This window comes from Kamptonema sp. PCC 6506 (assembly GCF_000180455.1).
GTDB classification, from domain to species: domain Bacteria; phylum Cyanobacteriota; class Cyanobacteriia; order Cyanobacteriales; family Microcoleaceae; genus Kamptonema; species Kamptonema formosum.
Genome location: NZ_CACA01000323.1, coordinates 1 through 57,671, shown reverse-complemented (window position 1 = coordinate 57,671; position 57,671 = coordinate 1). Strand labels below are relative to the sequence as shown.

Here is a 57,671-nt window from a genome sequence, read left to right as displayed (position 1 = left end):
TTTAGTAACTGCCTCAGCTTTACTCGTCTACTTAGTTTTCATCATCAACGTCGGGAGAGCTAGAGCTAAGTATAAAATATCTCCCCCCCAGATGACAGGGACTCCTGACTTTGAGCGCGTGGTGCGCGTTCAGCAGAATACTTTAGAGCAACTTGTCATCTTTTTGCCGTCACTGTGGCTATTTTCCGAGTTTATCAGTCCAATTTGGGCTTCTGGAATTGGTGCATTTTGGTTAGTTGGGCGCATTTTATTTGCTTGGGGTTACTATCAAGCTGCGGAAAAACGTATGCTCGGTTTTGGAATTACTTCCTTTGCTAATTTTACTCTCATTGGAGGTTCTTTAATCGGCATAATTTTGCAATTATTTAATACTTCACCATAGCTAATTGAGTCAGATTAACTTAGAATTGCTATAAGCTTCCTTCCACCCTTAATTCTATTCCCTTCTTCCTTCTTCCCTAACCCCTAGCCCCTTCTTTACCCTAGCTATATTTAGGAGAAAATATGTCAGAGAAAGAGAAAGATAAAGTTAAATTTGAAATCAGCCAACACCTCTTTGAACAGCTTTCTGAATGGCAAGATAAAATGGAAGCAGCAGATCGATTAGCCGATGAGTCAGAGAAAAGGGAAACTATAACTGAAACTCATCCAGATATTTATGAAAATCCTTCAAAAACAGATAATTTCTAGTCTGGGAATTACATTATTTTTGGCAGCATTCTCTGTAATTCCTGCCTTGGCTAACCCTTTGACTAATAGTCAAATTCAGCGGGTGAATAGCGGTTTATTTAGATCGAATTCTCAAGACTTTTTTGAGGAAGGTAGACGTAAATTAGACAGAGAAATTGAAATTTTGCTCCAAAGACTGTTAACCTCCGATCGAGAGATACTTGAGATTGATGAGGAACTGCGATCTGAGCTATGCAGCGGGGAAGTGAGAATATCGGCGCAACAGTTAGATAGAATGGACAATCACCAACTCAACACTCTTAATGCAAGAGTTAAAGAGATTTGTACGGCTAATCCACATAAAGCTGAGGCTATAAATTGATATAATAATATCATGTCCGGCAAATTACTTGCGCTCTGTCAAAAGCGAGAAGCCGAAGCCGCGAGCGAAGCGTGGCGGGAAGCGAAGCAATTCGCTTGCGTTTTGGATGACAAGTATTTAACCAGACATGATATAACGTAGTAATGACGACGAATCGAGAAGAAATGGAAAAACTGAAATTATTAATGCTAGAAGCGGAAACGGCGGGTCAATTAGCTGCCTTAATTATTGACTTCACCCATGAAGAAATAATGCAGGTTTATAGGGAACTCGTACTAGAACAGCAAGCGAGAATTCAGGCAATTTGGAAGACATATTGGTTGAATAGCTAATATCAACTCTGGGTTTATTATCCCTTTTTCTTATAGTCCGCGTAGGCGGACTTAGTTTGTGTAGTAGCGATTTCAATCGCCGACAAATAAAGGGGATAACTAACCCGATTTAATATTAAAGCATTTTTTCCAAAAATTGCTTGGCGCGATCGCACTTCGGGTTACTGAAAAACTCCCTCGGCGGTTCATCCTCAGCTACTTTTCCGCCATCCAGAAATAATATCCGGTGAGCTACTTCCCGCGCAAATCCCATCTCGTGAGTGACAATTGCCATTGTAATTCCCGTCTGCGCTAAAGCTTTCATCACATCTAACACTTCTTTAACCATTTCTGGATCGAGTGCAGAAGTCGGTTCGTCCATTAACAAAATTTCCGGTTCCATTGCCAAGGATCGCGCGATCGCCACCCGCTGTTTTTGTCCTCCCGACAGCTTAGAAGGGTAAACCTCCGCCTTATCTGACAAACCTACTTTTTCAAGTAATTCTAATCCCTTTTGATGCGCCTCATCCTTAGCAACCTGCTTCACCTTTATAGGCGCATAAATCACATTTTGCAGTACCGTCATGTGCGGGAATAAATGAAAATGTTGAAATACCATCCCTACTTTCTGGCGAATTTTCAGAATATCTACATTCGCCGAAGTAATATCAACTCCGTCAATGTAGATATTTCCAGAAGTAGGAATTTCCAGTAAATTTAAACAGCGTAAAAAAGTAGACTTACCGCACCCGGAAGGGCCGATAATAGCAATCACTTCTCCTTGATTAATCTCAGTGCTAATCTCGCGCAAAACCTTGAGATTCCCAAAGGATTTATAGAGTCTGTCAACCTTAACTGCTACTTTGGAGTCTGCGTTCGAGTACATTTGCCCCCCAAGTTAAACTAAGCACCATTAAGTAGTAAATTATTCCCACAAATATCAAAGGTTCAAAGTAAATATACTTCTCTGCTCCGACAATTGTAGCGCGACGTAGCAAATCTTCTACGCCAATTACTGAAACTAAAGCTGAGTCTTTCAACAAAGCAATACTTTCATTTACCAAGGCAGGCAAAATATTTTTTAAAGCCTGCGGTAAAATAATATCCCCCATCATTAGTTTGTAGGGAACACCAAGGGATTCTGCTGCTTCCTTTTGCCCTTTATCTACAGCTTGAATTCCAGCGCGAATTGTTTCGGAGATATAAGCCCCAGAATTGAGGAAAAAAGTAATCACACCAGCTTGCAGCGCTGATATATTATACCCCGTAAGCTGTGGCGTTGCAAAGTAAACTAAAGTTAACTGCAAAATTAGGGGCGTTCCCCGGAAAATTGAAGTGTAGCCATTGGCAAATAAGGAAAGCGGTTTAATGGTAGAAATCTTAAAGAGAGACAGGACAATTCCCCAAATAAATCCCAAAAATGCTGACAGCAGGGTAAATGTTAATGTGACCCAGATTCCGCCTAAGATAAAAGGCAGATTTGGCAATATTTTGCCAAAATCTAGACCGAACTTTGGGGTAGCGGCTGGCTGATCTGTAGTCGGTTCTTGAGCTATTGGTCGAGAAAACCACTGAGTAGCTAGTTCCTTAAGTTTACCATTGTCTTTCATTTGCTGGAGGACGCGATTAAACTCTGGAACTAATCTCGAACCTTTGGGAAAGGCGATCGCAGAACCGCTTTCTTCAGTATTAGGAATTACATTAAATTCCAAGTCGGGATTTGATTCTGCATAACCCTTAGCGACAGTATCTTCAATTATCCCGGCAGTCAATCGATTGGATTTAACTTCTTGAATGATATCAGCAATTTTATTTAGGGAAACTACCTCCACTCCCGCCATCTTTTTGACAGCTTCCTGCTGAATACTTCCCAGTTGTACGCCTACTTTCTTACCTGCTAAATCTTCAGGTTTGGTTAGTTTGCTTCCTTTATTAGCGACAATTGTATTTTGAGCTTCGTAATAAAGATCGGAAAAATCAACATTTTTTTTTCGTTCAGGTGTGGGAGTCATCCCTGCCATTACAAAATCGGCTCGCCCTGCTTGCAAAGCAGGAATTAAGCCGTTAAAATCCATACCGATGATTTGGAATTGATAGCCTAATTCTTTCGTAATATATTTGGCGATATCTACGTCAAAACCGATAATTTCATTACCACTAACAGCGGTATCTTTAAATTCATAGGGCGGGTAATCAGGGGAAGTCGCCATTGTTAAAGTCTTGTTGGCGGTTTGAGAATAACTCGCGATCGCAATCAAGGAGAAAGCGACGGCGATCGCAACCACCATCAAGGATTTTAATTTTTTCCACCGTTTCATCTTCAGCATTCCCCTTAACAATCCCAGCAAACTAGGTAAACACTTCTGTGGCTTAGTTTAATGCGCCACCGTCCCGGCAGTCAAGATATGGCTAGGACGGCGGCGCTATCAACAATTATAGTAAGTCCTCTTCCCAATAGATAATTATCCCATAAATTTACTTGTAGGGTACATAAATTAATGCACCCTACTTAAATGTTTAGAAAGTAAAGCTAGTTCGCAGAACTCCTACCCATGTTGTATCATTGTCGCTGTCGTGATCTGTATTGGTAATCACATAAAAGCCAGGGGTAACGCTGATAAAGTCATTCACTTGGATGCGATATAGAGCTTCTACATGGAGAGAAGTAGCATCATCTCTATTACTCTTAATATCATTCTCAGTCACCTTTGGCGGTATACCAACAATGATGCCACCAAGGTTGCCTTCTTTCAACAAATCCGGGAAAGCAAAAGCGATCGCACCGTTCCAAATCCCCGCACTTGCATCTCCCCCAGACAACTGTTTAGCATCTACATATCCTACCCAACTTGCAAGGGCAAATCGAGGGGAAAGTTGCCAACTTACCTCAAAACCGTAGTGATTTCCTCTGGTAGCTTCTTGGCCAAAAGGCTCATTAGCATTATTGCTGCCGGTGCCGATAGACAAGTTAACATCATTGCGGCGGGAGTAACTTCGGACATAACTTAATGCCAGATCGATCTGAGGAGTTGGTGAATAGGTCAATTGAGCTAAAGCGCCGTAGCTACCATTAAAAAGTCCGTTACCTTCAGTAGGATCGGCGGCAGTATTAGCGAGATAGCTCAAAGTTAAATTCAGCTTATTTCCTAATCGATGATTAATCGCAATTCCTGTTTCTCCAGGGGTGTTGTAAATAGCAGGATTGAAGGCCCCAAATCGAGAAACAGCACCGTCAGCGGAACCCGCTAAATAGGGATTAATAATCGGGCCCACATCGTCAGAAGTAAGTCCTTTTGCCCCAATTTCAACAGTAGTGTTATTACCAAGGGGAAAGAGATAGCTTAATTTATCGAGAATGATTTGGGAACCGTCATCGCCGTCAAAGTTCGTGCGAGTCATTGGGGTTCCAGTTGTGCGATCCAACCTCGCCATATTTCTCGCTTGCAACCTGGTTCTCAATCTGTCTTCGCCAGTAAAGCTAGTGTCGAAATTCAAGCGCACCCGGTAGCCAAAGTTTGTATTAGTATTATCATCATCAGCAGTGCCATCTCCGAAGGTATCGGTGATTCCCCAAATGGTTTCTCCATTTAGCTTGGTTGTGGTTGAGAATTGATTGGCTTCGAGTTCCGTTGCCCGCGCTTCTAAGCTATCTACTCGACCTCGCAGAGTAGCTAATTCGGCGGCAAATTCTTCTTGCAATCGTTGCAATACTGCTAAGTCTTCTTTGGTGACAAAGTTAGCTGTAGCTCCACCTATTAATCTGGTAATTTGGTCTAAGCAAGCGTTTAATCCTGCGGCAAATTCGTAGCGAGTTAATGCTCGGTTGCCGCGAAATGTGCCATCGGGATATCCCGCTATACAGCCATATCGTTCTACGAGGGATTGTAGGGCTTGAAATGCCCAATCTGTGGGCTGTACGTCGGATAGTTGAGATACTGATGTCACCTGACTCATGGAGTTGGTATCTTGCGATTTAGATACAAATTCTATCTGAGTAGGATGATTTTGCTCTGGCTCAATTGCAGTGGGTTGCGATTGCTTTACTTCGTTGGCAATGACGATGGGGGCAACTGCGTTTGATGTGTTGGTAATATCATCAATTTCCGAGTCAAATTGCTTTAGTTCGTTGGTAATTGCAATGGCATCTGTAGTATCAGGAATTTGATTAACAGCAGCCGTTTTTTCTGTAGCAATAGCTATGTTTTCTACTAGCAAAGCATTGCTAATAACAGCTAGGAAAAACCAGAAACTTTTCCCGAAAAATTTTGACATTGTTGCTACTCACACCTAATTATAACTAGGGACTAGGGGCTAGGGGAAGAAGGGACTAGGGGCTAGGGGCTAGGGGTTAGGGGAAGAAGGGAATAAGCTATTACGCATCTAAATCGAATACAAAGACGGGCAGGATGCCCATCCCACAAGAAGCTCATAAAAACTGACTGTCAAATTAGATGCGTAGCAGCTTAGAATCAGCGAGGCTACGATGCTCAGGGAAGAAAGGAATAGAATCAAACAGCTAGGATAGCAATAACAACTATCCAGCCAAATTTGATTTGACCACTAAAATTAGATGCTCTCGATCTTGAATAACTTGAATATTACTGCCTTATGAAATTTTTTCTGTCAAATTTGATATTTTTTAACGCTGGAAAGGAAAAAATTTACAAATTCCTTTCCTCCCTGCTTCTAAGGTAGCGACTCTAGGCATAACTGCCGGAAATCATCTCCTCGCTGCTCAAAATTCTGGTATTGATCGAAACTAGCACAGGCTGGTGACAGCAGGACAACTTTCGCGTTATGCTCTTTAGCAAGTTCCGAACTCCGGGAAACGGCTCGTTCCATTGTTTCTACTATTTCCCAGTTGTTGTAATTAGCTTGTTGTAAACGCTTGGCGAAGGTGTCAGCAGCGTTACCAATTAGTAAGACGGCGGCGGCTTTGGCTTGAATGGTTTCGATCCAGGCGATATCGTCGCCTTCTTTGGCTTCACCGCCTGCAATTAGGATCGCGGGTGTCGCAACGGAGGCTAATCCGACTTCGGCTGCGTCGTAGTTGGTGGCTTTGCTATCATTAATAAAGTCTATGCCGGCCCAAGTGCGGATGTGTTCGAGGCGGTGGGACACTCCGGGGAAATTAGTAATTGCTTGGGCGATCGCATCTTTTTCAATTCCTGCTAAACGCGCTGTCGCTACTGCCATCAATAAATTCTGCTGATTGTGAGATCCTACCATCCGCAAAGAATCAACGGGCAGAATTTTTTCACCCAGCGCGATCGCCCATCCATCTTCAATATACGCACCCCGCGCCGGATCTCCCAACAATTCCGCTTTACCGTTAACACTTGTCCAGCAAGCTTTTGGCCAACTTTCAACCCCTTTTTCGCGCAAATAAGGGTCATCTCCATTAATCACTTGTAACTCGGATTGCTTCAGCAAATGGGCTTTAATGTTGTAATAATTTTCTAAGGTTTTGTGGCGGCTGAGATGATCGGGAGTAAAAGTCGTCCAAATACTAATTCTAGGGGCAATTGACGGCGATGATTCAATTTGATAACTGCTCATTTCTGCAATTACCCAATCGGGAGGCTTTTCGCCCAAAGCTAATTCACAAGCAGCATAGCCAATATTGCCACAAGCCGGAGCGTAAAAACCCGCTGTTTGAAAGATAGCAGCAATCAGGGCGGTTGTGGTGGTTTTGCCATTAGTGCCGGTGATCCCAATCCAAGGCTGAGATTGCAGATGTCGCCACGCGAGTTCTACTTCTCCTATTGTCTCAATTCCGAGCTCTCTGGCGCGGATTAATGCTGGTAAATCCCAAGGAACGCCAGGGCTCACAACTATTAATTTTAAAGGTGTTGCTGGTGCAAATGAATGGCACAACTCAACTGCAATACCTTCTGTTGCGAGTTCCTGTTGTTGCTGTTGTAAGATTGGGGAGGAGGCGCGATCGCTCAGCGTTACTGAGTAACCTTCCCGTTTTAATAGTCGCGCGGCGGCAATTCCCGATCTTCCCAGACCGATAATGTGAGCATTGGGCATAGATTAAATGGCAGCGTCCCTGGTTTGACCAATCTTTATCTTACAGTAAAGCTAGCCCAAAAGTTGCCAGCGATCGCAGATATTATCCCTGTGTCCTGAGAGCCAAAGACCGACAAAGGAGGACTTAAGCTATTAGACAAGGACTTTAGTCCCTGGCAGACCAAGCTCAGGTAGTTAACACCAGTAAGTTTTCACATATTCCTTAATTACAGGTTGAAGAGTGAAAAGATTTTGTTCTCCTTCCCTAATTTTTTCAATCAAATTGCGTCTTCCCAAAGATTGAATTACTTTGCACAATTTGCCATGAGATAATTGTAGATGATCGGGAATTTTTGCTAGGGAAACAGGCACATTTTCACTGGCTAACCAAGACATTACTTGTTTTTCCGACTCGGACAAGCGATGAAAAGATTGATGTAATACTGCTTCTAAATCTCCGAAAAATAGGGTATGATAGGATAAGGCTTCGGCAACGCTACCGTTAAACACATCTTGAATCATCGTTGCCACTATTTTTAACCATAAAGGATTGCCTCCGTAGGGTTCAATTAGTTCTAACCATTTTTCCTCATCAGCTAATCCTTTTTCTCGCAGAATTGCCATTGCCCCTGCACCTAATCCGCTGAGCTCTAATGAGCGAACGGGTTGATTTCCGCCTTCTAATATAGATATTTCTTTGGGTTTATCGGAACTTATTAATATTAAACAACTGTTATGATATAGTTCTGCTATTTGTTTGAAGAATGTACCGTAATTTTCATGGTCTGGTTTATAGTTTCCCGCTAGTTGTCCGCTGCTGTTGAGGGTTTGTACGTCATCTAGTATCAGGAGACAGCGGTATTTTCGGAGGTAATCTAGTAGGGGCAATCCCCCCGCGTAGGCGTAGCCAGCCGTAGGCATCGCCCTTTCTTCGGAATTTGGGGCGGGTACGGAATTTGGGGCGGGCACGGGGGCACCGCCCCTACAGAATTGGACTATATTTGTTTGGAGTGTTTTTAGGGGTGGGGAAGTGCTTAGACTTCGCCAGAAGATGTAATCGAATTCATGTTTGATTTGTTCTACTAGGTGAACTGCGATCGCGGTTTTGCCGATGCCTGTTATGCCTAATATGGCGACTAAGCGGGTGTTTTCGTGTAAAATCCACTGTTTGAGGGTGGAGAGTTGGGGGGTGCGATCGTAAAAACTACCAGATTTAGGCATTTCACCTAAATATTCGCGTATTTTGGGTTTAGCGTTGCCTTTGTTTATAGGTTCTTCATCGGGTGGTGAGTTGGGAACTTTTGGGGAATGTGAAGTATTTTCACAGAAGTTAATTTTACCAATTTGTACAATATCTTTATTAAATTCATTAAAATTCCAAATATTTGCAAAGTTTAATCGCTCGAATGTATATCTAAAATTTGATTTATTGATTTCTTCGCCTGATATTTCTGAAAGTAGCTTCCATAATTCTGATGCAATATCTTTGATGTGACCTTCAGTGCAGTAAGATTCATCTGCTATTTTTGAGTATTTCTGACCTTGTAAAGTGCCCCGCAGTATCATTTCTTGCAGATTATCTAAGTGTTTTCCCGTATTGACAAAAACTAGGTCGTCGGCAAGTTTTAAGACTTCTTGAACGTCCATAGGTCGGTGGTGTAGGAGTTTAACTTATTATATCCTACTTTCTCCTACTTTGGTAGGTTGTTTAAATTCCTACTTTTTCCGACTGCCAAAAATGAAGTTTTTGTAGATGATGTGTGCATTAAAGATTTCCACCCAACAAGTATGAAACGAATTTTCGGTGTTTTTTTGTTCTAGGCTTGACTATTTCTACTCTTGCTTCTAACATCCCAGCCAACTCTCAAAGCAGTACCGAGGTTTTTGAAGATCCAACGGTAGGAGACAATATTCCAGTTGATGTAGTAGTAAAAGGTGCCAGTGGGTTAAATGCTGAGGCTCGTCAGCAAGGCGCAAATGCTTTTTGCAAGTATAAAAGTTTTACTCAAGCGCTACCGAATTTTCGGTACGAACGTGATAGTACCATCGGTACTATGCAGTGGGATCGAAAAACCGAGGACTGGGTATTTTGTGAAAGCTGTAAAAGTTACCTGACGAGAGTAACTTGTAAGCAATAAGTCGATCATTGAGGGGATCATCCCGATGCGTGCAAATATATCCGTAGGGGGGAAGCATTCGGGCGAATAATTTATGGGTTTTACCAATAATTTATCTGCCGGAATGCTTCGCCCTTATCTTCCATAAAGAGCGATCGCCCTTCCTTTCCTAAAGCGCGATCGCCTCCAATATAATACTATAATTACATAAAACTAATTAAATTTCTTGAATGTCTTATGACAATGCCTGCAAATATCTCTCGGAAAAATACCCAACAGAATTTGCCACCTGGATATTAGGACAAACTCCCACATCCGTTGAAATCCTAATTATTAACTTAAGCAGAAGGATTATCTCCCTGATTCCGTTGATTTAACAAAATATCAAGAGTCCGACGATTCTCCGTTTGAAGACCACGAATCTCCTCTTGTTGTTGCACAATTATTTTGTGTTGTTCTGCCATCATTTGAAATAATTGTTGCCGTTCTTCTCTGGCCTCTGCTGCCACATTTGCTAATGCTTGAATCACGCGAGCATTACTATCTGCTATACTAGCTGTAATCTCTAGTCTGGCACCTAGAGCATCTAACCGATCGTCATTCCACCGCTCTATACTCATAGACTTTTCTCCTTTACTCTACTTTTTAAGATAGTTTTAGTTTTAGCTCTTTTTGGGTTATTCTGCGTAGGCGTAGCCAGCGCTACCCAATAATTGGGCGGATATTCAGCCTGACATCATATATCAAACGCTGCTCGATCTGCTAGTATCTTTTAGCAAAAAACAAATCCGCCTCGGCAAGAGATACGATCCAAACAATAAACATCTCAAAGCAATTCAAAATCCCACCTACAAGGTTTTAACCTTTGACAATTTGACCAAAATCTGCTAACACCCGCGCATGATTCCGCAACAAACCTAATAAGTTTAACCGATTTTGCTTAATTTCTGGATTAGAATCCATCACTAAAACACTTTCTGACCCATCAAAAAAGTTGCTAACTGCCGGAGCAATTTCCGCTAAACTTTCTACCAATTGCTGATAATTTCTACTTTCCTTAGATGCCTGAGTTTTCGGCACTAACTGCACGATTGCATCATTAAAAGCTTGTTCAGATGACTTTTGGAATAACTCTGGACGTACAAGCGTTTTAGGTTCCAACTGCATCTTATCTAAATCGCCTTGACCTGCTAGGCGAGTTGAACGATTAACTGTTTCGTAAATCTTATCTAATGTGCCGTTATCGCGGATTTGTTGGAGGAAAACAGCCCTTTCTAACGCATCCAATAAATCCTGCAACGCCCGTTCAGTATATTCTGGATCGTTTTCTCCCAAAACTGCATTCACCAAGTCATAATCAATGCCTTTTTCTTCTTGTAATAGCGTGCGGATGCGTTGCAGGAAAAAGTCAGACAAGTCTTGCTTCAAACATACGTACAGCGTGCGGATGCGTTGCATGAAAGAGTGATATTCGTCTGACTGCGAATCTGGCGGTGCTAGCTTGCCAGTTTTGGTAAGAGATTCTAATTGGGTAAATTCTACAACTTTTACGATTAATTCGTATAAGTCTAGGGGCAATTGTGCCGCCCAAGTTATGTTAATTACCGCATTGGCTGATCGCCTCAAGGCAAAGGGGTCAGAGGAACCTGTTGGTTTCATTCCTAAGCTGAAGATACTTACTAAAGTATCTAATTTATCGGCTAAGGCGACAACTTGACCTGTCAAACTTTGCGGTAAAATATCCCCTGCACCTCTAGGCAAATAATGCTCAAAAATAGCCGTTGCTACTGGTTCCGCTTCGCCGCTAGCTAAGGCGTATTTCTGCCCCATTATTCCTTGCAATTCTGGGAATTCGTAGACCATTTGGGTAACGAGGTCGGCTTTACAAAGTAAGGCGGCGCGTTGAATGTTGTTGCGTTCTTCCTCTGTTACTTGCAATTGGTCGGCAATTAAGTTAGCGATTTTGCTGAAGCGATTAATTTTATCCCGAACTGTGCCTAAATTTTCTTGAAATGTGACTTTTTCTAATTGCGGTAAATAGCTTTCTAGGGGTTTAGCCAAGTCGGCTTTATAGAAAAAGTCGCCGTCAGCTAAGCGAGCACGAACTACTCGCCCGTTACCAGTGGCAATTACATCGGATTTGGCTGGATCGCCGTTGGAAATTGTGATGAAATAAGGCAATAATTCGCTAGAAGCTTCGCTTTTCAGGATGGGGAAATAGCGCTGATTTTTGACAATAATTGTGGTAATTGCTTCGGGTGGCAATATCAAAAATTCTTCGTCAAATTTTCCGACTACTGCTGTCGGCCATTCGACTAAGTTTGTGACTTCTTCTAACAATTCAGTGGTAATATCGGCTTTGCCGCCTTGTTTTTTCGCGGCTGCTTCTACTTGTTCTCGGATTTTAGTTTGGCGCTTTTCGGGGTCAACTTCGATGTAGGCGGAACGTAGGGATTCTAGATAATTCTCCGCTTTGGAAATGGCGACTGGTTGCGGGTGTAAAACTCGATGTCCTTGGGATATGCGATCGCTGTTTACTGTCTCTGAACCATTGACTAATGTTATTGGCAAAATTGCATCATCTAATAATGCTACCAGCCAGCGAATCGGTCGGGGAAATTTTAATTCTCCGTCTCCCCAACGCATTAATCTTTTTCCTTCCAATTTGCTAATCCACTGGGGAATTAGTTCGGCTAAAATATCTGCTGTGGGGCGGCCGGGGATTTTTTTAAGGATAAAAATAAAGTCGCCTTTGTCGGTGGGACGAATTTCTAAGCTGTCGATTTCTACGCCTTGTTTTTTTGCAAAACCTTCTGCTGCTTTGGTGGGTTTGCCATCTTTAAATGCTGTGGCGGCGGGTGGCCCTTTGATTTCTTCTTCGCGATCGCTTTGCTGGGTTGGTAGTCCTTCGATGACAACGGCTAAACGTCGCGGGGTTCCATATACATTAATTGCCTCATTTGTCAAGGATTGTTCGGCGATCGCAGCCGGAATTAGTCGCTGCCATTGCGCGATCGCTTCTTTGACGAATGTTGCTGGTAATTCTTCTGTACCGACTTCTAATAAAAATGTCGCCATATCACTTATTGTTATTTTTGTCAATAGCGTTGAGGACTTAACCATTAAAATCTGAAACTTCGACCCCCCCAACCCCCCCTTGTTAAGGGGGGGCTTTTGATTCCCTGCTGTTAAGGGATTGTCCGTCCTACTGCTGGTGATGCTAATACCCCTTAACAAGGGGGCTTTTGATCCCCCCCTTAACAAGGGGGGTTAGGGGGGTAAGTCCTAAAACAATGAACTTGCTAGTTCAAGCAATATCCAAAAAAGGCCCAAAAGTTGAGCATACCACGTAGAATCGGGATGAAACCAATCTTTCAACACCCGATGACTTTGGCGGAAGAACTGGGACAAAAATGGAGTGCGCGACTCCACCAAGATTATCCCGATATGAGCGCGATCGCGATCGAGAGTATTGTACGCTGGCTGTTGGGAGAAAAGCCAGAGCGGTTTGAAGCTCTAACTCCAGCTCAAAAGGCGATCGCTTCCCAAGCGATAGAATTTCAGTATGGGATTTTGCGACAGAGATATCTGGGAGTAACGCCAGAACAAGCTTACCGCAACTCGATCGGACGCTTGGGAGGTTTAGTCGTGTTGCGAGAGAAAATCAAGGCGTGGGTAGCATTAAGTCGCGATCGCCAGCGAAGTGCGGTAGAAGTATTACAAGAAGTAATTCAGGAAATGCTCAAAGGCGATCGCTACCTCCAGCAACAAATCGCCTGGATTGCTGAATGTACAGCCGATAAACGCCTCCGTAACGCCTTATTACTAGCAAATTTAGAAGAATATTGCTTGCGTCCGATTCGCAACCAACCGCTGTTAGTTTACCGTTTCGTTAACTACCTGCATCGCACCCAGCGAGGCGGCTTAACTCAAGTCCCAGCAGGGGATTGGGTGCGATTAGTCTCCGAGGAAATTGTCCCGCAGGATGCTGATGATACAGTTAGCCTATTAGATGAACAAGCGGTAGAGCAATATCGAGAAAATCAAGCTTGGGAAGAGCAACAAGGACTCAGAAAGAAAGTACAAGTGGAATTTCAGGCTTATTTAGCGGATGAAGTCGATCCGATGGCCGCCGAATGGCTGCGACTGTACTTATTAGGACGTTCTCAGGAAGCGATCGCCCAAGCTTTAAATATACCAGTCAAGCAGATTTATCGGCTACGGGAAAAAGTTACATATCATGCTATTCGTAACTTTGCTGTCAAAGGCGCACCCGAATTAGTTGCAAGTTGGCTAGAAACTTCCTTTGAACACAACTTAGGTTTACCGCCAAAGCAATGGCAAGAATTCTGGGAAAGCTTGACACCAGTTCAAAAGAAATTAATCCAAGACTTGAAAGCAGGTAAAACTGTAGATGCGATCGCCTCTGAAATGAACATCAAAACCAATCACGTCATCAGCGAATGGAGTCAAATATATTTAGCCGCCCAAAAATTACGGAATGGGTAATTAGTTATTCGTAATGGATAACTGCAATCTTTAGGTGTAAGATAAAAGCAGCACTCCCAAATTCTGAGAATTTTCTACTCGCGACAGGCGTTAATGGTTTTGACAAGGCGCTCAACAGTACAAAGAGCTAGAGTGCCTTTCCCAGATTGGGGATGTCAGACTTGAACAATACCGCTTCTAGTTCAACTAGAGCAGAATGGCGCAAAGTTCTCAATTTTTGGTGCATCCGATTGTCGAGGGAGTTGCAGCTTTTAGTCGCACAAAAGAGGTTGATTTGCCTGTAAAAGCGCGATCGCTCGCGTCTGTCCAAGACACCAATGGGCCAATGCTATCCAAAACTCAAACTGACTGGGCTGCTGAAATGGCTTCCGATCGGGTATTTTACCTGATTGATACTGTTCTACCTTTTGAAGCCTGCCTCTATTATCAAGTTCTGCCTCTCTCCCTAGAAGGTAGCATCTTTAAACTGGGTATTGTCGATCCGCAAGATGACTTAGCTTTGGACTACGTGCGGCGAATTTTAGCTTATATGAATTGCTCAGTGGTGACACAGCCGATTTCCTCGGAAGCTCAGCGATCGATGCTTTCGGCTTACTTGTTCCACACCAGCCAGCCACAGGAAGCAACAAAGGGAAGTCAAGAGGGAGCCACTGTCAAAACTGCTCAGAATACTACTGAAACTGTGGCTGATGATACCACTCTCATTTTATCAGTTCAGGAGCAAGTTGATGGACACAAACCTCAAACTCGGACAAGTGAACCATCCGCACCTGCAATAGCTAAACCAAGCCGATCTGAGGTTTCAGAGTCGGCGACGCTGGATGTTTTAGATGTGCAAGCTTTATATTTATCCAGTCCCGTTGAAATTCTCGCTACTTTGCCACCGAAACAGTTATTACCAGAATTATTAGCTAGAGTTTTAGAGGGGGGAATTGGCCGACTATTTTTTGAGCGGCAGCATTCCCAAGGTAAGATTTTGTGGAGTCAGGATGGGATTTTAAAATCCGTATTGGAAGGTTTAGATGGGACGGTATTTCAAGGGGTAATTAATGAGTTAAAGCTGTTGACTCAATTGCCTTTAATTCCGCTGGAAGCACCTAAACAGGTAGAGATTGAACGAGTTTATAAGCAAAGTCACTTGCTCTTACGGTTGCGAGTGATGCCTGGAACTCACGGAGAGGAAGCAACGCTTCAGGTTTTACGGGGGGCAGCTTTAAGGTTTTATCAGCAGCAACAGTTATCTAATTTAAACAGGGATGCCTTGCGACTGGCGGAACAGCTTCAGCGGAAGGTAAATCAAATTCGCGATCGCACTCGTCTTGCTACTATGCCTGTAGATATTTCCGCTTTAGAACAGTTGCTTAAGAGTGTAGATCGGCAGCTTGAAGCTTTGATGGCTGAGAATAAGATCAATCATCCCGATCCTTAGATGAAGGATGATGACGGTACAAGTTGATTTATTATTTGTTAGGACTTTTCTTGAATCTACTTGTGCCGATAGCTCAAAATATATCTTTTATATAGTTGGAAACACCTTGGCTACCGTTTCCATACTTTCTAATGAATTCATTAATGAGCCGTTGAGCTGCGACTTCTATAGCATCATAAATTGAACTTTGTGCTAAAACTTGATTGGCGGACTGACGCAGAATTTCAAACAGGTTAGCAGTATATTCAGGATCTTCGCTCACAAAATCCCATAGTTCTCGACCAATTAAAGTCGTAATTTGCCAATTGGGTAAAAGTTGCTTCAGCAAGCCAATTGTTACAGTCTGGTTAGTTCTCTTACCATAAGCTATACCAATACAAGCTCGATCGCCTTCATTAAATTTTTCTTGAATTTTTACCGCCCAATATACTATCTGGTCTTTATCCATATCATTCGGCCCACTTTTTACTTGAATCCAGCATCGATCGCCATCACTTGTAGTCTTAATTACGTCCCATCCAGACTTACCAGGAGGACTAGCTGCACTTTCCGAGCAAGATATCAAAAGTTTCTGGATAAAAAATCCCATTGATGTGACAATAGATCTAGTAGCACTCATAAAAACATTAAGTCTCACCACTTCCTCTGGAGTTTCTAGATTTAGCGCCCTAATTAAAAAGGGGTTAGGGTTAATTTTTTCTAAAGTCAAGTTTTGGAGCATCGTTAGTTGTCGCCTTGTGAAATCACGACAGATACTAGCTAAAAAATTCTCAGCTATTGTTAATTGTGGCGCAAGCTTACCAGATGCGATAAAAACTAAAATGCGTTCAATTTCATCATCATTGAATTTAATCGCTCTTTTACCAAAAATACTCCTAACATTTGTCAGATTTTCGGCTTTTAAACGTAGGAATTCTTCTACTTCTGCAAAGTGCCCAGCAAAACTCGCAGCTTTTGTGGCTGGTATTCCCAATTCTTTTTCTAAAATAAATCCTAAAAGTTGATGAAGCTGTTCTTCAGACATTATTTTAATTACATAGTTGATTATAAAATTATTTAAAACAGAGAAAGTTGCTCACAAATTTCTCTACCTTTAACTCGATCGCCTCTGATGATCTGGTAAAGATAGTGAGCGATTGCTGACCCCAAAAGTACCGGAACTGCATTTCCAATTTGGCGATACTTAGAGGCAGTAGAACCATAAAAAACCCAGTCGTCAGGGAAGGTTTGAATGCGTGCAGACTCTCTGACACTCAAAGGGCGTAATTCATCTGGGTGACACATATCAGTAGCCTTTTGATGAGGGCTAGTTGTAACTGTAGGCGATGGTTTATCCCATGTCAATCGCCGATAAAAGCCAACTTTTCCGCCTTCAGATTTGTAAGCGCCTCCCATTGCTTCCTGCTTTAACTCATTAGGTAAATTTTTCCAATTCTCACCAGCTTTTAACAGGCGTAGATACTTAAGACGAGCTTCAGAATAAGGAATATACTCTGGCTGAGGATCGATTAATCCTTTTAGTCCATCTTTGAGTGTAATCCATTTTGGCAGTCTACTTACCCCACTTTGACTATGAGTAGGGAGCGGTAAAGTCACTGAATCGCTACCTTTATAACCAATAAAAATAACTCTTTCTCTAACTTGAGGCACGCCGTAGTCAGCAGCATTTAGTAAATCATAAACAACCTCATAGCCAATGCGTTTTATCTCTGCTAAAATCACTTGCATAGCAGCACCAGCCATCTCATCAGGTGCAAGATTTGGGTGGTTTATCCCTCTTTGTTCGTGGGGTCGGTGACGAATTGGGGCTGATAGCAATCCTCGGACATTTTCCATTATAAAAAACCGAGGTTGGATTTCTTCAACAATGCGGATAAAATCCATAAATAAGCTGCCACGAGGATCGCCAACAGACCCTCGTTTTCCGGCGGTACTGAATGGCTGACAAGGGGGGCCACCAGTCACAAGGTCTACTTCACCAGGGCGCAAAGGTCTATCTATACCTAATATCTTTCCACCTTCTTTGAGGAGAGTTTGAGCGCTGACTTCACGAATATCTCTTGGTATCGCACATAGGGAAAGGTGGGGGCGGTTGAGAGAGATAGTTTTGACAGCATCAGGTTCAATTTCTACTAAGCTTACTGTCTGAAATCCGGCTTTTTCTAGCCCTAAATCTAAACCGCAAGCTCCGGTAAATAAACTAACAGATATTGGCCGATCATTAATCACCAACTTAATCCTCATACCAAATTACATTCAAATCGCAAACCTGCCCTCACTAATTAACAATGTAGGGGCAAGTTTAAAAAACTTACCCCCACATTCTTTCTACATCTAATTAACAATTAGCAACCTAAGCCAAAACTGGCACAGGTTGCGGCCAGCGTTTCACCGCTTTACCAATCACGGCCAACTCACCCACCAATTGATCGAACTGATCTGGTGTCAAAGATTGCGGCCCATCCGATAACGCCTTCTTAGGATTCGGGTGTACTTCAATCATCAACGAATCTGTACCAGCCGCGATCGCAGCCATCGCCATCGAGGGCACATACTCCGCTAAACCAGTCCCGTGACTGGGGTCAATCATAATCGGCAAATGAGTCAGTCCTCGCAACACTGGAATCACCGACAAATCCAAGGTATTCCGCGCATACTGACGGTCAAACGTCCGAATACCCCGTTCGCACAAAATCACATCGGGATTACCCGCAGCCAAAATATACTCAGCCGCCATCAGCCAGTCTTCAATTGTCGCCGCCATCCCCCGCTTCAGCAGTACAGGCTTATTCCGAGCCCCTACCTTCTTCAACAGCGAGAAATTCTGCATATTTCGCGCCCCAATCTGGATCACATCAGCTACTTCCTCGATCGCATCCAAATCGGCCGCATCCATTACTTCCGTAATAATCCCCAAACCGCTAGCTTCCCGCGCCGCCGCCAACAGTCCCAAAGCACTTTCGCCGTGTCCTTGGAACGCATAAGGCGAAGTCCGAGGTTTATAAGCGCCACCTCGGAGAAACTGAGCACCCGCAGCCTTCACCCGCCTTGCTGTCTCAACGATCATCTCCTCATTTTCCACCGAACAAGGCCCAGCCACGATCGTCAGTGGGTGATGCAAGCCAATGGGAACGGTTCCTGCGGGAGTAGACACCAAAACTTCACTCGGTTCACCCTGGCGGTACTCCAGAGAAGCCCGCTTATAAGGACGTTCCACCCGCAACACTTCCTCAATCCAAGAGCTCATTTCCCGCAATTGCAGCGGTTCCAGCTCAACAGTATCGCCGACCAAACCGATCACAACCTTATAACGCCCGACAATTTTTTCTGGAGTCAGACCCCAAGTTGTGGTTAGTTCTTCATTAAGCTTGTCAATTTCGGCCTCTGGAGTGCCGGCCTTCATCACAATAATCATTTTTGTTCGTTGGTAATTGGTTAACAGTTAAACAGTTAACAGTTAACCGTTAACAGTTAACCGTTAACAATTAACTTTTTGGCTTTGCCGATCGCCACGCTGCCCGCATCCGTCCAAAATTGGTATTGAATTCTTCCCAACCAATGATGCTACCCGGATTTTCTTCATCCCAAGATGCAGAGAGGACACCATAACTCAGCCCTAAAACCCCTAAACCGAAAAAGCCCATACTCAAAAGTACAACCGCTGAGTTTGGTAAAGCGAACCAACCTTTGCTCACGACTAAATAACTGGCAATAAACGTCGAAATTCCGGCTGCTGTAGGTACGCCGCATAATAGTGCCATGCGGCGGATCATGCGTTTGCTGACAACATCTGGAATCCCCATTGATGCCCGTGAGGTGGAGGGCTGCTGTGTGTCCTCAGCGGCCTTTACCTGGGGTTCTGGGGGGGCTTTAGGCTTTTTTTTCGTTTTTTTAGCAGGTTCAAAGGGCAACCGTTCTTTAGGAGGTTCTGAGGACATACAACTAGGGACTAGGGGAAGAAGAAGGGGCTAGGGGCTAGGGAAGAAGGGAATAGAATTAGCGGGCTTCAGCAATAAGCGAGTGTCTTAAATGCCTTGGCGATCGCTATATTTCAGACTCTAGCCGCGAATGCCGAGGCGAGCAATTAAAGCTTGATAGCGAGCTCTATCTTGTTTCTGGATGTAGCTTAGCAGGCGGCGGCGGCGGCCGATCAACTGCATTAAACCCCGTCGGGAAGAAAAATCTTTTTGGTTGACCTTCAGGTGGGCGCTGAGCTTGTTAATGCGATCGCTCAGCATGGCTACTTGTAGGTCTGCCGATCCTGTATCGGTTTCATGGGCTTGATATTGGCCCATAATTTCTTGTTTGCGCTCTTGTGTTAGTGCCATGAATGGAATTTAAGTTTTACTTTACTAATGCGACAATCCCTGATTGTATCACATTTGGGACTTACACATAAATCATTTATAAAGCTGCCCTCACTTGCAGTAAAGATACCGCAAGCGAGGGCAGCGTTAAGTGAGAAGAAGGCTTGCTGTATAAGCATTCTTCTCGATCTCCTAGATATAGCAACCGCTTTCGTCGGTTAGGACGTTTTGAATTCTTGAAACCATTGACTCTATTCCCTTCTTCCCCTAGCCTCTAGCTATAAATAAAGCCTTCTACCTTCTACCTTCTATCTTCTACTTACGAACAAGATTCAGGGGGCGACAAGCGCCCCCTGAATATCAGTCTTAAATTTGTTCGCTGTTGGCGGCTTCCAGGGAGACAATTGCTCCCTTTTGATGCTTTTGCTCAGCGTTTTTTCCCAACAATCTTACAAGAAAGAACTACTACTAAGAGCAGATGAATTCACATTATAAACCACTCCTAAGTAGTTATTCCCCGACTTAATTACCGTTGAAGCTACAGCAGTTGCCCCATCTAAGATGACATTCACTGATTCAAAACTTAATTGACTGAAAGTAAAACCAACCAACTTGATTTTATCATCAGTAGAATTGAAGTCAGTAATTACATCAGCCTGATCGGGGCTAGTGGCAGTAAATTCTAACACAAAGTTATCCTTTCCTGCACCACCTGTGAGAGCATCAAAACCTCGATCGCCCCACAATTCATCATCTCCATCTCCGCCAAGTAAGACATCATTTTCCTTACCACCGCGTAAGATATCGTTACCAGCGCCACCAGTGAGAGTGTCATTATCATTATTGCCACTCAAGAAGTCATCGCCATTACCACCAGATAATTTATCCGACTCCTTACCACCAAATATTTGATCGTTACCATCACCACCATCAATAATATCAGCACCTCGATCGCCATAAATTGTGTCAGTACCACCACTTCCCGTCAAGTTATCATTACCAGATAACCCACGAATTGGCTGACCAAAAGCAGATGTGGGAATGCTGGTATCATCAAAATCAGATAGTAAATATTGACCATTTACCACTTGATTTGATGGTAAATTAGTGCGCTCACCGGCACCGATTAGACCGATTGGTGGCGTGTTAATTACGATCGCATTAGATCCCGTTGTCGTTGTTGTTGTCGTTCCTCCTCCCGATGGTGAAGGTGAGGGTGCGGGTGCGGGTGTAGGTGTGGATACAGGTGTAGACCCACTGACAACAAGTTGGAAAACATCACTGGTTGAGGCTTTCCCGTCATTCGCAGTCAATTTCACCTTTAAGTTTCCGACATTTGCCACCGCTGGTGTGCCACTGAAAGCCAGAGTCGCGGCATTAAATGTTAACCAAGTTGGTAAAGCCGTGCCGTTTTCTAGCGTTGCAGTGTAAGTCAACGGGTCACTTTCAGCATCCGTAAATGTACCTGCGGGTACGATAAAGTTAAATGCTGTGTCGATTACCGCTGACTTATCAGTAATTGCACTGGCAACTACAGGAGCAGTATTGACTTTATCGGATACCGTCAAAATGAACGTATTGCTTGTAGCAGCTTTTCCATCCGAAGCCGCCACATTAACTTTTAAGTTGCCGATATTTGCCGTTGTAGGCGTACCACTAAAAGCACCCGTTGTCGCATCAAAGGTTAACCAAGTCGGTAACGCCGAGCCATCTTCCAGCGTCGAACTATAAGTTAAGGTATCGTTGTTAGCATCAGTAAACGTACCCGTCGGAACTGTAAAACTAAACGCCGTATTAATCGTTGCCGATTGATCGTTGAGCGCCACAGCCAGCACAGGAGCAATATTTTTACTAACAGTGTAAACTTGTCCCTTAAAGTCCCCATCATTCAGTGCCGTACCGCCTAAAGTAGCATTCAGGGAATTAATGATGCTATTGTTATCGGTTAAATCCAGCCCCAATGTACCATCAGCAGTACCCGTATTCACCGACACATTATAGGTTTTACCCGAACCCGTGACAGTACCAATACTTGCCCCAGTAGTAGCGGTTCCCGATAAGGAGAAGTCCGCAGTATCTACCCCTGTCACGCTCTCATTAAAGGTGACTGTATAATTTACTGCTGTTGCCGTAGTCGGATCGGTATCAACGCGGCTAATAGCAGTAACGTAGGGACCAACAGGGGAATATGTGACAGAATTATCGGTGCTGGTACTGGCAGTATTACCATTGCCAGCTAAATCTGTAGCACCACTGGCTTTAACGGTAGCAGTCAAGGCTCCTGGTGCAGACAACCCTGTTACTGCTACGTTGTAATTTTGACCTGTAGCATCTCCCGTGATGGTAGCAGTGGCCCCGGTGACTCCACTGAAAGTAATGTCGGTAGCATCAAAATTCTTCACCGGTTCGCTAAAGGCGACGGTGTAGTTAATCAAACTATTTGTTGTCGGATCGACTTGGCTACTGGCTTGGTTAATCGTAACTGTGGGTGGAGTGGTGTCAATGACTATGGCTTTATTTGCACCCAGGGAGTTAATTGCAGCGGGAGCCGGGAGAGTGAGATCCGCATTGCTAGTCGTCACCACCGTATCTGTAATAGAAGCGCCTGCGGGGACAACAAGAGAGGTGATGGCGGTATAGTCGAGGTCAGCACTGGTTTGACCTGCGCCTACAGTGTAGTTAAAGGTGAGTGCATTTGTACCCGTGCCACTGGCATAACTAGCTGTTCCCCCTGAGTTGAGAGTTAGCGTCGGTGTGCCGGTGACAATGACGGATTCGCTAAATGTCACGGTAATCGGAACTACTTGACCGAGCGGATAGCTACCATCCGCTAAAGTTGAGGTAACGCTGGTAACTTTAGGTGGAACGTTCGCGTTAATCAACAGTGTCGGGGCTGCGGTATTGCCATTTGAGGCTGCATCCGTCGCTTTACCCGCAGCCACATCAATGGTGACAGGCCCATCTGCCGTAGGTTTGATATCAAAGGTGTAGTTTACCCCTGAGCCAGCAAAGTTGCTGATAGTACCATTGCCTACGGTTAAATCAGTGACATCAAATCCCAGGACATTTCCACTAGCTTCAGTAAAGGTGGCCGCGACGCTAAATGTCCCCGTCACTGGTGCTGTGGCTGCGGTTGTTAAGGCAACTGTGGGTGCTGTTGTGTCAATAACTAAAGCTTTAGTCGTAGCTAAGGTTGCAGCAGGAAGAGTCAGTGTCGCAGCATTACCCGCAGCATCTGCGATCGTACCCGTTAACAAGGTTGCATCAAGATCGGCACTGGTGTCACCTGCGGCTGGGGTGTAGTTAAATGTGAGCGTATTTGTACCGGCACCACTGGCAAGGTTAACAGCAGTTGTTACTCCTCCTCCCAGAGTCAGCGTCGGTGTACCAGTGACATTGACAACTTCGCTAAATGTAACAGTAATCGGAATAGTGGCCGTTGTTGTATAACTACCATCAGCGGTGGTAGAGGTAATACCGGTGATAGTAGGTACGGTGGTGTCAATGACTAAGGCTTTATTCGCACCCAGGGAACCAGCCGCAGCCGGAGCAGGTAGAGTGAGTGTAGCTGCGGTACCTAATGCCGAATTAATCGTACCGCCATTAAGGGCGAGGGCGGCTGCACTGCCATAATCAAGGTCGGCAATGTTGTCAGTTGCGCCTACGGTGTAGTTAAAGGTGAGTGTATTCGTACCACTACCACTGACAAAGGTGGCCGGTCCTGTTACTCCTGCTGCCAAGGTTAGTGTCGGTGCGCCAGTGACGTTAACGATTTTGCTAAATGTAACGGTAATCGGAATAGTACCGACGGTGGCATTATAGCTGCCATCGGCGGTACCAGAGGTAACGTTGGTGATAGTAGGTGGTAAATCGGCAGTGATGCCAGCTAATTGAGGGGCGGCTGTATTGCCATTTGTGGCAGCATCTGTTGCCTTAGCCGCAGCAACATCAACGGTGACAGCGCCATCTGTCGTGGGTGTGATAGTAAAGGTGTAGACGTTTCCAGCAACTGTCAAATTACTAGCAGCACCATTGCCTACGGTGATATCCGTAAGATCAAAAGTTGGTGCCACAGTTTCATTAAAGGTAGCTGTGACGTTAAATGCGCCCGTAACTGTTGCTGCTGGTATCACTTGTGCTAGGGCAACTGTGGGTGCAGCAGTGTCAATGACTAAATCTTTATTTGTAGCCAGGTTGTTCGGTGCAGCAGGAAGACCAAGTGCATAAGCGTTACCGACAATATCTGCGATCGTGCCAGCAATCGCGGTTGCATCAAGATCGGCACTGGTGTCACCGGCGACTGGGGTGTAGTTAAATGTGAGGAATTTTGTACCGGTACCACTGGTATAGTTAACTGGGGTTGCTACTCCTCCCAAGGTTAGCGTTGGTATGCCGGTGACGTTGACGATTTCGCTAAATTCAACGGTAATCGGAATAGCTGTTGTTGTTGTATAACTGCCATTAGTGGTGGTAGAGGTGATGTTAACGGCAGTAGGTATTGCCCCATCATTAACGATTAAGGCTTTATTCGCACCGAGAGAGCCAGCCCCACCAGCGGTGGGAAGAGTTAAAGTGGCAGCGCTGCCATCGGAGACTGTGCTTATCGTACCGTTGAGGACAGTTGAAGTATAATCAAGATCGGCACTATTTTCATTTGTGGCGGTCGTGTAGTTAAACAGGAGATTGGCGGTACCGCTACCACTGACATAAATTGCTGTTCCTCCTGTGTTAAGAATTAAACCTGGGAATCCAGGTGCGCTGGAAACGTTTACGGGTTCGCTAAATGTCACCGTAATAGGAACAACTTGGCCTGGTAAATAAGTGCCATCAGCTAAAGATGAAGTGACATTGGTGATGGTAGCAGGCAAAGTATAACCATAATTGGCAAAATTTAGGGGTTGGGTTTCCACTTCCCCAAATCTCACTTCTAAATTCCAGTCTCCACCTAATGCCGCAGCGCCGGTTAAGTTATTAGAAGCCGCTACACCGGCACCGGTAATTTCACTGAGTTTCTTAACAAATTTATTACCAATTTCTCCAGCGGCGACATTACATCCATATAATAGAATATCGCCAGTTTTAGTAAGGGATTTTCCCCATTGTTTGAGCCGATCGCCTAAAGCTTCGATCGCGTTCCCATTAATCACCTCAGTACCGAGCGTGATACTCCCTTCGCTACCGTGAGAAATGATATGCAGTGCTTCCAGATCGCTTTCTCCGGCTAAGGATTGAGTGATTTGCGCGATCGCGCTGGATTGGTCATCTAAAATGACAACTTTACTGCCTTGGGCAGCGTTTTGAGCAAGGATTTGATAATCTTCTACTGAAGAATCAATGAAAATGATTTGGTTATTCATGGTTTCTTACTTAATTTCCTTTCGCCCACTCATATTTACCAGATTGACGTAGAATGTCAGTCAAATTAACGAAAATAAGTAGATGCAGTCTGAGTTTCTCAGATTTATTGTGAAAATGTCAACCCATTTATCGAAAAATTTACAACTGTCAACAATTATGAACTGCGTTAATAAATTCTAGAATTTCTCAATAGCGGAAATTAAGAAATCTGGTCTATCTTTTCCCTAGCTATCCTCAATTACCGACTCAACCAAGCGATCGCTTCTCGAATCCAATCTTCCGCATTACCTTTCTTTAACAAACTCGGATCTTGGCTAAGAGCCTGTAATGCCTGCATTACCTCCGCTCCAGTGTATCCCAAAGCGAGTAAAGTCATCTCAACTTCTTCTTGAATAACTGAACTGACTCCCGCAGGTACAGATGTTGACAAACCCTCTTGATTCCGCCATTCTGATAGTTTAGTTCTCAGTTCCAAGACGAGACGTTCGGCAGTTTTGTTCCCAACACCGGGAGTTTTGGCCAAAATGCGGGTATTACCGCCTACTATAGCTTGAACTAAGTCTTGCAATCCTAAAGTTTCCAAAAGTGCGATCGCCAGTTGTGCCCCAATACCGCTAACACTGACTAATTGCCGAAATAAATTTCGTTCCGCACCGGAAATAAAACCGTATAATACCATTTGGTCTTCCTTAACTTGTTGGTGAGTAAAAACTTGCACCACTTCCCCCATCGCTGGCAATTGTCCCGTCATTCGAGGCAAAATTTGCACTTCATAACCGATTTGATTGACTTCCAGAATCAGCATCACCCGATTGTTACCTTTTTGGATATCTGCTACCGTACCTTTGAGATAGTTAATCATTACTACTAAGTCCTATTTAAAATTTAAAGCCATGTCTAAACATCAATTACCATCTTGGCTTCCGCAACTTGGTTCTCAAGTCTGGATTCTAGCATTCGGTCGCTTTTTATCCCACACTGGCACTGGTTTTACCTTATTTTATGCTCCCATATTTTTTGTCAATCAACTTGGTTTATCTGCTACTGCTGTCGGTTTAGGTTTAGGTAGCGCTCAAGTTTCTGGAATTTTGGGCCGCATTTTGGGCGGTTCGTTGTCAGATTCTCCTGTTTGGGGCCGCCGTCGCACCTTGTTAATGTCAGCAATTATTTCGGCTGTAGCTTCTTTTATGTTGGCAACTGCCAAGGATTTTACCGGGCTAGTTTTAGGTAATGTTTTAATGGGTTTGGGAGTTGGTTTATATTGGCCTGCAACTGAAGCTGCAATCGCCGATTTAACAGAGGGAGAAGAACGCAGAGAAGCTTTTGCCTTAACACGATTGGCTGATAATTTAGGCTTACAAGTAGGAATTATTTTAGGAGGATTATTAATTACTTTAACTGGCGCTTATTGGGCGCTATTTGTAATTGATGGCATTTCATTTCTGATATTTTTTGTATTAGTTTACTTTACAATTTCTGAAACCTACAAACCCAAGATTTCAGCTTTACCAGCGGGGACAGATAAAATTCAAAATGGCTGGAAAATTGCCTTACAGGATCGGAGTCTCCTAGTTTATGTCTTAGTAAATATTCTCTTCACTCTTTATATCTCCCAAACCCAAAGTACAATCCCTCTTTATCTTAGCAATTTTATCCCCGCAGCCGCATCAGGAAAAGGTTTTTCCCCCGGTACACTGACGGCATTATTTACTTGGCACACAATTTTACTTGTCAGTTGCCAATTGCCAATTGCCCGCGCTTTTAAGCGTTTTAGTCACACTAGATCCCTAGTAATTTCGGCTCTTTTATGGGGTATAGGATTTATCCTGATTGGGATGACGGGAATTGCTCATAGTGGTAACATTTTCTTTGCAATTTTAGGCTTAGGTATTTTGTCAATTGCTATTGTTAGTTATACTCCTGCGGCTTCTTCGATTGTAGCTGATTTAGCCCCCGAATCTTTGCGCGGTGTTTATTTATCAATTAATTCCCAGTGTTGGGCAATTGGTTATTTAATCGGGCCACCTTTAGGCGGTTGGGCTTTAGATCAAGGGAAATTAATCGGAGATAATTTTTGGTTGGGTATAGCTTTAAGTGTGGGAGTTGCTATCTTGATTTTACAGCAACTTGAGCAAATGTTGAAAAAGTAACCATCCCTGAGTATAAATGCTTGTCCATTTAGGTTAAACCAGTCGCACCAACGAGATTATCGTGTATCCTTATAGAAGGAGTACAATGCTTATACCTCCTTATACTCCCATAGAACATAAAAACCTTCTTTCTTTATTGAGCCGCCGACCTATGACAGTTATTACAGAAAATTCAATTAGAGCATTGCTATCGAGCAGTGAAGAGGTGATGCTGCGTGAACTGACCTTAATCAAAAATTCCTTAGAAATACTATTCTCCTCTGAACAAGCGCGGATTCCTAAAGAAGAATCATTTAACGATCTGTTAAAAATTGTTGAAGTATCAGAACGGATTAGAAAAGCAAAATCTCTAGGTCAAAAAAACGAGATTTATTACTATGAATATAGACAAATTTTCAACGAAATCAAAGCAAAATATAGTGATCTTTTAGCACCTGATTTATTCAAAGAAATTGAAGAACATGAAAAATATATGGAGGGATTGAGGGAATTAATCATAGTTCTGGGTCTTATGATAATTGGGTTTGAAGAAGAAATAGATAAAGTACACCAATATGGATCGATATACACAGGTATGGTGGGACTATCAGAGCTTCTAGAAAAATATATTCTCTACTTCCCAAAAGACTTAATAGAGTACCTTAAAAATATAGCATTGTCATTTTTGAACGATCCCAACCTAAAACCTGATAAAGCTAATCAGAATGAATCAGTTTTTTCATATTTAGTGGGATTAAAAAACACTGCCAGAGCAGTATTATGGCAAATCGAAGAAAACCTAACAAAAAATGAAAAATCTTGTCCGATGGGCTCTCCTTCTGATACAATCTTTACTCGTGAAATGCAAATTCAGAAAAACCAACCTGCAATGGATTGGGCAAAATCACGACTTGAGCAAATAGAAAGTATTAAAAAAGCAAAAGGATGGACATTGTAAAGTGATTGTAATTCTGGACTCTGGTATTCTTGCTTTGCTGGTTACACCTATTGATGATAATTTGTCTGAAGATGAGAAGTTGGGCACGGAGATTTATCGATGCACACAATGGTTTGAACGCTTATTATCGAAAGGCGCTTATGTAACTGCTTCTGATATCTGTGATTATGAAGTTAGACGCGAATTTATTCGTATTAAAAGCTACAGCGTTCAAGAGTTAGACAAACTAAGAGACTTAATTGAATTTCAAGAAGTAACTTTTACTGTGCTAGCAAAAGCTGGCAAACTATGGGCTGAAGCAAGAGATATGAGTCAACCTAATAAAGTTAGGGAAAACATTGATATAGATTGTATTATCTCTGCTCAATGGTCTATCCTACAAGAGGAATATCCTGGTCGTAAAGTTATTATTGCTACTAAAAATATTAAAGATTTTCAAAGAGTTACCGATTGTGCCCTTTGGCAAGACATCACTTATTGATATTAATTTAAGTTAGGTGTTAAAACAGCTCTCTTTTCAATTATTCTACGATCGTAATTAAGGAACTAACAACCAACAACTAACAACCAACAACGAACAACTAACCATCACTTTCGTCGTTGCTCCAACTTCCGATAAACCGCTCTCAAATCAACCTGATGGTAAGCCAAAGCCACCAAAGTGTGATAGAATAGATCGGCGACTTCAGAAGCTATCCCATCCTTATCATCATCCTTACAAGCCATCACCACCTCCACCGACTCCTCGCCAATTTTCTTAAGAATCTTATTATCGCCACCTTCAAATAGCTTGCAGGTGTAAGATGTTTCTATCGGACGATCGCGGCGATCGCAAATCACCTCAAACAACTGAGACAGCGCATCCGCAGGCGGCGCGACAACCTCGCCATCCACCCGATGAAAACAACTCCTTTCCCCCGTGTGGCAAGCAATATCTCCCACCTGTTCCACCGTAAACAGCAAAGCATCGCTATCGCAGTCATAACGCACAGACTTAATATTCTGAACGTGACTTGAAGTCGCCCCCTTATGCCATAACTCCCCACGAGAACGACTCCAAAACCAAGTTTGCCCAGTTTCCAGAGTTTTTTGTAGCGATTCCCGACTCATCCATGCCATCATCAGCACCGTACCATCAAGATAATCTTGAACGATCGCAGGCACTAAACCCTGCTCGTTATAGCGAATTTTCTCAACCGGGATAGATTGGCTTAAAGCAGCGAAATCGGGAGCAGACATAATTTGAGGCTTCAAAAGTGAGGGCTGACTTTCTACAATATCATCTACCTTCCCCCTTCACTCCCCCGGAATACTCCTTCGAGGTTGAAAGCGTACCCGCCTGACCTAAAGTAGCAAAAAGTAAAGCTAGGGATTGTCAGCGATTGGCTTCTACGAGAAGATCGACTAATATAGTTTTTCTCTCATCCATTCTCACGCCTGTCTTCAAGCCTGTATTTAAGCATTCTAGCAACAAGAAACTTTCATTAAGGAGAAAACATTGGTTTCCACAACCTTGAAAACTACCAAATCCGAAGAAATTTTTGCCGCCGCCCAGAAATTAATGCCCGGAGGCGTTAGTTCCCCAGTACGCGCCTTCAAATCAGTAGGCGGACAACCCATCGTCTTTGATAAAGTCAAAGGAGCCTATATCTGGGATGTCGATGGCAACCAATACATCGACTACGTAGGTACTTGGGGCCCCGCCATCTGCGGCCACGCCCACCCCGAAGTCATCAACGCCCTACGCGACTCCCTAGAAAAAGGCACCAGTTTCGGAGCTCCCTGTGCTTTGGAAAACGTGCTAGCGGAAATGGTAATTGATGCCGTTCCCAGCATTGAAATGGTGCGTTTTGTCAACTCTGGGACAGAAGCTTGCATGGCCGTTTCCCGCCTAATGAGAGCTTTTACCGGACGCGATAAAATCATTAAATTTGAAGGTTGCTATCACGGCCACGCCGATATGTTCTTGGTGAAAGCCGGTTCTGGCGTAGCCACCCTGGGTTTACCCGACTCCCCTGGCGTGCCCAAATCAGTCACGAGCAACACTCTCAATGCTCCTTATAATGACTTGGAAGCTGTTAAGGCACTTTTTGCCGCAAATCCCGGTGAGATAGCAGGGGTAATTTTAGAACCAGTTGTCGGTAATGCCGGATTTATTGTACCGGATGCCGGCTTTTTGGAAGGCTTGCGAGAGATTACTAAGGAAAACAAAGCACTGTTAGTATTTGACGAAGTGATGACCGGTTTTCGCATTGCTTACGGCGGAGCTCAGCAAAAATTCGGCGTTACTCCCGACTTGACAACTTTAGGTAAAATCATCGGTGGCGGTTTACCAGTGGGTGCTTACGGTGGTCGTAAGGACATTATGGCAATGGTCGCTCCTTCCGGGCCGATGTATCAAGCGGGAACGCTTTCGGGTAATCCTTTGGCAATGACTGCTGGGATTAAGACTTTGGAATTGCTGCAAAAACCAGGGACTTACGAGCAGTTAGATAAGGTGACAAAAAAGTTGTCAGAAGGATTGCTGAAAATTGCTAAGGAAACTGGTATTGCTGCTTGCGGCGGCCAAATTAGCGGAATGTTTGGCTTATTTTTTACTGGCGGCCCAGTTCACAATTATGAAGATGCTAAAAAGTCTGATTTGAGTAAATTTAGCCGTTTTCATCGCGGAATGTTAGAGCGAGGAATTTATCTTGCTCCTTCGCAATTTGAGGCTGGATTTACTTCTGTTGCTCACTCCGATGAGGATATTGACCGGACTTTGGCGGCGGCCCGTGAAGTGATGGCAAGTTTGTAATTACTCTGTCTAACCCCCCTTAAAAAGTAGGGCTGTTTCATTCTGCCCAAAAAATCGTTTGACCTCTCCCCCAACCCCTCGACCGCATGGAGAGGGGAGAAGAATTCTTAATATTAAATCTCTGTGAGTTTAATAGTATTAATTACTCCCCTTTCCCAATAGCAAATTTATTCCTTTTCCCTCTCCTAAAAGGAGAGGGCAGGGAGAGGTGGTTCGGGGGTTAGGTAGGGTATAGCCTAGATATGATACTGGCAAAATAGGAGATAAGGTAAACTTTTGTAACAATTTTCCGATTTGGCGTAAAAACAGCATTTTCACCCTGACAGACCTACAGATAGATAAATAGTTGCGTAGTAAGGTCAGGAGAAGTGCATCATGCCTAATAATCTAGGTTTAGTCAGTGGTAGCAAAACATATACAGGACAAGTAGGGACAGCCTACCCTGACACCCTCAACTTCAGCGTCAACCAGACAGGAAACTTCAAAGCTATCCTTGACGGCTTAACTGGTAATGCCGATTTGCAACTTCAAAGTAGCAATGGTACTGTACTTCGCAGTTCATCTTTAACGGGGACAATTCCAGAGGAAATAAATTTCAGCGATTTAGGTGCGGGGGAGTATTCTCTACTGGTAATCTCAGCAGAGGATAACATTAATTATAGTCTGAGCCTGATATTAGAGGAAGTTGCCAGCAGTGAGAAAGCCATCGTAGACCCTCTCACAGGTAGTGATTACGAACCGTCAACAAAAATTATATCAAACAATTCTTCAGAAACATCGACTGATTCTCCAGATTTAATTACAGGTGATGCTGTGGAGAATCAAGATACAATATCGCCAAGTAATACTCTGACAGGAACAACAGACGAAACTAATTCTACTGAGGAATTTACTGAGACAGATTCCGAATTAGGGATAACATCAGAGACTGAAAAAAACTTGGGAGAAAGCTTAGCTACTCCAGAAGAATCCTCAAATATATTAACAACTCCAGAAACAGAAAGCACTTCTGAACAATCAATTATTTCAGAAAGTGAAACCGCAGATGATTTAGCCGAAGTTTCTACCACAGATTCCCATGAATCAACTAACCCAGATGAATTAGAAATTACTTCAGAGACAACTAACTCGGATGACTTAGAAATCACTTCAGAAACCACTAACTCGGATGACTCAGTAATCACTTCAGAAACAACTCACTCCCAAGAAACCACTATCAGCACTTCTGTTGATGATGCAATAACAAATAACGCTGAAAGTACAGAGATTGGCAATGGGGAAATTAATCAGAAAGAGACTATAGACCCACTTACAGGGGAAACAATAGCTTTAGAAATTGGTTCGGAAATTGAGGAGGAGATAATATCCAATCAAGTAACTAACTCCGTAGAACCGAATGAGACAAATAGCAATGATTTGACAGAAAGTGTTGCCAAGGAAAACCCCGAAGAGAGTTCCAGTAATTCTACGAATAATGATTCGAGTGCAACGATAAGTCCACCCGATGAAAACCAAGATGTATTAGTCGAAGAAGAGACAATAATCTGGGAGGGTGACAAAGAGTGCTAGGAGTCAGAGCGTATCAGGGTTGCAGCTCGTATGCCCTGCTGATAGAATCGACGTTTATTTCTAGTTAACTTGCGTTTACTCTTGAACTTCTAAGTCGTAGCGATCGAGATAATTCACCTATTTTTCTCCATCCTGACCGCTCCCAAATATACTCCTTCTATAGTATTTTTGACGCGGGTCTTTCTGGCGAGATACATATTTTTGCAGATGCTTTTTCTGAATCTCAGTCCCTTGAAATATACTTGAAGTGTATGCGATCGCCATCAACAAAATTATTTTAATGAATCGCTCTCCCCTTAAGCCACTCCCTTCTAAATTATATCCTCCTGTTTTGCAATCTCGAAACATCTCTTCTATTCCCATCCGTTTTTTATAAGCCGCGATCGCCACTGGCAATGAGCCCAAATCTGTCAAAATAAACCAGGCCTCTTTTACTTGGATTCCCCCATAGTCGCGTTTCCATTTACAGGCGATATCAAATCCTATTACGGGTCGGGTTTTTCTGACCCTTACTCCCTGAAAGTATAACGCAGTTCCTGGTACTATTTTTAATTGCTCTAAGCGTTGCCAGATTAAGCTTTCTGTTTCTATACAATGATTCTTTTTCAGCCTTAAACAAAAAGACACACCCTTTGTCTTGAGCCAGTTTCCCAAATCTACTGAACAAAATTCACGATCTCCTAAAACGATAACTTTATAGTTTTTAAGTAAGGGTAAAACTTCTTGTAGAGCGAGGGTTTGTTCTTGCAGGTTACTGTTTCCTAACTTGGGTAACAAGCACCAGTATAATGGAATGGCCCTTTTCCGCCAGATTAGGGCGATCGTAAACAGATTGATGCAGCCCCATTGGCTGCGATCAATAGCAATTGATAAAGTTTGTCCGACCGAGCAATAAGTTGTTAACCAATAAGCAATCAAAGGGAACCAGATATCCGCGAGCGCTAATTGAGGCAAGTCCAGAAATCTTTGTAGCTTGCGACGGCGACTTTCCGTTGTAATTGGATAGGGAAATATCCGTGCGAGTCTCTCTAATCTCACCTGTTTCTCGGATTGTAGCAGATTCAGTAAGATTGTTAGCAGAACAAACTGAGCCTGTGTGAGTTGTTTTTGTAAGTGGGTCTGATAAAATGAAGGTAACATTATGTTTTTGGATAGGTAAGCGTGTAACAAAAAAGCTACCTATCTTTTTTTAGCATAAGTGGGCTAAATCTTTACTCCACCTTGCTTTCAGGCACATTGTCACCCCCCCAGGACAATAATAGAAACTCCATTAGCCGAAAATAGCATAATCACCGCTCCAACAGAAACGGCTACAGGGGATAATTTAACCACAGAAAGACCTGTTGAAAATCCCTCTAATATAAGCGATGGCAGTACGGAGGAAACTTCCGCAGTTAACGGCAGCGAAGAAGAGCAAAAAGCTGAAGATGAAGCAGAATTTTACACTGATGAAACACAACAAGAAGTGGCGTTGGTGAATTGGGGTATGATGATTTGAGAGTGCGATCGCCAAAAAATAACACTTCACAAAACGCAGAGCTTATGCAATGTCCTGAATGTCAGTCAACTCATGTTAATAAAAATGGTCATAAAAAAGGTAAACAGAATTATATTTGTGTCGGTTGTGGCAGACAATTTATAGATGGCTATCAACCTCATAAAGGTTATTCTGAAGATGTGAAACGTGAATGTCTCAAAATGTATGTCAATTTCAACCAGGTATTCTAGGATGGGTTTTAGGCGACCATAGTGCCAGAACCTTTGAACCACTATGGGAGATTGTTAATAAATGGAAATGCCATTTTTATGTGACAGATGGATGGAAAGTTTACCCTAAGTTTATTCCCGATGGAGATCAGATTATATAAAGCTTCTGCGATCGCCAATTCGACTTGTTCATCCAAATGAAACTGGATCTTTTCCAAGATTCTGTCCTCTTAATTTCTGCTGCACCTTGGAAGGAATTTTGGCTTGCAATTCTTGCACAAAAGCTTCACTTTCTTGCATTTGTTGTCGAATTTCCTCAAGATTATCGTGGTAATAAGCCAAAGCTGCATACACATCCGCTAAAGCGATTGTAGGATACCGCGACACAATTTCATCAGGGGACATTCCCATCTGTTCGTGCCAGACTACAACATCTTGAACTCTAATTCGATGTCCAGCAATGCGCGGTTTACCGCCGCACACTCCGGGAGTAATTTCAATATGCTCTGCAATGACTACTGGTGTCATAGAATTTCCTCAAGATTCAATTTGGCATCTATATTAGTTTATCCCAAATCATCTCTAAGCGTAGGCTTGCGCCAGCCGAAGGCATCGCCCTTTACCCAAACAAATAGAAACCGGGTTTTTCAGATCGCATGAGCCTATACACCAATATCTTGTGCAAAAACCCGGTTTCTCACTCCACGCGATCGCCCTTGTCGGATAAAAAGAGCGATCCGGCTCGCTGGCTTCGCCTAAGCTTTTTACCTCTCTTTTTCCACCTAAGAAACCTGCTTTAATCGCTTAAGACGTTGTTCTCTAATATTACGTTCTAACATTTCAATTACCTCTTGTAACTCCAAACCTGCTAACTCCATATCCTGACAAGCACGATGCGCCTTCGTCAGAGTCTGCTTTACCTGTTCGGGATCGGGCAAAAAAGGTGCTTCATTCATAATAAATTCCAATCAGCTTTAATTTCTTGTGTACTACGTTCCAAAGCCGGAACCCGGTCTGAGATAATCACAATCCTATCATCCAACAATCTTAACAGATCGGGAGTAGCCCTTGGTTGTGATTCTGCAATCCGTATTTGTAAGATAGACAGTTGAGAAAATCGTTCTTTCGCTTGCTCGGCAATTTCAGTCAGTTGATCCAATACACCTAAAGTCCTCTCCGTTTCTCCAAAACGCTCCAATAAGTCTAACTCAGTAGCCTTAGCTTCATCCACAATATCTAATAGTCGTTGTTTCAAGTCCCAAATAATCGCTCGACGTTCTGGGGGTAATTTGACCATATAAAAATAAGTCAGTGATTTTTCCTATTTAACTTCATTTTAAGTCTAAAAACTAGCATTCCTATAAGGTTCTTAATCCTCTTAAGAGGACTTTAGCTATTAGACAGGAGTCTCAACCTCTGTCGCACTCTTAACAAGATTCTCTTCCCACTTACGAGGTGTACTAGCGCGACGAATATTACGCCAAATTTGAGTGGCCGCCAAAGTACCATCAGCAACAGCAATTGACACCTGATTTAATCCCTTTTTCAAATCACCAAGGGCAAAAATTCGACTGTGGCTAGTTTGCGCCATCTCATTAGTAACTAAATTCTCACCATCCCACTCTAACCCCTCAATTCCCTTTAAATAATGGTTATGGTAAACCGAACCCATACTAATTAAACCAGTCGTCGCCTCAACTACCGTACCATCTTTTAATTCCACACCGCTCATTTGATGTTTTTCACCCAAAAAACGAGCAATTGGTGACTCATATAAAGGATATCCATGATCCGCAAGCTTCTCTCTCATTGTATCGCTAACCTCACATAAACCATGAGTTAGCACCGAAATATAAGGAGTAAACCAATTCAACACAAACGCTGCATTGATTTGAGATTCGGAATTAACAATCAAAACTGCTTTCCGATCCCACATATCAAAACCATCACAAATCATGCAGACGTGAAGTGTATAACCTGCATAATTATAGAGATTCTGCATATCCTCAACTTCAGGTAAATTATCCATTATCCCCGATGCGGCGATTAGATATTTACTCCGAAATACAGGATAAATACTATCTTTTTTCCTACCTTTACCCGTACCGCTAATGTCTCTCCTTCATCGGTTACTTCTTCTACATAACCTCGAAGATGATCTGCGCCCCAGTCTAACGCTTGCTTAGTTCCATGATTCAATATATCTCTACCGGGTGTATGAGGATCTAGCCCTAAATAATTACGCAAATCCTGCATCCAAAGGGATCGCCCTTTCCCTTTTTCTATTACTAAACATTTGAGCCCGTAGCGACCTAAATAGATTGCTGCGGATAATCCACCCATACCACCGCCAACAATAATGGCATCGTAAACAGTATTAAGAGAAGCCTCAAGATTTTTACTAGATAGTTTCATAATTACAGCAACTACGTCCAGAATTGAAGGTTGATAGTTATGAGGTGACTGTCTACTGTGTTTGCTCGCTTTGACACTAATAGTAATAGTGATGGGATTTTCGACAATTTCTAGTAACTGTCTTCCTAACGATAGTTAGTAAATTGCAGCGCTACCGGATAATCTTCCTCCTTCAAGCGCTGAATAATCAATTGCAACTCATCTTTAGACTTAGCAGAAACCCGCACTGAATCTCCTTGAATTGAAGATTGAACTTTTTTAAATTCGTCGCGGATTAACTTATTAATTTGTTTGGCAATTTCCTGGGCAATTCCTTTTTTCAGCTTAATCTCTTGTCGCACCCGACTACCGCTAGCAGATTCTACTTTGCCATAATCAAAAATTTTCAGGGAAAGGTTTCTTTTAGCTGCCTTTGTTTGCAAAATAGTATGAATAGCATCGAGAGTGAATTCACTATCTGTATTCACATTAATCGACTCTTCCTTCAATTCTAAAGTCGTTTTCGTATCTTTTAAATCATAGCGACTTTGGATTTCGCGCACGGTTTGGTCAACAGCATTTACTAATTCTTGTCTGTCGAAGTCGCTGACAATATCAAATGAATATGTAGAAGCCATAAATCCTAATTGTTAGTGTTGGTTGTTAGTTGTTAGTTGTTAGTTGTTAGCTGTTAGTTTCATTTTTCTAATCACCACTAACCACTAACTACTAACCACTAACCATTAACAGTTATCAAACTGAGAACAAATAAAGTACCAGTACAAAAAGAACCGATACCAAACATTAGCGATCGCGCCAGCGGTACATTCAGAATATAGAAAACTGAAAATAATAGCCGCGTTATCACAAAAATCAGCGCCGCCCAACCAGCCTCATCGGAATTTTGACCAGTCGTATAAGCCATGAAAGCCGCAGCCGCAAACACTACAAACGTCTCAAACGAATTTTGATGAGCCCAAGTTGCTCGCTGAGCATAAGCAGGCAACTTATCAAACATAGCGCGGGGTGCCTTTAAATCGTAGCCTACTTGCAAACGCCCATAGGCTACGACTAAATAAGGTACGTAAACTAACGCAGCCGCCGCTGCAATAGAATCGAGCAGAATTGTCGAAACAGGTAATTGCACGATCGCGATTGGCTTTGTATTTTAATCAAAATAGAACAGAGTAACTACTTTGCGCTGATCTTCAGCATCCCGGCAAGTTTGCAATAGGGTATGACTTTCGTGAAACGCAAAACAGATGAGCTGTTGACAACGAGATACAATCTCTTGATTGCACAACGCACTTGCTTCCCCTAGAGACAAAGCATCATTTTTGGGATTTTCTACCAAGTGTATTACTTGATCGAGTTGTTCCCTAGACTCTCTAGGCTGGCGACTCAGACTTTGAGGCAAAATCACTGTCAGCAGGTTTGGATCGGCCCGCATGGCCCCCCGAATAGCTGCTGAATTTGTGCCTGTAGCCCCGGAGGTAATTAGTTGATTGCCTCCTAGAACCAGGGCATAGCTCAGCATCTCAATTAGTTGCTGATGGGTAATAGGAACGTGACGAGATCCTAATAATGCAATCCGTTTTGAGCCGGTTTGCTGGATCGCGACGAGTTCTTGTAAAAAATCATCTACCTTGGGTAGTTCAATTGATTGACTCAAAGATTGTATCAAGTTAAATATAACAACCTTGTAGATTTTAGCAGGTCTGGCAACTTTTGAACTTTTAATCTAGAGAGGGGGAGCAGAGGGGCAGGGGAGATGGGGAGCGGGGGAGCAGAGGGGCAGGGGGGCGGGGGAGATGGGGAGCGGGACAGGGGGAAAATCTTCGTCTTTCCTGTTCCATCTTCCCCATTTTCCCAATCCTCCTCCCCATCTTCCCCATCCTCCCCATCTTCCTCGCTCCGTATCCTCTTTAAGACTGTGTAAGTGCTATAGGAGTTAAAAATGTTGGAATTATTGAGTTCTGGGATAATTTCTTTATGGCTGGAAGCGGCGGGCCTACAAAAAGTTGGGCTGAATGCTGCTGCGGTGCTGGCTTGGGAAGGGGGGCTATCTGGCTTGGTTTTGGCTGGTGGCGATGTTAGCCAGTCGCCTTTGGTCAATCCTGATGGAGCTACAGCAGCGGCGGTACAGGGATACTTACAGCAGTTATCGGCAAAGGGGATGCTTGAGGGTTCTCAGGGGGTGTGGATGCAGTCGGGAATTAGACCTCTGGTGAGTAATGAGGGGACTGTGCCGGTGCCTGGGGCTTCACTGACGAAGATTGCGACTTCTTTGGCTTCGCTGCAAACTTGGGGGGCGAATTATCAGTTTGAAACGCGGCTGAGTGCTACTGGGCCGATTAAGAATGGGGTTTTACGGGGGGATTTGGTAGTTGAGGGTGGGGGCGATCCGTTGTTTGTTTGGGAGGAGGCGATCGCTGTTGGTAATGCTCTGAATAAGATGGGGATTAATCGGGTTGCTGGCAATTTGGTGATTGTGGGCAAGTTTTGGATGAATTACGACTCGAATCCAATGGTGGCGGGGGAGTTATTGCGGGAGGGGCTCGATTCTACAATTTGGTCGTCGGCAGTTAAGGGTTTGTATTATAAGATGCCTCCGGGAACTGCTCGACCTCGTGTGGCGATCGCGGGTAATGTTGTAGCTAAGAAATCTGTGGCTAGTGGCCGCTTGCTGTTAAAAAGGCGATCGCTTCCGCTAGCGGAAATTCTTAAGCAAATGAATATCTACAGCGATAATGAGATGGCGGAAATGCTGGCTGATGTTGTCGGCGGGGCGAAAGTTGTACAGCAGCAAGCTGCTTGGGCGGCTGGGGTTCCGCAGTCAGAAGTTCAATTGATTAATGGTTCTGGATTAGGGGAAGAAAATCGGATTTCTCCCAGGGCTGTCTGTGCAATGCTACAAGCAATTCAACGTTATTTGTACGGCACTAATCTAACAATTGCCGATCTATTTCCAGTGTCGGGACGCGATAAAGGGACATTGGAACATCGCCATATTCCTAAAGGAACTGTTGCGAAAACTGGGACTTTAGATCGTGTGATTGCTTTGGCTGGAGTTATACCAACGCGCGATCGGGGTTTGGTTTGGTTCGCAATTGTTAATCGCGGTAGTGATTGGGATGGATTGAGAAGTGAACAAGATTTGTTCTTGCAGCAGTTGGTGAACAAGTGGGGACTCGCACCAAGTTTACCCTTTGCAATTACGCCCCACATTAACGGTGCTAGACCTGCTTTGGGTGCGGCAAATCGTAATGATATTCTGATCGGGGGTTAGTTGTTAGTTGTTAGTTGTTCTTTGTTAGTTGTTCGTTGTTCGTTGTTCTCCCCTAGCCTCTACCCTCTCAGTCCCTTCTCTTTCCTTTCTTTCCCTAGCCCCTAGCCCTTAGCCCCTAGCCCCTAGCCCCTAACCGTCTTAGCAATTCTATTGATGAATTCTTCCGTCTGGTAAAATTGCTCCTGTTAACTTAGTTCCCGTCAGTTTTACTAGAATGCGATCGCCGTAACCAATTTTCGCTCCAGTTAAGTCAGCACCACTCAAATCTGCACCGCTTAAATCTGCTCCAATTAAATTAGTTTCTCTCAAATTGGCATTGGTTAAGCAGGCTGACAAAAGGTTGGCTCTAAATAAATTTGCTTTGTACAAATTTGCTCCTTTGAGGTTTACATTATGCAGGAAAGCATCGCTCAAATCGGCATCACTTAAGTTAGCATTACTTAAATTTCTACCTGATAAATCCTTCTCTTTCAATGAAGCTCCCCTAAAGTCTGCTCCGCTTAAATCGGGACTTGTGTTTTGATTAGGCTGGGGAGAAGTAGGATAGGATGGCGATTGAGGAGGGGATTGATAGTAAGATTGAGCAGGAGATTGAGCAGGAGGTTGATAGTAAGATTGAGCTTGAGGTTGAGCAGGAGATTGATAGTAAGATTGAGCAGCAGATTTTGCTTGAGTAGGAGATTGATAGGGAGATTGCGCTTGAGATTTTGCTTGAGTAGGAGATTGATAGGGAGATTGCGCTTGAGATTTTGCTTGAGTAGAAGATTGATAGGGAGATTGCGCTTGAGATTTTGCTTGAGCAGAAGATTGATAGCTAGATTGAGCTTGAGATTTTGCTTGAGTAGAAGATTGATAGCTAGAGTGCGCTTCGGATTTTGCTTGAGCAGAAGATTGATAGCGAGATTGCGCTTCAGATTGGGATCGCCATTGTGCTTGAGATTGAGCATAGCGAGACGACTCTTTCGACTTGGGCGATCGCGCCGATCCAGGAGTGACTTTAATTGCCCGTAATTTTTCCCGTGCTTGATTAATTTCCTTAAGTTTTTCTTGAGCTTTTTGTTGCAGTCTGGGATTATCATTAGGGATACGATCTGGATGCCAAATAAACGCCAAATCCTTATAAGCCTGGTTAACTTCTTCTTGGGAAGCCCCTGGCAATAACCCTAGAACCTTATAATACTGATCTAGCTCCTTCATGCGGGCAAGTCTCCTGATTTAGCTAAGCTATAGATAGATAGCAAAAACTCTCGGATTCGCTTTTCCTCAGTTGGCGCATCTTCCACCATCGGAAAATGAGCGGTATTGGCGATTATAACAAATTCGCTCGCCTCATTTCTTAGCAGTTAGGAAAAGCTTTGTAATATCTTAATATTTTACGAGCTTCAGCACCCGCCCGACGCTAGCTATACTATCCAATCGTACTAACTATAGCAACACTCATCAGTAAAATTATCATAGCCACCATCCCCGAACCTATGACATAGTGGAAAGGTCACAGCTCTTTAGGTCGCTGCTTTTTGCCTTTACGCGCAAAAAGGGTCTAAGTGTAGCTAATAGCTATCAACCGCAAATTTCCACAACTCCAGGAAGGAGTACCAATGGATTATTTTTATCCTGAATAGGGATTTTAGGTAGAACTAAATCCAATTATATGTATATATTCTCACAAAACTACTTAGATCGATATTAAAAATGAAGGAACCTAGAGTAAACACCATGTCTCCAACGATCTTGTTTCTTAACAAATAATGCTGTGATGAAAGGATCATTTTTCGTAAGTTTGCGATTCCAAATGACAGTTGGCGTAATGGTGGGAGTAGTACCTGCCATGTTAGTTGCTATCTGGTTTGCTAGCGATCGCGCCGCCGAGATTATCCGCACCCAAGCCAAACAGCATCTTGAATTAAAAGCAGATGTCTTGACGGAAAGTGTCTCGCGGTGGGAACAAATGAATGTTCGGATTTTATACAGCCTCAGCCACAACCCCAACACGATCAGCATGGATGTCAGCCAGCAATTGCCGCTAGTTACTGCTATTAACCGCACCTACAACCACATATATGCTGTGGAAACTTACAATTTAGAAGGTTATGTTATTTCTCGCGGCAATGGTCAGCCACTCGATCGCATTTACCGAGGCCATCGCCAGTGGTTTAAAAATGCAATTGCCGGTCATGAAATTACCCGCCAAGCTGTGATTTCTTACAGCACAGGGAAACCTGCGATGATCTTCTCTACACCGATTCGAGAATTTACTAATATTTATCCCGGTAATAGAAGTTTGTCTGTAAAAGAATTACAGGAGCAACTTAAAACACTTGACTACTACAAAGGCTTAATTACTGGTAATTACGATCGCCCAACAGCCAAAGCAGTCTCCCAATTTCAGAAAGCTTATCCTGGTTTACCCGATAACGGTACTGTCAATCTTACAACTAAACAACTTCTAGATTTAGCAACTCACTCGCCGCAAGAAGATTCAGTTGATGAAGTACAAAAATTAGTGCTATCAGACAAATTATCTTCTACTCCTATAAATGGAAGAGCTAAAACAAAAGGAGTAGCGATCATCGGCACATTTCTTAGCGATCTGGCTCACGTAGTTGGGGCAGTACGATTGGGGAAAACAGGCTTTGCTTTCCTAGTAGATGAAAATGGTGCAGTCCTAGCCCATCCTGACCCCAATTTTGTATCGGGAGATCACCTAACTAACCTTAGTAACTATCCAGCAGTCAAAAATTTATTAAAGGGTCAAACAGGCACATTTTCTTTTACTGACGATCGAGGTGTAAAATGGCTATCCTATGGGAAAAAGTTAGACATAGGCTGGGGGGTAATTATTTTGCAGCAAGAACACGAAGCTTTAGAAAATGAAAAGTTATTTTTGAAATTAGCGATCGCGATTGCCATCATTGCCGTTTTGGGTGTAGGCGGTTTGACATGGATACTAACTAGCCGCATTATTCAACCAATTACTCATCTGACAGTTGCAGCAGAAACTTTGTGCAATGGGGAATGGAACCAAAGAGTAAATATTAACCGTAAAGATGAATTAGGAATTTTAGCTAAGGCTTTTAATCAGATGGCTTGGGAGTTACAAAAACTATTCACTAACTTGCAATCCAAAAATGAAGAAGCGCAAAAAGCTCGGACTGAAGCTGAGGAGGCAAGCAAAGCTAAAAGCTTGTTTTTAGCCAATATGAGCCACGAACTCCGCACTCCTTTAAATGCGATTATCGGTTACAGTGATATGTTAGCTGAAGAATTTTTAGAGATTGAGTTGGATAATTTTATCCCCGATTTACAAAAAATAAATAGTGCGGGCAAACATTTGTTGTTACTTGTTAATAATATTTTGAATGTGTCGAATATAGAATCGGGTCAGATACAGCTAGATTTAGAATTATTTAATATTGAGACTATAGTTAAGGATGTAGTAAATACTCTTCAACCTTTGGCTGAAAAAAGGGCTAATATTTTAACCGTTAACTGCCCAGAAGATATTGGGACTATGTATGGTGATGTCATCAAAACTCACCAATGTTTGTTTAGTGTATTAAGTAATGCCAGCAAATTTACTGAAGGCGGCTACGTTAATTTAGAGGTATACAGACATCGCAATAATCACCAAGAAGAATCGGAAATTATGTCTGGGGAAGAATGGATTATTTTCAAAGTCAGCGATACTGGAATTGGGATGAGTCCTGAGCAAATTGGGAAAGTTTTTCAAGCTTTTACTCAGGCAGATGAGTCTGCAACGCGGCGATATGACGGTAGTGGTTTAGGACTTGCTATAACTAAGAAATTTTGCCAGATGATGGGGGGAGATATTCAGGTTGAAAGTAGATTGGGAAAGGGTTCTATTTTTACTATTAAATTGCCAGCGACGATCCGCTAGTGGGTTATACTCAGGGAGAGAGGGAATTAGCGATGGGTAGTGGCTAAGTAGGTCTATAGCACTTTTAAATGATTTATAAACTCAACTTTTGCTGATTACTGGTATGATAGCTAATAGCTAAGATCGATTAGGTTGAGATTTTATGACTATTGTGATTTCGCTAAATTCTGAGTGTATAAATAATTTAGATCTGTCATCGGTTCAGACGGTGATTGAAAAGTGGCTGGAAGAGGGCGCGATCGCCTCTAGCGAACAACAGTTAAAGTTTGAAATCGACTATCCTCGCGATCCCCTAGATCCGCGAGAACTTTCCGAGATTCCTGAAGTGAGGTTGTGGTTTATCCGGTTAGATGCTTCCTATCCTTGGCTGCCATTTTTGTTAGATTGGAAAGGGGGAGAATTAGCTCGATATGCAGCAATGCTAGTGCCACATCAGTTTCATAAAAAGGAGGGAATTCAGTATAACCCGGAAGCTTTAGAGATATTTTTGATGCACAAAATTTTTGTGCTAACGGATTGGTTAAATCAACAGGGAATTGCAGGTAAATCCAAGTTGATGTCGATGTCACAGATGTTTGGTTATGACTTAGATGATGGTTTTTTCGATCTGATTTTTGGTCATAAATGATATCTTAATTAGGGGATTTATGGCTATTATTAGCCTTATCAGAATATCGGACTTACGCTTATGGCTTCAGAAACCGGGTTTTTGCGATCGTATGTGGATAAGGGCAAAGTATTTTCGTCAAAAAACCCGGTTTCTTTGGTTGAGTGCGTAAGTTCTGAGATAGCCATAAATTCCCCGTAGGTTAACCTTTTTCCACTAATACCCTCAGCCACCTACTGCCATCTATCTAATTAAGTAGATAGTTATATAGTGATTTTTAGTGGCATTAGAATCAGGATAATTGGTAGTTAGTAATTGCTAAATACCAAGGACTAATTGCTATGGCTAATCCTTAGCCAATTAGCTATAGTTGCATTTTTGTCAAGGTTTCCTTTCCCAGTTGCTAATCCCTGACTCTGTAGTACCATGTTTGACATTAAAGTTACAGAATTAGGTAGCGGATTGATATAGGATCGCAACCCACAGACCCAGCACTTTAACCGGATTAAATGTATAAGACAAGTTAAAGAACTGGCTAGATTTGGAGGAATCGCCGTTACCATCAACAATGAGAAGTTTATTGCGCTGGAAGTTTGAACATAACACCCGATTATTTGCCGCTGGCGCTGGAGTCGTCCGGTCTCAGAGTGGAAATCGCACTCCAGGCCAGGATGCGCGAGTGGCTTTATTGCTCTCAGGATAGGGCCCTCTAGCGCAATATGCTCTGGCGCATCAGACCCAAGCTTGAAAGGGCAAGCCAGATCCTGTTAAGTGGCAATCCCAGAATTCCAACTAAAATTTAAGGAGAGTTTATGAAAGTAGCGATCGCGAAAGAAGTCGAGGCCGGCGAGCGCCGAGTAGCCTTAATACCCGACGCTGTAGCCAAGTTAGTAAAACAGGGCATTGAAGTGTTGGTTGAGGCCGGTGCTGGCGAGCAATCCTTCTTCTCCGATATTGCTTACGAAGCAGTAGGAGCAAAGATTGTAGCCGATACCGCCGCACTGTGGGGCGAGGCGGATGTACTGCTGAAAATTGGCGCACTGCAAGAGTCAGAAATTCATCAGTTGCGGGAAGGGTCAGTATTTATCGGATTTCTGAACCCCTTGGGAAATCCTGCTTTAGTGCAACGTTTGGCCGAACGCCAAGTAACGGCCTTCAGCATGGAAATGATCCCCCGCACCAGCCGCGCTCAAAGCATGGATGCGCTGTCATCTCAAGCTAACGTTGCTGGCTATAAAGCAGTGCTGATCGCGGCCGCGACTTTGCCCAAATATTTTCCGATGTTGACCACCGCAGCCGGTACAATTCGTCCCGCGAAGGTGCTGGTAATGGGTGCAGGCGTAGCTGGCTTACAGGCGATCGCAACTGCACGCCGCTTAGGTGCAGTAGTCGAAGCCTTCGACATCCGGCCCGATGTCAAAGAACAAGTCCAAAGCTTGGGCGCTAAATTTATTGATGTCGAACTAAAAGAAGAAACAGTCGCCGCTGGCGGCTACGCCAAGGAACTTTCCGAGGCCTCCAAGCAATACACCCGCGAAGTGCTCACCCAGCACGTCGGCGCATCAGACGCAGTAATTACTACCGCTCAAGTTCCAGGCCGGAAAGCGCCCGTGCTTGTTACCAGAGAAATGGTAGCTCAAATGAAGCCGGGCTCGGTGATTGTTGACCTAGCTGCTGAGCAAGGTGGAAACTGCGAATGTACTGAGCCTGGTAAAGATGTGCTGTGGAACGGTGTGACGGTGATCGGCCCGATTAATTTGCCATCGTCAATGCCGGTACACGCCAGCGAAACTTACTCGAAAAACATTTCGGCTTTACTTCAGCTAATGGTCAAAGATAAAGCCCTGAATTTGAATTTTGAAGATGACATCATCACTGGAGCTTGCGTTGCCCACAGTGGTGAAATCCGCAATCAGCGGGTACGCGAAGCTTTAGGTATCACCGCTCAACAGTTAACAGTTAACAGTTAACAGTTAACAGTTAACAGTTAACAGTTAACAATTACCAATTACCAAAATTTATGGCATCAGGATTGATTGCGGGTTTAGTAGTGTTTGTTTTAGCGTCCTTCGTGGGATTTGAAGTAATTAACAAAGTTCCACCAACGCTGCACACACCCTTAATGTCTGGTTCTAATGCGATTTCTGGGATCGCGGTTTTGGGGGCAATTTTGATTTCAGGTCAAGGAAATCTTAGCGTCACTTCGATTTTAGGGACGATCGCGATCGCATTGGCAACGATTAACGTAGTCGGCGGTTTCTTAGTGACAGATCGGATGTTGCAAATGTTCAAGAAAAAAGAGGTGAAAGCTTAAGGCTTTCCACCCTTTGGAAATGGGATTCTTTTGTTAACCTCACGATTTCTACTCTCTTTGAGGACTTATGAGCGATTTTCTGCCTAGTGGCATTCAGTTAAGCTATTTAGTAGCTGCGTCATTATTCATCATTGGTTTGAAACAATTAGGATCGCCAGCAACGGCGCGTCAAGGTAATGTTTTAGCTGCAATTGGGATGGCGATCGCGATCGTTGGTACATTGCTGGAACGTCAAGTTGTCAGCTACGAACTAATTGTCGTCGGTATCATCGCTGGTTCCATTTTGGGAACGATCATGGCAAAAACTGTGGCCATGACAGATATGCCGCAGATGGTAGGTTTGCTCAATGGCTTTGGTGGTGCGGCTTCTGCCTTAGTTGCCGTCGGTGAATTTTGGCGCTATCTCAGCATCCCCGAATCTCCGACCCCCGACGCTACGATCACGATCGTTTTGGGCGTGTTGATTGGCGGGATCACCTTTACTGGTAGCTTATTGGCTTTTGGTAAATTGCAAGAATTGCTTCCCGGTGCGCCGATTACCTTTCCCTTTCAGCAACCGGTAAATGCTGCATTGGCGATAGCACTTTTAGCCGGTAGCGCCTATTTAGTCTTCGATCCCGAAAATTTCTCAGTATTCCTGGGTTTAATCCTGATCTCCAACATACTCGGCATCATGTTTGTGCTGCCAATCGGCGGCGGCGATATGCCTGTGGTGATCTCGCTGCTAAACTCCTATTCGGGGATCGCTGCGAGTGTAGCTGGGTTCATCTTGATGAACAATATGCTAATCATCGCGGGGGCACTGGTGGGCGCTTCGGGGATCATCCTCACACAGATTATGTGTAAGGCGATGAACCGTTCTCTAGCAAGCGTTTTGTTTAGTGCCTTTGGTAGTAGCGGTGGCGGGGCCACGACTGCTGCTGCTGGTAGTGCGATCGACAAGACTGTTCGCAGCATAGACATGGAAGAAAGCGCCATGATGTTAGGCTATGCGCGATCGGTCGTGATCATTCCTGGTTATGGGATGGCCGTAGCCCAAGCACAGCACGCTGTCCGCGAATTAGCAGATCAATTGGAAGGCCTCGGCGTTGACGTAAAATATGCGATTCACCCAGTAGCCGGACGGATGCCGGGACACATGAACGTACTATTAGCAGAAGCGAACGTGCCTTATCCGCAATTGTACGATATGGATGATATCAATCCTTTGTTTGATGAGACTGATGTAGCTCTAGTAATTGGGGCAAATGATGTAGTAAATCCAGCCGCCCGTCACGATACAGCTAGTCCGATTTATGGAATGCCAATTCTAGAAGTAGAAAGGGCAAAGCATACAATCGTAATTAAGCGCGGGATGAATGCTGGTTTTTCTGGTGTAGATAACGAGCTTTTCTACAAGGATAAAACGATGATGCTGTTTGGTGGCGCTAAGGATGTAGTTGCCAAGTTGGTGTCTGAGGTGAAGCAGTTGTAAGGAATTTTTACCGCAGATAAATTCTGATTGATTAGAGTTTCTCTGCTGACGGGGTGACAAGCAAGTTGAAAGACATATTAGACAAGGGTTTGAGTTGATCTGCCTCAAAAAAGATAGGTGCGTGCGATCGCGACTTTTTCGGCGGTAGATAACGGAGAATAAGGAGCGGCGGCGATCGCTACTATCATAATTGTCAATAAGCAAGTCATAATCGCTGATATCTTTTTGGAGGTTCAGGAGCCTTAACCATGAGCCCATAAAGGTTTCAGCCGCATTGTCACCCCGTCAGGTTTCTCTGGGGTTTTAAGTTAATATTTTAGCCCGGTTTCTTGCAGAAATCGGGCTTTTTGTTGTGAGCAATTAGCAATTAGGAATTACCAACATTTCAATGAAAGTTCGATCGCGCCATCAGGACTACAGCAGATCGCGCCTCTGTCTGATAAGCTTTTCCCGTAACAGACGGCGCTACTTCTAGAGGAGAAAAATCATCAGGAGTGGCTAATGCAGTATCGACAATGCGATGCCAAGATTCGTCTCTTCCTAGCGGCGGCAATTCAAATGCTAGGGGTTTCCAGTAGGCATTGAGTATAATATGCAGGTTTTCCCCAGCTTTAGGATGTCGGAGAGTAAAAGCTAAAACGTGAGAGTTAATGCTCCAATCTGGCTTCCCTAACTCCACTCCGTGCCAGATAATGTGAGGTTCTTGACTGCCAAAGGTAACAGTTAATATTCGTTCTTGATGGAAAATCTCTAGGGACTGAGAAAATTGGATGAGTCCTTTAACAAAGCGCACTAAACCTGAGTGTTGTTCTACACCATTCCAGTTAAACCAACTCAATGCGTTGTCTTGACAGTAACTATTATTATTTCCCCCCTGCGATCGCCGCACTTCGTCCCCCATCAGTAGCATCGGTGTACCTTGAGAAGTCAGAATAATTGTGAAGAAATTTTTGATTTGCCGTAAGCGCAAAGCTTCAATGGCAGGGTCGTCTGTTTCTCCTTCTACACCGCAATTCCAGCTAAAATTATCATTAGCTCCATCGCGGCTATCTTCGTTATTTGCTTCGTTATGTTTCTCGTTGTAGCAAACTAGATCGTTGAGGGTAAAACCATCATGGCAGGTGATAAAGTTGATGCTACGATTTGGTTCGCGGTCAACTTGGGGGTAGATATCGGGACTGCCCATAATCCGCGCTGCTAGTCTGACTAGGGTTCCTGGATCTCCTTTGACGAAACGCCGTACTTCGTCTCGGTAAGGGCCATTCCATTCGGCAAAGCGATCGCCAATAAAGGAACCGACTTGATAAAGTCCCGCTGCATCCCAAGCTTCTGCAATTACCTTGGCGTTTACCAAAATTGGGTTAGATTCGATCGCCCACAAAATCGGTGGATCTGTGAGAGGATGACCTGATTGGCTGCGAGAAAGTACGGAGGCTAAATCGAAGCGAAACCCGTCTATGTGCATCTCGGAAACCCAGTATTCCAGGCTATCAATAATCATCCGCCCGACAATATCGTGATTACCTTTCAAGGTGTTACCGCAACCGCTGTAGTTGCTATATTTAGATTGATCCTCCTCCAGAATGTAATAAGCTGCATTCTCTAATCCCTTAAAGGAAAGTGTCGGCCCGTCTTCGCTACCCTCAGCCGTGTGGTTAAATACGACATCGAGGATGACTTCAATTCCAGCTTTGTGTAGGGCCTTAACCATGTCGCGAAATTCGTCTACGGGCCCAATGGGATCGCGGCGGTAACTGTAGGCGCGATGGGGAGCAAAAAATGCGATCGTACTATAACCCCAGTAATTTTTAAGTCCTGGCCGCACGTCTTGTTCATCAAATTCGTGGACAGGTAGCAATTCGACTGCGGTGATCCCCAATTCTTGGAGGTAAGGAATTTTTTCGATTAGACCGGCATAGGTACCGCGTTTTTCTGGGGACACCCCAGAGTTAGGGTTGCGCGTGAAACCGCCGACGTGCAGTTCGTAAATTAAAGTCTGAGAATAGGGGCGGCGTTGGGGGATATCCCCTTCCCAGTCGTAGGTACTCGGATCGACAACTACGCCTCTCAAGGCGGTTGAACAATTGTCTCCGGGAAGACAGGCTGCTGAGCGACTATAATTTTCCCATCCTACTACGGCGAGAGCATAGGGATCGAGCAGCACTTTTTCGCCATCGAAACGCAGTCCTTTTTCTGGGATAAAGGGGCCGTAGGCGCGGTAAGCGTAAATTTGTCCTGCGCCAATATCGGCGATAAAAACGTGCCAGTAGTAGTGAGTTCTATTTTCTTTAGGGTCAAGTTTAATGACGCGATCGGGTTCGGGTGCATCAGGGGAATTAAAAAGCAGCAGTTCTAAAGCTGTAGCGTTTTTGGAGTAAATGCAGAAGTTAACGCCTTCGGAGATGACTGTAGCGCCGAGGGGGAAACTTAAACCAGGTAATATCTCAGAATTCATCGGGTCTATTTCCTTAATCCAGACAGTAAGATAGAAAAATTAATTGATGCGAATTAGGCAAGATTGTTTAGCCAGCAACGCTGTAAGTCTTTCAGGTTCAGCTAAATTATCCTTGCGCTATAGCAGTCTCTTGCAGTTTGACGATTAGACCTCTGGGAAAAAGCACCCGAAAGCCCGATCCTGTTTGGTCGGAAACTTAATTTCTGGAGAGGTCTATCGATCTCATCTGCCAAAAAAGGGATCTCGATCGCGATCGTTGCAGTAGACATAATTGTGCTTGCTGACGAGCTAATTGTTCGCTTGCCTGTAAGTCCGATCGAATTGTACAACGCTCAGCCACCCACTCTACTGCGATCGCCCCAGCTCTACCAGACTTTAGCAATCTCAGTACGCCCCTCCCTATAGCAATTGCAGTTTGTACAATGTTAGTAATATTCGAGCAAACCGCTATTTTGTAGGTACTCATGTCTTTTTTATATAAGTTGCTGACAGTTGTTGGAGGAGTCTGCGCCCTGGGCTATTTTGCTATCTGTACGTTCCTATTCATAAACCAGACTAAGTTTCTATTTTTCCCGATACAGGCGATCGATATTACTCCTGATTTTTTTAACTTGGTCTATGAAGATGTCTGGTTGCCGATAGTTACTAAAACTGGACAGGTGGAACGCATTCACGGTTGGTGGATGCCAAGTGCGAAATCAATTCCAGAGCAACAACAGCAAGTAGTATTATATTTACATGGCAATGGCTCCAATATAGGAGCTAATCTCGAACACGCTAATCGGTTTCACCAGTTGGGTTTGTCAGTATTGTTGATTGATTACCGAGGTTACGGCCGGAGTACGGGCAATTTTCCCAATGAATCACAGGTTTATCAAGATGCTAAAACTGCTTGGGGTTATTTAGTCAAAGAACGGGAGATCCCTCCCAGTCAAATTTTTATTTACGGTCATTCTTTAGGTGGTGCGATCGCCATTGATTTAGCTGTGCATCACCCAGAAGCAGCCGGGTTGATTGTCGAAAGTTCCTTTACTTCAACACGGGAGATGGTGGACTATAAGCGTTCTTTTCGGATGTTCCCTATAGATTTGATACTGACGCAGCGGTTTGACTCGATCGCTAAAGTCTCCAAGCTAAAAATGCCCGTGCTGTTTATTCACGGTACTGCTGATACTGTGGTTCCTGTTGAGATGAGCAAAAAATTGTTTGAGGCAGCTCGCGAACCCAAAGAATTATATATTGTACCTAATGCCGATCACACAAATACGGCTAAAACTGCTGGTGCTGCATATCTTCAAAGAATACGCGAATTTTTACAATAGACATAATAGACATTTCCAGAAATTCAGAATATACTTAGAAATAATCAGATTTACGGGCTAATTACTTAAAAAGTATATGAGGAATTAAATCTTATTGAAACAATACCAAATATATAATCCCTGTTCCTAAAAGCGTGACAGTGAGACTTAAAAGAATAACCCAGCGATCGCCTGGTTCATGGACATCCCGATCGATATCTTGGCGGACAGCGAAATAGTGTTGAGTTGACATCAACACCGTCCCCAAAGCAACCAGAGAAAGAATTATGCTTAACTTCCAGCCAACCCCAATACTGGAAACCAAGGGTGGATGAAAAGCTCGCAGACGGATGATTACGACCGCAAAGGCCATTAGCGCGATCGCAGTCCGCATCCAAGCTAAATAAGTACGCTCGTTTGATAAGTGTTCCCGTACCCGCGACTCATTATGCGGCTTTGGTTCCGCATTCACTTTTCTAGTTTTCAACCGTACCTGTATCACGAAAACTCCTAACTCTCATTAAAAAAGATCGTAAAATTTAATTGTTTTTCCCTAATTATCAATTATAACATTATTAATTATTAATGGCTAATGGCTAATGGCTAATGGCTAATCGAAAATTTCTCCCCTGCTCCTCTGCTCCCCCATCTCCCCTATCTCCCCTATCTCCCCATCTCCGCCTCCCCCTCTTCCTCTTCCCTAGCCCCTAGCCCCTAACCCCTAGCCCCTTTCTTCCTGCTGAAGTTATGCCCTACCCACTCTCAGCTACTAAATTACAAGACTATCACCGCTGTCCGAAATCCTACTATTTCAAGTACGAACGAGGATTGAAAACTAAAGCTTTTTTCGTTTCTCCCGCTTTAGGAAAAGCTTTACACGCAGCCCTCGCTAAAATTTATTGGGATTGGCACTATCTCGATCCGTTACCGAAAATGACTTGGATTAACCAATGTTGGGAAAGCGTGAGTTCTCTTTTGAGCAGCGAATTGCAGGCTTCGGGAGCAGAGATTTTAAACACTTATTACTGCCAATTTATTGCGCCCTTGATATCGTTAAGAAAGCCTTTAGCCGTAGAAGGAAAAATCCAAGCAACTTTGAATTTGTGCAATGTAGATTTTAAGATTACTGGTCGCTACGATCGCCTAGACTGGCTCGAAGATGGATTAGAACTAATCGATTACAAATCCACTAAAACTATGCCAGCCTTTGACCCCGATGAAATCGACTTGCAGATCGGGTTGTACTACTTAGCTTTAGAACAAAAATATCATCAGAGTTTGAAGCAAATGAGTCTACTGTACGTGCAACTAGGAGAAGAAATTGTATTTGAAGCTACTCCCGAACATAAACAGCAGGTAGAAGCAACAATTGGCGAACTTGCAGTGCAGTTGCGGACAGATAGTGAGTGGCAGCCAAATCCCGGAAAACAATGTACAAAATGTACCTATACTCGCTATTGTCCTGCTGTTACTGACCCCCCCGATCCCCTACCAGATCGGGCGAAAGAACAAAGCCATTTGCAACTTTCTCTAGAATTAGATTAAGAATATTAGACTATTGAAGTGAGAAGTTAATACCTAGCCAAATGGCTAAGTATTTATTGGTTATTTGGCTAAATTCACTAAATTAGTGAATTTAGTATAGTATGATTAATTTGATTGTGCTATAGTAAGGTGCCATTTGTTATTTAACTACCATGATCAAAATTCTGGTGATTGAAGACGAATCACTAATCCGGGAAACGCTAGTGGAACTGCTGGAAGCCCACGATTTTCGAGTTAGTGCTGTTGAGAATGGTCGGATGGGGGTAAAAGTGGCGCTTTCTGAGATCCCAGATTTAATTTTGTGTGACGTGCAGATGCCCGATCTAGACGGTTACGAAGTGCTCAAAGCCCTGCGCCAAAACCGACTCACCTCTGCGGTTCCGTTTATTTTTCTCACCGCTCAATCCGCCAAGGCTGAATTTCGTCGGGGAATGGAATTGGGAGCGGATGACTACCTCACTAAGCCATTTACGAAGGAAGAATTGCTCGGCGCGATCGCGTCAATTCTCTCTAAGAGGAAAACCATCACTCAACCTCTCACTCAAGCACTTCATCAAGCGGAAGCAAGGCTGAACGATCTAGTTAATGAGTCGGTAATTACCAATACGATTTCTAATGAGAAATTGGCGCTGGAAATTGAAATCCGCCACGCTTTAGCACAGAATGAATTTGAAGTTTACTATCAGCCACAGGTAGAACTCGCCACTGGCGAAATTATCGGTGCAGAAGCTTTAGTACGGTGGAACCATCCCGAAAAAGGTACGATCTCGCCAGCCGAATTTATTCCCCTAGCAGAAGAGACAGGCTTAATTATCCAGATGGGAGAGTGGGTATTATTTACTGCTTGCACTCAAACGGCCTGGTGGATCGCCTCTGGATTTGCTAACTTCCGAATATCAGTCAATCTATCAGTTCGTCAACTCTCCGATCCCCAGCTTTTGCCCCGAATTATTGAAATATTAAAGGTTACTGGCTTAGAACCCGGCAATTTAGAATTAGAGGTGACGGAAAGCGCAGTAATGGAAAATGTTGCTGTCGCTACTGCTACTTTAAATGAACTTAAATCTCTAGGAATTCGGATCGCAATTGATGATTTTGGAACTGGCTATGCTTCATTAGGTTATCTCAAACAATTTCCTTTTGATTGTTTGAAAATTGATAAATGCTTTGTGAGTAACGTTGCCAGCGATGCTCATAATAAAGCAATTACAACAGCCGTAATTCAACTCGCTCATAATCTAGAGCTAACAGTGATTGCTGAAGGCGTAGAAACTGAGGCAGAATTAGATTTTTTAAGAGACAAACAGTGTGATATCATACAGGGGTATTTGTTTAGCCCAGCTAAACCAGCCGCAGAATTTGAAACCTTTTTAACGGCAGGTAAGCGATTATCATCCCCTTCTTTGATGTCTAAATCTAGTCGAGTTATCAATTTGGTGCCAATCTCAGAGGAAGAAGGATCGGATCAATTTTTTTCTTCAGGTTTAAAATCTTCTAGATTGAGCTACCAAATGTCAGCTTTTTGGGCTAATTGATATACTCCGACGCTAAATTAGGAGTAAGGAATGGCGATCGCAAAGGGTTGGCGCTACTATGGGCAACGCAACTTGGTAAAATGCGAGTATGCAAAAGATATTAGTAGTTGACGACGAACTAGACTGTCAGGCAGTCTTAGCAATTTATCTGGAAAGCCGAGGATATCAGGTTGAATGTGCGAGTTCAGGTCTTGAAGCCCTATCTATTTTTGAAAGCAATCCTCCAGATCTGGTGATTTCAGATGTGATGATGCCACATATGGACGGGTTTGAATTTTGCCGTCGCCTGCGTTCGAGCCGTTTGGGTCAGTTAGTACCATTTATATTTTTATCAGGTCAAGGAGAGTTAGAATCGAAAGTTGAAGGTCATTCTATTGGCGGAGATGACTATCTAGTAAAGCCTTTTCAACCAAAGGAAATACTAGCTAAAGTGAAGGGACAGTTGGAGCGGAGTCACCGTATTCATGCTGAAATTGTCCGCTTGCTCCAAAACTCTGGTGTTGAACAGGTAAAGATTCCACCTCCAACTGTAACACCGGAGTCTCAACCTTTACCCTTAACACCCGCAGAGGAAAGAGTCTTTTGGGAGGTGATTCAAGGTTATACAAATAAGCAAATTAGCGATCGCCTTTTTATAAGTCCCCGCACCGTGCAAGCTCATCTTAGTAGTATCTTCAGCAAGCTACAACTAGAAAATCGCTCTCAGTTAGTTCGCTTTGCCTTAGAAGGAGGATATAAACCTACTGAACCTTCGCCGAAGAAAATTAAAAATTAAAAATGCAAAATTAAAAATGATGAATTTAATTTGTAACTTTTAACTTTTAATTTTCTAGCAGCGTTACGGATGGTTTTGCGTAATTCCTGAATTAACCATTAGCAATTAGCAATTACCAATTATGAACACGGATTTTACCGATTACACGGATTACACGGATTAGTTAGAGTCCTGATTATTTACTCTGTGAAATCAGAGGAATCTGTAAAATCTGTGTATCCCAATTACCAATTAGCCATTACCAATTACCAATTCCTAATTTTACTACATTGAAATTTGAGGAAGGCGCTGATGCCAAGTAGTTGATTGCTCGTAGGCATAAGCTACCTCAAACAGCCGTGATTCTTGCAATACTTTGCCAATCATTTGCATCCCTATTGGCATCCCATTTTCGTCAAAGCCGCAAGGCATACTTAATGCGGGCAAACCAGCCAGATTCACTGGAATAGTCATTAAGTCGGACAAGTACATACTCAAAGGATCGTCAGTTTTCTCACCGGCTTTGAAAGCTGTAGTCGGAGCAGTAGGACATACTAAAATGTCTACTTGAGCAAAGGCTTTATCAAAGTCTTCTTTAATCAAAGTCCGAACTTTTTGAGCCTTGAGATAGTAAGCGTCATAGTAACCAGCCGACAGAGCATAAGTGCCAATCATAATCCGCCGCTTGACTTCTGTTCCGAAACCTTCAGCGCGAGTTTTGGCATACATTTCTAACAAATTATCTGGGTCTGGAGTTCGGAAACCGTACTTTACACCGTCGTATCTAGCTAAATTTGCCGAAGCTTCTGAGGGAGCAATGATGTAGTAGGTAGGCAAACCGTAACGGAATCGGGGACAAGAAATAACTTGTATTTCTGCGCCCAATTCTTGCATTTTCTCGATCGCTTTGGTGACAGCTTTTTCAACTACGGAGTCTAAACCTACGCCAAAGGTTTCTTTAATCACGCCAATTCTAATTTGACCTTTGGGCCGCAAATTCGGTCTCAGGGCCGTCAGGTAGTCGGGGACGGAGACGTTGAGGCTGGTGGAGTCCTTAGAGTCGTAGCCTGCGATCGCACCTAGCATAATCGCTGCATCCTCCACTGTCCGACCAAAAGGCCCAATTTGATCCAGAGAAGAAGCGTAAGCCACTAAACCATAGCGAGAAACTAACCCATAAGTCGGTTTCATCCCCACTACACCACAAAATGAGGCCGGCTGGCGGATAGAACCTCCCGTATCGGAACCCAAGGCTACCACGCATTCGCGGGCCGCCACCGCCGCCGCTGAACCGCCAGAAGAGCCGCCGGGCACTCGTTCCAAATCCCAAGGGTTTGCCGTCAGTTGATACGCTGAGGTTTCTGTGGAACTCCCCATCGCAAACTCGTCCATGTTGGTTTTACCCAAGCAAACTGCACCAGTAGCCTCCAGTTTGGAGACGACTGTAGCATCGTAGGGTGGCACAAAGTCTTTCAATATCCGGGAACCGCAAGTTGTGGGTATCCCTTGGGTACACATATTGTCTTTAACGGCAATGGGAATTCCCGCCAGCAGACCAATGTTTTCTCCTGCGGCGATTTGAGCGTCCACCTTGCGAGCTTGCTCTAAGGCTTTGTCTGCTGTTACGTGCAGGAAGCTTCGCAACTTCGGCTCTAGCTGGTGAACGCGATCTAGTGCTTCTTGAGCGATTTCAACAGCAGAGCGTTCTTTATTAACCAGTTGTTGGTGCAACTCGCGGATGGATGCCATGCTTGTTCCTTATATCTTTTCTAGTCTAGTTAAAGCTCCTTAGCCAATATACCTGGCAATTGTACCCATTGGGGAGCTCTTGAGCAGGGGAGATGGGGA

51 protein-coding genes and 1 pseudogene (1 of these 52 running past the window's edge) are annotated in these 57,671 nt (G+C 43.6%); 23 read left to right on the top strand and 29 right to left on the bottom strand.

Annotated elements, in window-relative coordinates:
* From OSCI_RS21295 to OSCI_RS21280, 4 genes are all read left to right on the top strand, one after another.
* Window positions 1-382: the 3' portion of an MAPEG family protein gene (locus OSCI_RS21295; RefSeq protein ID WP_007357210.1), read on the top strand. The gene continues 23 nt to the left of window position 1, outside the view; 382 of the gene's 405 nt are visible here — the last part of the coding sequence; its start codon lies beyond the left edge, outside the window; the stop codon is at window positions 380-382.
* A 122-nt stretch (window positions 383-504) separates the two neighbouring features.
* Window positions 505-690 (top strand): hypothetical protein, encoded by a 186-nt coding sequence (locus OSCI_RS21290; protein ID WP_007357209.1) that lies wholly within the window; start codon window positions 505-507, stop codon window positions 688-690.
* Window positions 659-1,051 (top strand): hypothetical protein, encoded by a 393-nt coding sequence (locus tag OSCI_RS21285; protein ID WP_007357208.1) that lies wholly within the window; start codon window positions 659-661, stop codon window positions 1,049-1,051. The genes OSCI_RS21290 and OSCI_RS21285 overlap by 32 nt, the downstream gene beginning before the upstream one ends.
* 143 nt (window positions 1,052-1,194) lie before the next feature.
* The gene (locus OSCI_RS21280; RefSeq protein ID WP_007357207.1) at window positions 1,195-1,383 is read left to right on the top strand and encodes a hypothetical protein; all 189 of its coding nucleotides are present in this window, start codon (window positions 1,195-1,197) and stop codon (window positions 1,381-1,383) included.
* 115 nt (window positions 1,384-1,498) lie between these two features.
* Here OSCI_RS21280 and OSCI_RS21275 read toward each other — a convergent pair whose 3' ends face one another.
* From OSCI_RS21275 to OSCI_RS21255, 5 genes are all read right to left on the bottom strand, one after another.
* A complete protein-coding gene (locus OSCI_RS21275; protein ID WP_007357205.1) occupies window positions 1,499-2,248 on the bottom strand; it encodes an amino acid ABC transporter ATP-binding protein in 750 nt (249 codons plus the stop codon).
* A complete protein-coding gene (locus OSCI_RS21270; protein WP_019487624.1) occupies window positions 2,214-3,680 on the bottom strand; it encodes an ABC transporter substrate-binding protein/permease in 1,467 nt (488 codons plus the stop codon). The genes OSCI_RS21275 and OSCI_RS21270 overlap by 35 nt, the downstream gene beginning before the upstream one ends.
* A gap of 199 nt (window positions 3,681-3,879) precedes the next feature.
* Complete coding sequence (locus tag OSCI_RS21265) at window positions 3,880-5,634, bottom strand: iron uptake porin (RefSeq protein WP_007357203.1); 1,755 nt, start codon at window positions 5,632-5,634, stop codon at window positions 3,880-3,882.
* 414 nt (window positions 5,635-6,048) lie between these two features.
* Window positions 6,049-7,398, bottom strand: a complete 1,350-nt coding sequence (murD, locus tag OSCI_RS21260) for a UDP-N-acetylmuramoyl-L-alanine--D-glutamate ligase (RefSeq protein WP_007357202.1) — start codon at window positions 7,396-7,398, stop codon at window positions 6,049-6,051.
* 174 nt (window positions 7,399-7,572) lie between these two features.
* The gene (locus OSCI_RS21255; RefSeq protein WP_007357201.1) at window positions 7,573-9,024 is read right to left on the bottom strand and encodes an NB-ARC domain-containing protein; all 1,452 of its coding nucleotides are present in this window, start codon (window positions 9,022-9,024) and stop codon (window positions 7,573-7,575) included.
* A gap of 176 nt (window positions 9,025-9,200) precedes the next feature.
* Between OSCI_RS21255 and OSCI_RS21250 the strand changes: the two genes are divergently transcribed.
* Window positions 9,201-9,515, top strand: a complete 315-nt coding sequence (locus OSCI_RS21250; protein WP_007357199.1) for a hypothetical protein — start codon at window positions 9,201-9,203, stop codon at window positions 9,513-9,515.
* A 317-nt stretch (window positions 9,516-9,832) separates the two neighbouring features.
* Here the strand turns inward: OSCI_RS21250 and OSCI_RS21245 are convergent, their stop codons facing one another.
* Entirely contained in the window at window positions 9,833-10,114 is a 282-nt protein-coding gene (locus OSCI_RS21245; RefSeq protein ID WP_007357198.1) for a hypothetical protein, read from the bottom strand.
* Between the two features lie 238 nt (window positions 10,115-10,352).
* Window positions 10,353-12,572, bottom strand: coding sequence for a glycine--tRNA ligase subunit beta (gene glyS, locus OSCI_RS21240; protein WP_007357197.1), 2,220 nt, complete (start codon window positions 12,570-12,572; stop codon window positions 10,353-10,355).
* Window positions 12,573-12,854: 282 nt separating this feature from the next.
* Here glyS and OSCI_RS21235 point away from each other — a divergent pair, with 282 nt between their 5' ends.
* Entirely contained in the window at window positions 12,855-14,003 is a 1,149-nt protein-coding gene (locus tag OSCI_RS21235) for a HetZ-related protein 2 (RefSeq protein ID WP_007357196.1), read from the top strand.
* Window positions 14,004-14,199: 196 nt separating this feature from the next.
* Window positions 14,200-15,432, top strand: coding sequence for a hypothetical protein (locus OSCI_RS21230; protein WP_007357195.1), 1,233 nt, complete (start codon window positions 14,200-14,202; stop codon window positions 15,430-15,432).
* A gap of 73 nt (window positions 15,433-15,505) precedes the next feature.
* Here the strand turns inward: OSCI_RS21230 and OSCI_RS21225 are convergent, their stop codons facing one another.
* The 7 genes from OSCI_RS21225 to ruvA all read right to left on the bottom strand — a co-directional run bounded on the left by OSCI_RS21225 (window position 15,506) and on the right by ruvA (window position 25,959).
* A complete protein-coding gene (locus OSCI_RS21225; protein WP_007357194.1) occupies window positions 15,506-16,456 on the bottom strand; it encodes a PmeII family type II restriction endonuclease in 951 nt (316 codons plus the stop codon).
* A 32-nt stretch (window positions 16,457-16,488) separates the two neighbouring features.
* Window positions 16,489-17,661: a DNA cytosine methyltransferase gene (locus tag OSCI_RS21220; protein WP_026103798.1), complete on the bottom strand. Its 1,173-nt coding sequence runs from the start codon at window positions 17,659-17,661 to the stop codon at window positions 16,489-16,491.
* 124 nt (window positions 17,662-17,785) lie between these two features.
* Window positions 17,786-18,847 carry a 3-deoxy-7-phosphoheptulonate synthase gene (gene aroF / locus OSCI_RS21215; RefSeq protein ID WP_007357192.1) on the bottom strand — a complete coding sequence of 354 codons (1,062 nt, stop codon included), beginning with the start codon at window positions 18,845-18,847 and terminating at the stop codon, window positions 17,786-17,788.
* A 70-nt stretch (window positions 18,848-18,917) separates the two neighbouring features.
* On the bottom strand, window positions 18,918-19,370 hold the full coding sequence (locus tag OSCI_RS21210) for a PAM68 family protein (protein ID WP_007357191.1): 453 nt from the start codon (window positions 19,368-19,370) through the stop codon (window positions 18,918-18,920).
* A gap of 120 nt (window positions 19,371-19,490) precedes the next feature.
* Entirely contained in the window at window positions 19,491-19,760 is a 270-nt protein-coding gene (gene rpsO / locus OSCI_RS21205) for a 30S ribosomal protein S15 (RefSeq protein WP_007357190.1), read from the bottom strand.
* Between the two features lie 428 nt (window positions 19,761-20,188).
* Window positions 20,189-25,096, bottom strand: coding sequence for a DUF4347 domain-containing protein (locus tag OSCI_RS21200; protein ID WP_007357189.1), 4,908 nt, complete (start codon window positions 25,094-25,096; stop codon window positions 20,189-20,191).
* A 239-nt stretch (window positions 25,097-25,335) separates the two neighbouring features.
* On the bottom strand, window positions 25,336-25,959 hold the full coding sequence (gene ruvA, locus OSCI_RS21195) for a Holliday junction branch migration protein RuvA (protein WP_007357188.1): 624 nt from the start codon (window positions 25,957-25,959) through the stop codon (window positions 25,336-25,338).
* A gap of 31 nt (window positions 25,960-25,990) precedes the next feature.
* On the opposite strand from ruvA, the gene OSCI_RS21190 reads away from it, so the two are divergent.
* From OSCI_RS21190 to OSCI_RS21180, 3 genes are all read left to right on the top strand, one after another.
* Complete coding sequence (locus tag OSCI_RS21190) at window positions 25,991-27,247, top strand: MDR family MFS transporter (RefSeq protein WP_007357187.1); 1,257 nt, start codon at window positions 25,991-25,993, stop codon at window positions 27,245-27,247.
* Window positions 27,248-27,398: 151 nt separating this feature from the next.
* Window positions 27,399-28,184 (top strand): hypothetical protein, encoded by a 786-nt coding sequence (locus tag OSCI_RS21185; protein ID WP_019487622.1) that lies wholly within the window; start codon window positions 27,399-27,401, stop codon window positions 28,182-28,184.
* 1 nt (window position 28,185) lies between these two features.
* Window positions 28,186-28,665 carry a hypothetical protein gene (locus tag OSCI_RS21180; RefSeq protein ID WP_007357185.1) on the top strand — a complete coding sequence of 160 codons (480 nt, stop codon included), beginning with the start codon at window positions 28,186-28,188 and terminating at the stop codon, window positions 28,663-28,665.
* Window positions 28,666-28,772: 107 nt separating this feature from the next.
* On the opposite strand, the gene hisIE is transcribed toward OSCI_RS21180, so the two are convergent.
* Window positions 28,773-29,423 carry a bifunctional phosphoribosyl-AMP cyclohydrolase/phosphoribosyl-ATP diphosphatase HisIE gene (hisIE, locus tag OSCI_RS21175; RefSeq protein WP_007357184.1) on the bottom strand — a complete coding sequence of 217 codons (651 nt, stop codon included), beginning with the start codon at window positions 29,421-29,423 and terminating at the stop codon, window positions 28,773-28,775.
* A gap of 259 nt (window positions 29,424-29,682) precedes the next feature.
* Here hisIE and hemL point away from each other — a divergent pair, with 259 nt between their 5' ends.
* Both hemL and OSCI_RS21165 read left to right on the top strand, forming a co-directional pair.
* Entirely contained in the window at window positions 29,683-30,981 is a 1,299-nt protein-coding gene (gene hemL / locus OSCI_RS21170; RefSeq protein ID WP_007357183.1) for a glutamate-1-semialdehyde 2,1-aminomutase, read from the top strand.
* A 375-nt stretch (window positions 30,982-31,356) separates the two neighbouring features.
* Window positions 31,357-32,550 carry a PPC domain-containing protein gene (locus OSCI_RS21165; protein ID WP_007357181.1) on the top strand — a complete coding sequence of 398 codons (1,194 nt, stop codon included), beginning with the start codon at window positions 31,357-31,359 and terminating at the stop codon, window positions 32,548-32,550.
* Window positions 32,551-32,667: 117 nt separating this feature from the next.
* Here the strand turns inward: OSCI_RS21165 and OSCI_RS21160 are convergent, their stop codons facing one another.
* Window positions 32,668-33,690: an IS4 family transposase gene (locus tag OSCI_RS21160; protein WP_007357180.1), complete on the bottom strand. Its 1,023-nt coding sequence runs from the start codon at window positions 33,688-33,690 to the stop codon at window positions 32,668-32,670.
* 402 nt (window positions 33,691-34,092) lie between these two features.
* Between OSCI_RS21160 and OSCI_RS29185 the strand changes: the two are divergent.
* A pseudogene (locus tag OSCI_RS29185) lies at window positions 34,093-34,415 on the top strand (transposase-like zinc-binding domain-containing protein); the annotation flags it as partial.
* 31 nt (window positions 34,416-34,446) lie between these two features.
* Here OSCI_RS29185 and OSCI_RS21155 read toward each other — a convergent pair.
* From OSCI_RS21155 to OSCI_RS21130, 8 genes are all read right to left on the bottom strand, one after another.
* Window positions 34,447-34,785, bottom strand: a complete 339-nt coding sequence (locus OSCI_RS21155; protein ID WP_007357179.1) for a DUF433 domain-containing protein — start codon at window positions 34,783-34,785, stop codon at window positions 34,447-34,449.
* Window positions 34,786-35,039: 254 nt separating this feature from the next.
* Window positions 35,040-35,213: a hypothetical protein gene (locus OSCI_RS30880; protein ID WP_007357178.1), complete on the bottom strand. Its 174-nt coding sequence runs from the start codon at window positions 35,211-35,213 to the stop codon at window positions 35,040-35,042.
* Entirely contained in the window at window positions 35,210-35,554 is a 345-nt protein-coding gene (locus OSCI_RS21150) for a hypothetical protein (protein WP_007357177.1), read from the bottom strand. Before OSCI_RS21150 ends, OSCI_RS30880 begins: the two co-directional genes overlap by 4 nt.
* Before the next feature lie 99 nt (window positions 35,555-35,653).
* Complete coding sequence (locus OSCI_RS32300; protein WP_324603718.1) at window positions 35,654-36,286, bottom strand: NAD(P)/FAD-dependent oxidoreductase; 633 nt, start codon at window positions 36,284-36,286, stop codon at window positions 35,654-35,656.
* Window positions 36,287-36,303: 17 nt separating this feature from the next.
* A complete protein-coding gene (locus tag OSCI_RS32295; protein WP_324603717.1) occupies window positions 36,304-36,672 on the bottom strand; it encodes an NAD(P)/FAD-dependent oxidoreductase in 369 nt (122 codons plus the stop codon).
* 125 nt (window positions 36,673-36,797) lie between these two features.
* Window positions 36,798-37,289, bottom strand: coding sequence for a YajQ family cyclic di-GMP-binding protein (locus OSCI_RS21140; protein ID WP_007357176.1), 492 nt, complete (start codon window positions 37,287-37,289; stop codon window positions 36,798-36,800).
* A 98-nt stretch (window positions 37,290-37,387) separates the two neighbouring features.
* A complete protein-coding gene (locus tag OSCI_RS21135; RefSeq protein ID WP_007357175.1) occupies window positions 37,388-37,798 on the bottom strand; it encodes an MAPEG family protein in 411 nt (136 codons plus the stop codon).
* A gap of 21 nt (window positions 37,799-37,819) precedes the next feature.
* On the bottom strand, window positions 37,820-38,323 hold the full coding sequence (locus OSCI_RS21130; RefSeq protein ID WP_007357174.1) for a hypothetical protein: 504 nt from the start codon (window positions 38,321-38,323) through the stop codon (window positions 37,820-37,822).
* 285 nt (window positions 38,324-38,608) lie between these two features.
* Here OSCI_RS21130 and OSCI_RS21125 point away from each other — a divergent pair, with 285 nt between their 5' ends.
* Complete coding sequence (locus OSCI_RS21125; RefSeq protein WP_007357173.1) at window positions 38,609-39,940, top strand: D-alanyl-D-alanine carboxypeptidase; 1,332 nt, start codon at window positions 38,609-38,611, stop codon at window positions 39,938-39,940.
* A gap of 147 nt (window positions 39,941-40,087) precedes the next feature.
* On the opposite strand, the gene OSCI_RS21120 is transcribed toward OSCI_RS21125, so the two are convergent.
* Window positions 40,088-41,137 (bottom strand): pentapeptide repeat-containing protein, encoded by a 1,050-nt coding sequence (locus OSCI_RS21120; RefSeq protein WP_007357172.1) that lies wholly within the window; start codon window positions 41,135-41,137, stop codon window positions 40,088-40,090.
* A gap of 559 nt (window positions 41,138-41,696) precedes the next feature.
* Between OSCI_RS21120 and OSCI_RS27970 the strand changes: the two genes are divergently transcribed.
* The 5 genes from OSCI_RS27970 to OSCI_RS21095 all read left to right on the top strand — a co-directional run bounded on the left by OSCI_RS27970 (window position 41,697) and on the right by OSCI_RS21095 (window position 48,233).
* Window positions 41,697-43,838, top strand: coding sequence for an ATP-binding protein (locus OSCI_RS27970; protein WP_019487370.1), 2,142 nt, complete (start codon window positions 41,697-41,699; stop codon window positions 43,836-43,838).
* A gap of 142 nt (window positions 43,839-43,980) precedes the next feature.
* Window positions 43,981-44,466 carry a CRR6 family NdhI maturation factor gene (locus OSCI_RS21110; RefSeq protein WP_007357170.1) on the top strand — a complete coding sequence of 162 codons (486 nt, stop codon included), beginning with the start codon at window positions 43,981-43,983 and terminating at the stop codon, window positions 44,464-44,466.
* Window positions 44,467-45,257: 791 nt separating this feature from the next.
* Window positions 45,258-46,415 carry a Re/Si-specific NAD(P)(+) transhydrogenase subunit alpha gene (locus tag OSCI_RS21105; protein WP_007357168.1) on the top strand — a complete coding sequence of 386 codons (1,158 nt, stop codon included), beginning with the start codon at window positions 45,258-45,260 and terminating at the stop codon, window positions 46,413-46,415.
* A 50-nt stretch (window positions 46,416-46,465) separates the two neighbouring features.
* On the top strand, window positions 46,466-46,759 hold the full coding sequence (locus OSCI_RS21100) for an NAD(P) transhydrogenase subunit alpha (RefSeq protein ID WP_007357167.1): 294 nt from the start codon (window positions 46,466-46,468) through the stop codon (window positions 46,757-46,759).
* A 67-nt stretch (window positions 46,760-46,826) separates the two neighbouring features.
* Window positions 46,827-48,233 (top strand): NAD(P)(+) transhydrogenase (Re/Si-specific) subunit beta, encoded by a 1,407-nt coding sequence (locus OSCI_RS21095; protein WP_007357166.1) that lies wholly within the window; start codon window positions 46,827-46,829, stop codon window positions 48,231-48,233.
* 385 nt (window positions 48,234-48,618) lie between these two features.
* Here OSCI_RS21095 and glgX read toward each other — a convergent pair whose 3' ends face one another.
* Both glgX and OSCI_RS21085 read right to left on the bottom strand, forming a co-directional pair.
* Window positions 48,619-50,688 (bottom strand): glycogen debranching protein GlgX, encoded by a 2,070-nt coding sequence (gene glgX, locus OSCI_RS21090; protein ID WP_007357165.1) that lies wholly within the window; start codon window positions 50,686-50,688, stop codon window positions 48,619-48,621.
* Window positions 50,689-50,884: 196 nt separating this feature from the next.
* On the bottom strand, window positions 50,885-51,154 hold the full coding sequence (locus OSCI_RS21085; protein WP_007357164.1) for a hypothetical protein: 270 nt from the start codon (window positions 51,152-51,154) through the stop codon (window positions 50,885-50,887).
* On the opposite strand from OSCI_RS21085, the gene OSCI_RS21080 reads away from it, so the two are divergent.
* Complete coding sequence (locus OSCI_RS21080) at window positions 51,153-52,010, top strand: alpha/beta hydrolase (protein ID WP_007357163.1); 858 nt, start codon at window positions 51,153-51,155, stop codon at window positions 52,008-52,010. The two genes, OSCI_RS21085 and OSCI_RS21080, sit on opposite strands and share 2 nt — an antisense overlap.
* Window positions 52,011-52,101: 91 nt before the next feature.
* Here OSCI_RS21080 and OSCI_RS21075 read toward each other — a convergent pair whose 3' ends face one another.
* Window positions 52,102-52,476 (bottom strand): YidH family protein, encoded by a 375-nt coding sequence (locus OSCI_RS21075; protein ID WP_234708788.1) that lies wholly within the window; start codon window positions 52,474-52,476, stop codon window positions 52,102-52,104.
* 260 nt (window positions 52,477-52,736) lie between these two features.
* Here OSCI_RS21075 and OSCI_RS21070 point away from each other — a divergent pair, with 260 nt between their 5' ends.
* The 3 genes from OSCI_RS21070 to OSCI_RS21060 all read left to right on the top strand — a co-directional run bounded on the left by OSCI_RS21070 (window position 52,737) and on the right by OSCI_RS21060 (window position 55,844).
* Window positions 52,737-53,534 carry a RecB family exonuclease gene (locus OSCI_RS21070; RefSeq protein WP_007357161.1) on the top strand — a complete coding sequence of 266 codons (798 nt, stop codon included), beginning with the start codon at window positions 52,737-52,739 and terminating at the stop codon, window positions 53,532-53,534.
* Window positions 53,535-53,686: 152 nt separating this feature from the next.
* Window positions 53,687-55,069, top strand: coding sequence for an EAL domain-containing response regulator (locus OSCI_RS21065; protein WP_007357160.1), 1,383 nt, complete (start codon window positions 53,687-53,689; stop codon window positions 55,067-55,069).
* Window positions 55,070-55,157: 88 nt separating this feature from the next.
* On the top strand, window positions 55,158-55,844 hold the full coding sequence (locus OSCI_RS21060; protein WP_007357159.1) for a response regulator transcription factor: 687 nt from the start codon (window positions 55,158-55,160) through the stop codon (window positions 55,842-55,844).
* A gap of 264 nt (window positions 55,845-56,108) precedes the next feature.
* On the opposite strand, the gene gatA is transcribed toward OSCI_RS21060, so the two are convergent.
* Complete coding sequence (gatA, locus tag OSCI_RS21055; RefSeq protein WP_007357158.1) at window positions 56,109-57,572, bottom strand: Asp-tRNA(Asn)/Glu-tRNA(Gln) amidotransferase subunit GatA; 1,464 nt, start codon at window positions 57,570-57,572, stop codon at window positions 56,109-56,111.
* Between the last annotated feature and the right edge of the window lie 99 nt (window positions 57,573-57,671).

Coding starts and splice junctions, on each gene's coding strand:
- OSCI_RS21290 (WP_007357209.1), top strand. CDS start 505: ATGTCAGAGAAAGAGAAAGATAAAGTTAAATTTGAAATCAGCCAACAC.
- OSCI_RS21285 (WP_007357208.1), top strand. CDS start 659: ATGAAAATCCTTCAAAAACAGATAATTTCTAGTCTGGGAATTACATTA.
- OSCI_RS21280 (WP_007357207.1), top strand. CDS start 1,195: ATGACGACGAATCGAGAAGAAATGGAAAAACTGAAATTATTAATGCTA.
- OSCI_RS21275 (WP_007357205.1), bottom strand. CDS start 2,248: ATGTACTCGAACGCAGACTCCAAAGTAGCAGTTAAGGTTGACAGACTC.
- OSCI_RS21270 (WP_019487624.1), bottom strand. CDS start 3,680: ATGAAACGGTGGAAAAAATTAAAATCCTTGATGGTGGTTGCGATCGCC.
- OSCI_RS21265 (WP_007357203.1), bottom strand. CDS start 5,634: ATGTCAAAATTTTTCGGGAAAAGTTTCTGGTTTTTCCTAGCTGTTATT.
- murD (WP_007357202.1), bottom strand. CDS start 7,398: ATGCCCAATGCTCACATTATCGGTCTGGGAAGATCGGGAATTGCCGCC.
- OSCI_RS21255 (WP_007357201.1), bottom strand. CDS start 9,024: ATGGACGTTCAAGAAGTCTTAAAACTTGCCGACGACCTAGTTTTTGTC.
- OSCI_RS21245 (WP_007357198.1), bottom strand. CDS start 10,114: ATGAGTATAGAGCGGTGGAATGACGATCGGTTAGATGCTCTAGGTGCC.
- glyS (WP_007357197.1), bottom strand. CDS start 12,572: ATGGCGACATTTTTATTAGAAGTCGGTACAGAAGAATTACCAGCAACA.
- OSCI_RS21235 (WP_007357196.1), top strand. CDS start 12,855: ATGAAACCAATCTTTCAACACCCGATGACTTTGGCGGAAGAACTGGGA.
- OSCI_RS21230 (WP_007357195.1), top strand. CDS start 14,200: ATGGCGCAAAGTTCTCAATTTTTGGTGCATCCGATTGTCGAGGGAGTT.
- OSCI_RS21225 (WP_007357194.1), bottom strand. CDS start 16,456: ATGTCTGAAGAACAGCTTCATCAACTTTTAGGATTTATTTTAGAAAAA.
- aroF (WP_007357192.1), bottom strand. CDS start 18,847: ATGATTATTGTGATGAAGGCCGGCACTCCAGAGGCCGAAATTGACAAG.
- OSCI_RS21210 (WP_007357191.1), bottom strand. CDS start 19,370: ATGTCCTCAGAACCTCCTAAAGAACGGTTGCCCTTTGAACCTGCTAAA.
- rpsO (WP_007357190.1), bottom strand. CDS start 19,760: ATGGCACTAACACAAGAGCGCAAACAAGAAATTATGGGCCAATATCAA.
- OSCI_RS21200 (WP_007357189.1), bottom strand. CDS start 25,096: ATGAATAACCAAATCATTTTCATTGATTCTTCAGTAGAAGATTATCAA.
- ruvA (WP_007357188.1), bottom strand. CDS start 25,959: ATGATTAACTATCTCAAAGGTACGGTAGCAGATATCCAAAAAGGTAAC.
- OSCI_RS21190 (WP_007357187.1), top strand. CDS start 25,991: ATGTCTAAACATCAATTACCATCTTGGCTTCCGCAACTTGGTTCTCAA.
- OSCI_RS21185 (WP_019487622.1), top strand. CDS start 27,399: ATGACAGTTATTACAGAAAATTCAATTAGAGCATTGCTATCGAGCAGT.
- hisIE (WP_007357184.1), bottom strand. CDS start 29,423: ATGTCTGCTCCCGATTTCGCTGCTTTAAGCCAATCTATCCCGGTTGAG.
- OSCI_RS21165 (WP_007357181.1), top strand. CDS start 31,357: ATGCCTAATAATCTAGGTTTAGTCAGTGGTAGCAAAACATATACAGGA.
- OSCI_RS21160 (WP_007357180.1), bottom strand. CDS start 33,690: ATGTTACCTTCATTTTATCAGACCCACTTACAAAAACAACTCACACAG.
- OSCI_RS21155 (WP_007357179.1), bottom strand. CDS start 34,785: ATGACACCAGTAGTCATTGCAGAGCATATTGAAATTACTCCCGGAGTG.
- OSCI_RS30880 (WP_007357178.1), bottom strand. CDS start 35,213: ATGAATGAAGCACCTTTTTTGCCCGATCCCGAACAGGTAAAGCAGACT.
- OSCI_RS21150 (WP_007357177.1), bottom strand. CDS start 35,554: ATGGTCAAATTACCCCCAGAACGTCGAGCGATTATTTGGGACTTGAAA.
- OSCI_RS32300 (WP_324603718.1), bottom strand. CDS start 36,286: ATGGATAATTTACCTGAAGTTGAGGATATGCAGAATCTCTATAATTAT.
- OSCI_RS32295 (WP_324603717.1), bottom strand. CDS start 36,672: ATGAAACTATCTAGTAAAAATCTTGAGGCTTCTCTTAATACTGTTTAC.
- OSCI_RS21140 (WP_007357176.1), bottom strand. CDS start 37,289: ATGGCTTCTACATATTCATTTGATATTGTCAGCGACTTCGACAGACAA.
- OSCI_RS21125 (WP_007357173.1), top strand. CDS start 38,609: ATGTTGGAATTATTGAGTTCTGGGATAATTTCTTTATGGCTGGAAGCG.
- OSCI_RS21120 (WP_007357172.1), bottom strand. CDS start 41,137: ATGAAGGAGCTAGATCAGTATTATAAGGTTCTAGGGTTATTGCCAGGG.
- OSCI_RS27970 (WP_019487370.1), top strand. CDS start 41,697: ATGAAAGGATCATTTTTCGTAAGTTTGCGATTCCAAATGACAGTTGGC.
- OSCI_RS21110 (WP_007357170.1), top strand. CDS start 43,981: ATGACTATTGTGATTTCGCTAAATTCTGAGTGTATAAATAATTTAGAT.
- OSCI_RS21105 (WP_007357168.1), top strand. CDS start 45,258: ATGAAAGTAGCGATCGCGAAAGAAGTCGAGGCCGGCGAGCGCCGAGTA.
- OSCI_RS21100 (WP_007357167.1), top strand. CDS start 46,466: ATGGCATCAGGATTGATTGCGGGTTTAGTAGTGTTTGTTTTAGCGTCC.
- OSCI_RS21095 (WP_007357166.1), top strand. CDS start 46,827: ATGAGCGATTTTCTGCCTAGTGGCATTCAGTTAAGCTATTTAGTAGCT.
- glgX (WP_007357165.1), bottom strand. CDS start 50,688: ATGAATTCTGAGATATTACCTGGTTTAAGTTTCCCCCTCGGCGCTACA.
- OSCI_RS21080 (WP_007357163.1), top strand. CDS start 51,153: ATGTCTTTTTTATATAAGTTGCTGACAGTTGTTGGAGGAGTCTGCGCC.
- OSCI_RS21085 (WP_007357164.1), bottom strand. CDS start 51,154: ATGAGTACCTACAAAATAGCGGTTTGCTCGAATATTACTAACATTGTA.
- OSCI_RS21070 (WP_007357161.1), top strand. CDS start 52,737: ATGCCCTACCCACTCTCAGCTACTAAATTACAAGACTATCACCGCTGT.
- OSCI_RS21065 (WP_007357160.1), top strand. CDS start 53,687: ATGATCAAAATTCTGGTGATTGAAGACGAATCACTAATCCGGGAAACG.
- OSCI_RS21060 (WP_007357159.1), top strand. CDS start 55,158: ATGCAAAAGATATTAGTAGTTGACGACGAACTAGACTGTCAGGCAGTC.
- gatA (WP_007357158.1), bottom strand. CDS start 57,572: ATGGCATCCATCCGCGAGTTGCACCAACAACTGGTTAATAAAGAACGC.